Annotated in this window: 40 protein-coding genes, 2 tRNA genes and 7 pseudogenes (1 of these 49 running past the window's edge); 37 read left to right on the forward strand and 12 right to left on the reverse strand. The window is 46.5% G+C overall.

The window, feature by feature from the left end; genetic code table 11:
• Window positions 1–994 carry the 3' portion of an acyl-CoA dehydrogenase family protein gene (locus tag E7747_RS13640; protein ID WP_123614420.1) on the forward strand. It extends 710 nt beyond the left edge of the window, so only the last 994 of its 1,704 coding nucleotides appear in the window; its start codon lies off the left edge, out of view; its stop codon occupies window positions 992–994.
• Window positions 995–1,079: 85 nt separating this feature from the next.
• On the opposite strand, the pseudogene galE reads toward E7747_RS13640, so the two are convergent.
• From galE to E7747_RS13660, 4 genes and pseudogenes are all read right to left on the reverse strand, one after another.
• Window positions 1,080–2,110, reverse strand: a pseudogene (gene galE / locus E7747_RS13645) (UDP-glucose 4-epimerase GalE).
• A 17-nt stretch (window positions 2,111–2,127) separates the two neighbouring features.
• A complete protein-coding gene (locus E7747_RS13650) occupies window positions 2,128–3,087 on the reverse strand; it encodes a GNAT family N-acetyltransferase (protein WP_136416559.1) in 960 nt (319 codons plus the stop codon).
• Between the two features lie 60 nt (window positions 3,088–3,147).
• Window positions 3,148–3,984, reverse strand: coding sequence for a 1-acyl-sn-glycerol-3-phosphate acyltransferase (locus E7747_RS13655; RefSeq protein WP_136416561.1), 837 nt, complete (start codon window positions 3,982–3,984; stop codon window positions 3,148–3,150).
• Complete coding sequence (locus E7747_RS13660; RefSeq protein ID WP_136416563.1) at window positions 3,974–4,663, reverse strand: RluA family pseudouridine synthase; 690 nt, start codon at window positions 4,661–4,663, stop codon at window positions 3,974–3,976. The genes E7747_RS13655 and E7747_RS13660 overlap by 11 nt, the downstream gene beginning before the upstream one ends.
• 119 nt (window positions 4,664–4,782) lie before the next feature.
• Between E7747_RS13660 and ruvA the strand changes: the two genes are divergently transcribed.
• The 5 genes from ruvA to E7747_RS13685 all read left to right on the forward strand — a co-directional run bounded on the left by ruvA (window position 4,783) and on the right by E7747_RS13685 (window position 18,156).
• Complete coding sequence (gene ruvA, locus E7747_RS13665; RefSeq protein WP_123614425.1) at window positions 4,783–5,376, forward strand: Holliday junction branch migration protein RuvA; 594 nt, start codon at window positions 4,783–4,785, stop codon at window positions 5,374–5,376.
• A gap of 198 nt (window positions 5,377–5,574) precedes the next feature.
• Window positions 5,575–12,960: a T9SS outer membrane translocon Sov/SprA gene (gene sov / locus E7747_RS13670; RefSeq protein WP_228449175.1), complete on the forward strand. Its 7,386-nt coding sequence runs from the start codon at window positions 5,575–5,577 to the stop codon at window positions 12,958–12,960.
• A 374-nt stretch (window positions 12,961–13,334) separates the two neighbouring features.
• Window positions 13,335–14,537 carry a nicotinate phosphoribosyltransferase gene (pncB, locus tag E7747_RS13675; RefSeq protein ID WP_136416564.1) on the forward strand — a complete coding sequence of 401 codons (1,203 nt, stop codon included), beginning with the start codon at window positions 13,335–13,337 and terminating at the stop codon, window positions 14,535–14,537.
• An 885-nt stretch (window positions 14,538–15,422) separates the two neighbouring features.
• Window positions 15,423–16,013, forward strand: coding sequence for a helix-turn-helix domain-containing protein (locus E7747_RS13680; protein WP_123614429.1), 591 nt, complete (start codon window positions 15,423–15,425; stop codon window positions 16,011–16,013).
• A gap of 160 nt (window positions 16,014–16,173) precedes the next feature.
• On the forward strand, window positions 16,174–18,156 hold the full coding sequence (locus tag E7747_RS13685; protein WP_136416566.1) for an ABC-F family ATP-binding cassette domain-containing protein: 1,983 nt from the start codon (window positions 16,174–16,176) through the stop codon (window positions 18,154–18,156).
• A 93-nt stretch (window positions 18,157–18,249) separates the two neighbouring features.
• Here E7747_RS13685 and E7747_RS17065 read toward each other — a convergent pair whose 3' ends face one another.
• Entirely contained in the window at window positions 18,250–18,774 is a 525-nt protein-coding gene (locus E7747_RS17065) for a S1 RNA-binding domain-containing protein (protein ID WP_228449176.1), read from the reverse strand.
• Window positions 18,775–18,812: 38 nt separating this feature from the next.
• Window positions 18,813–19,088 carry a S1-like domain-containing RNA-binding protein gene (locus tag E7747_RS17070; RefSeq protein ID WP_228449177.1) on the reverse strand — a complete coding sequence of 92 codons (276 nt, stop codon included), beginning with the start codon at window positions 19,086–19,088 and terminating at the stop codon, window positions 18,813–18,815.
• A 208-nt stretch (window positions 19,089–19,296) separates the two neighbouring features.
• On the opposite strand from E7747_RS17070, the gene rsmG reads away from it, so the two are divergent.
• From rsmG to E7747_RS13710, 4 genes are all read left to right on the forward strand, one after another.
• Complete coding sequence (rsmG, locus tag E7747_RS13695; protein ID WP_136416568.1) at window positions 19,297–19,917, forward strand: 16S rRNA (guanine(527)-N(7))-methyltransferase RsmG; 621 nt, start codon at window positions 19,297–19,299, stop codon at window positions 19,915–19,917.
• On the forward strand, window positions 19,914–20,555 hold the full coding sequence (locus tag E7747_RS13700; protein WP_123614433.1) for an MBL fold metallo-hydrolase: 642 nt from the start codon (window positions 19,914–19,916) through the stop codon (window positions 20,553–20,555). Before rsmG ends, E7747_RS13700 begins: the two co-directional genes overlap by 4 nt.
• Window positions 20,556–20,681: 126 nt before the next feature.
• A complete protein-coding gene (locus E7747_RS13705; RefSeq protein ID WP_136416570.1) occupies window positions 20,682–22,577 on the forward strand; it encodes a biotin/lipoyl-containing protein in 1,896 nt (631 codons plus the stop codon).
• Between the two features lie 120 nt (window positions 22,578–22,697).
• Entirely contained in the window at window positions 22,698–23,306 is a 609-nt protein-coding gene (locus tag E7747_RS13710; RefSeq protein WP_168185353.1) for a porin family protein, read from the forward strand.
• A gap of 226 nt (window positions 23,307–23,532) precedes the next feature.
• On the opposite strand, the gene rpmH is transcribed toward E7747_RS13710, so the two are convergent.
• The gene (gene rpmH, locus E7747_RS13715) at window positions 23,533–23,688 is read right to left on the reverse strand and encodes a 50S ribosomal protein L34 (protein ID WP_107031019.1); all 156 of its coding nucleotides are present in this window, start codon (window positions 23,686–23,688) and stop codon (window positions 23,533–23,535) included.
• 103 nt (window positions 23,689–23,791) lie between these two features.
• Complete coding sequence (locus tag E7747_RS13720) at window positions 23,792–24,295, reverse strand: flavodoxin (protein ID WP_123614436.1); 504 nt, start codon at window positions 24,293–24,295, stop codon at window positions 23,792–23,794.
• Between the two features lie 321 nt (window positions 24,296–24,616).
• Here E7747_RS13720 and E7747_RS13725 point away from each other — a divergent pair, with 321 nt between their 5' ends.
• From E7747_RS13725 to E7747_RS13745, 6 genes and pseudogenes are all read left to right on the forward strand, one after another.
• Window positions 24,617–28,216, forward strand: coding sequence for a rhamnogalacturonan lyase family protein (locus E7747_RS13725; RefSeq protein WP_136416572.1), 3,600 nt, complete (start codon window positions 24,617–24,619; stop codon window positions 28,214–28,216).
• 483 nt (window positions 28,217–28,699) lie between these two features.
• Window positions 28,700–29,152: pseudogene (locus tag E7747_RS17075) on the forward strand (DNA translocase FtsK 4TM domain-containing protein); the annotation flags it as partial.
• 669 nt (window positions 29,153–29,821) lie between these two features.
• Window positions 29,822–31,329, forward strand: a pseudogene (locus E7747_RS16800) (DNA translocase FtsK); the annotation flags it as partial.
• A gap of 29 nt (window positions 31,330–31,358) precedes the next feature.
• Window positions 31,359–31,985: a LolA-like putative outer membrane lipoprotein chaperone gene (locus E7747_RS13735; RefSeq protein WP_136416573.1), complete on the forward strand. Its 627-nt coding sequence runs from the start codon at window positions 31,359–31,361 to the stop codon at window positions 31,983–31,985.
• A gap of 148 nt (window positions 31,986–32,133) precedes the next feature.
• Entirely contained in the window at window positions 32,134–33,078 is a 945-nt protein-coding gene (trxB, locus tag E7747_RS13740; RefSeq protein WP_123614440.1) for a thioredoxin-disulfide reductase, read from the forward strand.
• An 83-nt stretch (window positions 33,079–33,161) separates the two neighbouring features.
• Window positions 33,162–33,698 (forward strand): GNAT family N-acetyltransferase, encoded by a 537-nt coding sequence (locus E7747_RS13745; RefSeq protein WP_136416575.1) that lies wholly within the window; start codon window positions 33,162–33,164, stop codon window positions 33,696–33,698.
• Window positions 33,699–33,790: 92 nt separating this feature from the next.
• Here the strand turns inward: E7747_RS13745 and recR are convergent, their stop codons facing one another.
• Entirely contained in the window at window positions 33,791–34,417 is a 627-nt protein-coding gene (gene recR, locus E7747_RS13750; RefSeq protein WP_123614442.1) for a recombination mediator RecR, read from the reverse strand.
• Window positions 34,418–34,683: 266 nt separating this feature from the next.
• Between recR and panC the strand changes: the two genes are divergently transcribed.
• The 7 genes and pseudogenes from panC (at window position 34,684) to E7747_RS13785 (ending at window position 41,991) form a co-directional block, all read left to right on the forward strand.
• Entirely contained in the window at window positions 34,684–35,532 is an 849-nt protein-coding gene (gene panC / locus E7747_RS13755) for a pantoate--beta-alanine ligase (protein WP_123614443.1), read from the forward strand.
• Window positions 35,529–35,885, forward strand: coding sequence for an aspartate 1-decarboxylase (panD, locus tag E7747_RS13760; RefSeq protein WP_123614444.1), 357 nt, complete (start codon window positions 35,529–35,531; stop codon window positions 35,883–35,885). The genes panC and panD overlap by 4 nt, the downstream gene beginning before the upstream one ends.
• Window positions 35,886–35,988: 103 nt before the next feature.
• A pseudogene (gene ffh / locus E7747_RS13765) lies at window positions 35,989–37,322 on the forward strand (signal recognition particle protein).
• On the forward strand, window positions 37,319–38,200 hold the full coding sequence (gene folD / locus E7747_RS13770) for a bifunctional methylenetetrahydrofolate dehydrogenase/methenyltetrahydrofolate cyclohydrolase FolD (RefSeq protein WP_136416577.1): 882 nt from the start codon (window positions 37,319–37,321) through the stop codon (window positions 38,198–38,200). Before ffh ends, folD begins: the two are co-directional and overlap by 4 nt.
• A 71-nt stretch (window positions 38,201–38,271) precedes the next feature.
• Window positions 38,272–39,360: a CapA family protein gene (locus E7747_RS13775; RefSeq protein ID WP_136416579.1), complete on the forward strand. Its 1,089-nt coding sequence runs from the start codon at window positions 38,272–38,274 to the stop codon at window positions 39,358–39,360.
• 155 nt (window positions 39,361–39,515) lie between these two features.
• A pseudogene (htpG, locus tag E7747_RS13780) lies at window positions 39,516–41,557 on the forward strand (molecular chaperone HtpG).
• Between the two features lie 212 nt (window positions 41,558–41,769).
• Complete coding sequence (locus tag E7747_RS13785; protein ID WP_123614450.1) at window positions 41,770–41,991, forward strand: hypothetical protein; 222 nt, start codon at window positions 41,770–41,772, stop codon at window positions 41,989–41,991.
• A gap of 157 nt (window positions 41,992–42,148) precedes the next feature.
• On the opposite strand, the gene E7747_RS17300 is transcribed toward E7747_RS13785, so the two are convergent.
• Window positions 42,149–42,931 carry a family 10 glycosylhydrolase gene (locus tag E7747_RS17300; protein WP_262710050.1) on the reverse strand — a complete coding sequence of 261 codons (783 nt, stop codon included), beginning with the start codon at window positions 42,929–42,931 and terminating at the stop codon, window positions 42,149–42,151.
• An 80-nt stretch (window positions 42,932–43,011) separates the two neighbouring features.
• A pseudogene (locus tag E7747_RS17305) lies at window positions 43,012–43,665 on the reverse strand (glycoside hydrolase family 10 protein); the annotation flags it as partial.
• A gap of 196 nt (window positions 43,666–43,861) precedes the next feature.
• On the opposite strand from E7747_RS17305, the gene E7747_RS17085 reads away from it, so the two are divergent.
• From E7747_RS17085 to rodA, 9 genes and pseudogenes are all read left to right on the forward strand, one after another.
• A complete protein-coding gene (locus E7747_RS17085) occupies window positions 43,862–44,245 on the forward strand; it encodes an outer membrane protein assembly factor BamD (protein WP_228449178.1) in 384 nt (127 codons plus the stop codon).
• A 467-nt stretch (window positions 44,246–44,712) separates the two neighbouring features.
• Window positions 44,713–45,048 (forward strand): DNA-directed RNA polymerase subunit omega, encoded by a 336-nt coding sequence (locus tag E7747_RS13805; protein WP_123614453.1) that lies wholly within the window; start codon window positions 44,713–44,715, stop codon window positions 45,046–45,048.
• Between the two features lie 161 nt (window positions 45,049–45,209).
• Entirely contained in the window at window positions 45,210–45,485 is a 276-nt protein-coding gene (rpsO, locus tag E7747_RS13810) for a 30S ribosomal protein S15 (RefSeq protein WP_123614454.1), read from the forward strand.
• Window positions 45,486–45,756: 271 nt separating this feature from the next.
• On the forward strand, window positions 45,757–47,301 hold the full coding sequence (gene purH / locus E7747_RS13815) for a bifunctional phosphoribosylaminoimidazolecarboxamide formyltransferase/IMP cyclohydrolase (RefSeq protein WP_123614455.1): 1,545 nt from the start codon (window positions 45,757–45,759) through the stop codon (window positions 47,299–47,301).
• 92 nt (window positions 47,302–47,393) lie between these two features.
• Window positions 47,394–48,412 (forward strand): annotated as a pseudogene (locus E7747_RS13820) (rod shape-determining protein).
• A gap of 146 nt (window positions 48,413–48,558) precedes the next feature.
• The gene (gene mreC / locus E7747_RS13825; protein WP_123614457.1) at window positions 48,559–49,413 is read left to right on the forward strand and encodes a rod shape-determining protein MreC; all 855 of its coding nucleotides are present in this window, start codon (window positions 48,559–48,561) and stop codon (window positions 49,411–49,413) included.
• Window positions 49,414–49,419: 6 nt separating this feature from the next.
• Complete coding sequence (locus E7747_RS13830; protein ID WP_136416584.1) at window positions 49,420–49,938, forward strand: rod shape-determining protein MreD; 519 nt, start codon at window positions 49,420–49,422, stop codon at window positions 49,936–49,938.
• Window positions 49,935–51,797: a penicillin-binding protein 2 gene (gene mrdA, locus E7747_RS13835; protein WP_123614459.1), complete on the forward strand. Its 1,863-nt coding sequence runs from the start codon at window positions 49,935–49,937 to the stop codon at window positions 51,795–51,797. The genes E7747_RS13830 and mrdA overlap by 4 nt, the downstream gene beginning before the upstream one ends.
• A 50-nt stretch (window positions 51,798–51,847) precedes the next feature.
• Entirely contained in the window at window positions 51,848–53,308 is a 1,461-nt protein-coding gene (rodA, locus tag E7747_RS13840; protein WP_136416586.1) for a rod shape-determining protein RodA, read from the forward strand.
• A gap of 81 nt (window positions 53,309–53,389) precedes the next feature.
• Here rodA and E7747_RS13845 read toward each other — a convergent pair whose 3' ends face one another.
• Window positions 53,390–54,835, reverse strand: coding sequence for an MFS transporter (locus tag E7747_RS13845; RefSeq protein ID WP_370275808.1), 1,446 nt, complete (start codon window positions 54,833–54,835; stop codon window positions 53,390–53,392).
• A 129-nt stretch (window positions 54,836–54,964) separates the two neighbouring features.
• Here E7747_RS13845 and E7747_RS13850 point away from each other — a divergent pair, with 129 nt between their 5' ends.
• The 5 genes from E7747_RS13850 to rpmA all read left to right on the forward strand — a co-directional run bounded on the left by E7747_RS13850 (window position 54,965) and on the right by rpmA (window position 57,556).
• Window positions 54,965–56,083 carry an AI-2E family transporter gene (locus tag E7747_RS13850; RefSeq protein WP_136416588.1) on the forward strand — a complete coding sequence of 373 codons (1,119 nt, stop codon included), beginning with the start codon at window positions 54,965–54,967 and terminating at the stop codon, window positions 56,081–56,083.
• Window positions 56,084–56,260: 177 nt separating this feature from the next.
• Window positions 56,261–56,334, forward strand: a tRNA-Pro gene (locus E7747_RS13855).
• Between the two features lie 226 nt (window positions 56,335–56,560).
• A tRNA-Pro gene (locus tag E7747_RS13860) sits at window positions 56,561–56,634 on the forward strand.
• A gap of 317 nt (window positions 56,635–56,951) precedes the next feature.
• Window positions 56,952–57,272 (forward strand): 50S ribosomal protein L21, encoded by a 321-nt coding sequence (gene rplU, locus E7747_RS13865; RefSeq protein WP_123614462.1) that lies wholly within the window; start codon window positions 56,952–56,954, stop codon window positions 57,270–57,272.
• Between the two features lie 23 nt (window positions 57,273–57,295).
• Window positions 57,296–57,556, forward strand: coding sequence for a 50S ribosomal protein L27 (rpmA, locus tag E7747_RS13870; protein WP_123614463.1), 261 nt, complete (start codon window positions 57,296–57,298; stop codon window positions 57,554–57,556).
• Window positions 57,557–57,671: the final 115 nt, after the last annotated feature.

Raw genomic sequence — 57,671 nt, forward strand, 5'->3', positions numbered from 1 at the left:
TGACAAACGTGACGGAGGCGTGAACGTCCGCCGTATTGAAAACAAGATGGGTATCAAGGGATCGCCCACCTGTGAACTTACATATAAGAATGCAAAGGCTGTACTTTGTGGCTCGCGCCGTCTCGGTCTCATCAAATATGTGATGGCTCTTATGAACGGAGCGCGTCTCGGTATCGCCGCACAGAGCGTCGGTGTCAGCGAACTCGCATACCGCGAAGCCCTCGCCTATGCCAAGGATCGCAAGCAGTTCGGTAAGGCCATCATTGAGTTCCCGGCTGTCTACGAAATGCTCTCCGTGATGAAAGCAAAGCTTGATGCCTCTCGTTCGCTTCTCTACGCATGCGCACGCTATGTGGACATCTATAAAATATATGATGATATTGCAAAAGAACGCACTCTCACGCCTGAGGAGCGCAAAGAGTCGAAACACTACAGCCGTCTGGCCGATGCGCTGACTCCGCTTGCAAAAGGTATGGGCAGTGAATATTGCAATCAGAATGCCTATGACTGCATCCAGATTCACGGAGGTTCAGGCTTCATGAAGGATTATGCCTGCGAACGCATATATCGCGACGCGCGCATCACCTCAATCTACGAGGGAACTACCCAGCTTCAAGTTGTTGCCGCTATTCGCCACGTCACCACCGGCACTTATCTCAATCTCATCAACGAGTATAATGCAGAAGAGGTGAAACCGGAACTGCAGGGACTCAAGGACCGTCTTGTAGCCATGACCCAGCGTTATGCAAAGGCAGTGGAAACAGTGACTGCTGTCGATGATTCCGCATACGGTGATTTCATGGCACGTCGTCTTGTTGAAATGGCAGGTGTCATCGTCATGGGTTATCTCCTTCTTCTCGATGCAAACCGCAATGACAGTTTCAAGCGTTCTGCCGAGGTCTACACCAACCTTGCACAGGCCGAAGTCACAAAGCATTCAGATTTCATTGCAAACTTCAATCCCGCTGAAGTAGCAATCTATAAGGTGGATTAATCCAACATCAAATCAACAAAACAGCGACACCCGTCGGTCAATCCGGCGGGTGTCACTTAATATAATGTAACGGGAGTTTACAAGATCACATCACCCCTCTTTCACGGAGTTTAAGCTGCCATGCCCATGCTGAACGCATTGTATCGGCGAGAGTAGAAGTAGCCTTCCATCCAAGAACCTCATTGGCGTATGTCGGATCTGCCCATACTTTTTCGATATCACCTGCGCGACGTCCTACAATCTTGTAAGGAACTTTGACACCGGTAGATTCTTCGAAGGTGTTGATAAGTTCAAGTACAGAAACACCGTTGCCGGTACCGAGATTGAAAATTTCAATCTTATCTTCACTTTTGTCCTCAAGCATACGCTTAACAGCAATCACATGAGCCTGCGCAAGATCGACAACATTGATATAGTCACGGATACATGAACCATCTGGTGTGTTATAGTCATCGCCAAACACGCTCAGTTCCTTACGGATTCCGATTGCCGTCTGAGTCAGATATGGAATCAGGTTCTGAGGAACACCATTGGGGAGTTCACCGATTTCTGCCGAAGGATGCGCCCCGACCGGGTTGAAATAACGCAGGATAACGCTCTTGAAAGGAGCACCGGCGTTGATGACATCGGTAATTATTTCTTCTGATATCTGCTTTGTATTGCCGTAGGGAGAAGTCGCTTTTTTATCGGAGACTGTTCTGTGACAGGATTTACATCCGGCTCTCCATAAACAGTGCACGATGACGAGAACACTATTCCCTTGACACCGTTGGATGCCATAAGATCAAGAAGATTGAGAAGTGTGTTCAGATTGTTACGATAATAAAGAATAGGTTTCTGCATGCTTTCGCCGACAGCCTTGGATGCGGCAAAATTAATGATGCCTTTTATGTCGGGATATTCGGCAAAAAGTTTTTTAAGCACTTCTATGTCGGTGCAGTCACCTTCCACAAAGTCAGGACGTGTCCCCGTGATACGTTCTATACCGTCGAGAACTTCACGATTGGAATTGGAGAGGTCATCTATGATTACCACAGAGTAACCTGCTTTCTGGAGCTCTACCACAGTGTGCGAGCCGATGTAACCGGTTCCGCCAGTAACTAAAATTCTGTCCATTTTATAAAGATGTTAGTTTAAAACTGTTCAGTCTGGATACCTTCGGATGAAGGATGATACGATCCGATATGACGCTGTTTCTTTTCCTCGAAGATGTCGGATATGGCGAAAAATATACCGCTTTCCTCAACATCGCCAAACTCATCATTGATGGCTGTCCCAAACATTTTCATTGTCGGCGACAGACTCATGTAGGAGTTGACCAACGGAGGAATGTTGAATCCGAACTCACGGATAGCATGATTGAGAATCTTATAATCTTCCTTGAAGCAAGATCCGACGAAAAGGCGTTCCATCGATTTGCGGTCAATCGTGATTGTACACGGGCTTATCGGCCTGACCAGATTCTCAGTATCAGGGAAGTGCTTATGCAGGAAGTAAAGGATCATATCACGACACTCACGATCATAGTTGGGATACATAGTCATCTTTCCGAAAAGATATTTTATCTCAGGATAGACCACAGTCAGAGCGCCAAGGCCATCCCAAAGATTATCAAGCGCAAAAATTGCTTTCGCACCGGCACGTGAAGACTGGTATTCAAGTCTCACAAACGAACGCCCAAGCTCGATGGTGCTCGGAAGATACTCGTTGATGAACCTGTCGGAAAATTGGAACATGTGACTGGTGGCGATACGAGGCGCTCCATTTTCGTCAAAACGTATATCCTCTCCTATGATAAAACGATAGCCACCAAGAATGAGTTTCGATTCTGGATCCCATACAATCAGCTGACGGCACGGCGGATCCATAAGATCGAATTCGTCAATGTCGCAACTCTTTCCTGTGCCACCACCTGCGGCACGGAACGCGAGTTCCCGGAGACGTCCGATTTCGTTCATTGTCGCTTCACACTCATGTCCGTCAACTATGTATATTTCATTGTGTCCCTTGTTAGTGGGACGCAGAAATCTGTCACGTGTCAGCTCTGCTTCAATCAGAGCACTGTCAATTGGATCTATTATTTTTTCGGTCATGAATCTTGATTCCGTTTTTCGTGTATAAAAACAGCCAAAGCCTGCATTGGAATGGCGTGATTAACGCGGTGCAAGGCTATAGACAGCTTCCCGTAGACAATCAGCCTCGGATTGTGCATATTTTCCACCTCTAAGTGTTTCCCATCGAATAGGATCGCCGATATTGATATCAAATGTTTTACCGGCACTTTTGAACACTTCAGCCGGAAGGCGTACCATCTCGATGTTAAATTTGAGGCCAAGCAGAGTCCTTAGACGTGCAAATTTATAAAAAAAACGGGAATTCTCACCTCCAAAGTGCAAAGGAATTATATCGCGGTGCGATGATATGGCCTTGTTGACAACCATCTTGTTCCATTTCAGGTCGGCAATCACCCCCTCGCCACTCTGTCTCGATACAAGTCCGGCAGGAAACATTAGCATGGGGACATCACTCTCAAAAGCCTCTTCAAGCGAAATTGCCGCCTCACGCGATTGCTTCCCATGCTTATTGACACCAAGAAATATCGGACGCAAAGGTTCAACAAATGTCAGCAAATCGTTTACGACAAATTTCACATCTTTCCGGCCACCATACTGTTCCGAAACCATCGCGGCCAATATCATCCCGTCAAGACCACCAAGAGGATGGTTAGATACGATTATAACCCGTGAATCATTTTCAGGCAACGAACCGTTGACCCTGTATGAGACACCGAGATCATCAATCACGCCACGACAGAAATCGACGCCCGATTTATCAGCATTATGTAAAAGAAGCCTGTTAAGACCGTCCTGACAAATGGCACGCTCAAGCATCTTTATCGCGAATCCCGGGATAAATTTATAGTAACCGGGCATACGCAGACGCAACACTTCGTCAACATCAATCCTCATCGGCGCTTTATCATTTCTCATCCTCGAATTCAATTTTATCAAATGCCTGCCAAAGCGGATCGGAAGGAAGAGGAGCGGTCACATCTATTTCTTTTCCTGAAACCGGATGCGTAAAGCGAATCCGACGTGCCATGAGTGAGATTGACCCGTCAGGATTACTGCGTTTATCGCCATATTTCAAATCTCCTTTTATCGGACAACCTATAGACGAAAGCTGTACCCTGATCTGATGCTTGCGTCCGGTTTCAAGCTTCACTTCTATCAGGTTGTAACGGTCAGAGCATCCCAGCAACCGATAAGTCAGAACCGCCCGCTTTGAGCCGGACCGCTCGGTGAGCGAAGCATAGCTTTTATTATTGCGTTCTGTGGTGGTGATAAAATGAACGAGACGTCCCTCAGCCGGTTCTGGTTTGTTGCGGCTCAAAGCCCAGTAGGTCTTTTCAACCTCACCGTTACGAAACATATCGTTAAGACGAGTCAGTGCTTTCGATGTCTTTGCAAAGACAACCAATCCTCCGACCGGGCGGTCAAGGCGATGAACAACGCCACAAAAAACGTTGCCGGGTTTCCCGTATTTCTCTTTAAACCAATGTTTGAGAGTCTCGACCAACGGTTCGTCACCAGTTTTGTCGCCTTGGACAATCTCTCCCGGAGATTTATTTATTATAATAAGGTGGTTATCCTCGTAGATTACTTCCATGATTTATATTAGTGTCCGATTGCATCGCAAAGTTAGCCGATTTTGGTCTAAAATGGAAATAAAAGAGTAATTTTGTAGACCGAAAGCCGTGAAACCTCACAAAAATAAAAGAATCCATCATGATTGAATATATAAAAGGTGTGGCTACTGAGCTCACGCCGACTTATGCAGTAATCGAAGCCGGACAGATTGGTTATCTGATGAATATATCTCTGCCGACATTCGAAGAAATCCAACGGACAAGCGGAGAGTTGAAAATGCTTGTCCATGAAGTCATCCGCGAGGATGCACACGTCTTATATGGCTTTGTAACTACCGAGGAACGAGATATGTTCCGACTGCTCATCGGGGTTTCAGGTGTCGGACCGGGCACCGCGATTCTCATATTGTCCTCCATACCCGTCAGAGACCTTCAGACAGTCATCTCATCAGGCGATCATTCAATGCTGAAAAACGTAAAAGGGATAGGAGTCAAAACAGCCCAGAGAATAATAGTTGACCTGAAGGATAAAATAAAACCCACAGATGGTACGTTATCATTACAGTCCGACGCATTCAATTCCTATAGCGATGTCTACGACGAAGCGCTTGCAGCGCTCACAGCTCTTGGATTTGTCCGACAGCAATCACAGAAGGTCCTTAAACGGATTTTCGATGCCGATCCTGCTATAAAAGTTGAGACAGCCATAAAGAAGGCCCTGAGCATGATGTAGGCTTCACGACCTATACGGAACTGAAAAAATGCCGAGGACAGCAGATTAACGACATCGTTTGGGAATAAATGTGTGGTTGGCATTTATTTTCAGGCATGTTTTTGAAAATAAATCTTTAACCAGCTTCTAAAAGTCCTGAAAAGACGGCGCTACATATTCATCATTTCATCATTTTTCACCGGCATTGCCACATTGACGGTGACAGGAACTTTTATTGCCTTTCCGCAAGTAATAACGCCTGTGTTCAATCCTCCCGCACCTGTCATTCCGGCCAAAGCACCTGACTCACAAACTGACTCCATCCAGATTCCGTTTCCTGTAAGCCAGCCCATACCTCAAAGCTACGAAGATCTGATGAAGCAGGAACTTGCAGCAGATCTTTCAACCCCGTCAAATATCTCGACGGTAGCCGAATATGACCCGCAGCTTGGCTGCTATGTCATACGCACACGACTTGGTGAATACGACATTACAACGCCGTTTTACCTGACACCAGAGCAATACAATAACTGGCAGACGCGCAGACAGATGCAACAATATTTCAATCTGCGCAATTCCGAAGCTCTGACAAAGCCAGACAAAGAGCCTTTCAACATTCTTGATATGAATTTCTCTCTCGGTCCACTTGAAAAGATCTTCGGACCGGGGGGCGTGCAGCTCAAGACCCAAGGATCTGTCAACATAGCAATGGGTGTCAAAACCAACAAGACTGACAACCCGGCTTTATCGCTCGACGCAAGAAGAAAGACTTATTTCGATTTCGATCAGAAAATACAGGCGACGGTAGCGGCCACAGTAGGTGACCGCATGAAGTTCAACATGACCTATAATACCGATGCGACTTTTGATTTCGACTCAAAAAACCTCAAACTTGCCTATGAAGGCAAAGAGGATGATATTGTCAAATCAATTGAAGCCGGCAATGTATCAATGACAACGGGCTCCTCGCTGATACGAGGAAGCACAGCGCTGTTCGGCATAAAAACCAAACTTCAATTCGGCAAGCTCACGGCCACCGCTCTTGTTTCTCAACAGAATTCGCAGTCGACGTCCGTAAGTTCGAAAGGCGGATCACAGACCACCGATTTTTCAATCAAGGCCGATAATTATGATGCCAACAGGCACTTTTTTCTGGGACATTATTTTCGTGACAACTACGATAATTTTGCCTCCCGTCTGCCTTTTGTCTCATCCGGAATTCAGATCACACGTATCGAGGTCTGGATCACAAACCGCAATGGCCGTTTTGACCAGAGCCGAAATTTTGTCGCCTTCATGGACCTTGGAGAAAGCGATCATCTTGCGAGCGACTACTGGCAGGGCAATCAGGCATATCTGCAACCATCGAACCTCTCCAACAATCTTCTTTCAGTAATTAAACAGGATTATCCCGGTGCACGCAACATCAATACGGTCACGCAGGCTCTCTCTCCGCTTAACGCCTATGGCATAAGCGGTGGTATAGATTATGAAAAAGTCGAATCCGCTCGTCTGCTGTCATCTTCGGAGTACACGCTAAATTCAACCCTCGGCTACATTTCGCTAAAGAGTGCCCTTGCAGCCGATGAGGTGCTTGGAGTCGCATACGAATATACCTATAACGGCAAAGTGTACCAAGTCGGCGAATTCTCGGCCGACATAACATCGACCGACCAGTCGCTCTATCTGAAAATGCTCAAGTCGACAACCGTCGCGCCCAAACTGCCGATGTGGGACCTCATGATGAAAAATGTCTATTCGCTTGGCACTACGATGGTCCAGAAGCAGAACTTCAGGCTCAATATAAAGTATCTGAGCGACACGACAGGGACAGAGATAAACTATCTGCCTGTACCGTCGATTTCAAACGTTCCGCTGCTTCAGGTCATGAATCTTGACCGTATAGACTCCAACGAGGCCTCGAACCCCGACGGTTTCTTCGACTACATTGAAGGTTATACCGTTCTCTCCAATCAAGGAAAAATCATATTCCCGGTTGTTGAGCCGTTCGGTACTAACCTTGAAAAGAAAATCGGGAATCCTGCACTCGCCGAACCATATCTCTATCAGCAACTCTATGATTCGACTCAAGTAGTGGCCCGACAGTTTGCGGACAGAAATAAATTCATCATTTCAGGTCGCTACCAGTCATCGGGGGGAGGTTCTCAGATCCGTCTTAACGCATTCAATGTTCCCCGAGGATCTGTGGTCGTGACTGCCGGTGGCGTCGTGCTTATTGAAAACAGCGATTATACGGTCGATTATGCAATGGGTGTCGTGACTATTACCAATCAGAGCATAATCGATTCCGGCCAGAATATCAGCGTATCGCTCGAAGACCAGTCTCAATTCTCAATGCAGCGCAAAACGCTCCTCGGTCTTGACCTCAACTATCAGTTCAACAAGGACTTCAATGTAGGCGCAACGCTCATGCACTTTTCTGAGAAGGCTCTGACCGAGAAGGTAAACATAGGCGATGAAATTGTCAACAACACCATATGGGGGCTTAACATGCAATACAACACCCGTTTCATGTGGCTGACAAATCTGCTTAACAAAATTCCGACTGTAAACGCCGTGCAGCCTTCGACTTTGAGTGTTCAGGCAGAATTCGCCAACCTTATCCCACATAAACAGAAAAGCGGCAGCAATAAGGGTTCGTCATACATTGACGATTTTGAATCCGCCCAATATGGCATAGACCTGCGCTCGCCCTATTCATGGTTCCTTGCATCAACTCCCTATGACCCCTCAGGAGATGCTTTATTCCCGGAAGCCGCGCTTTCAAACGACGTAACTTACGGCAAAAACCGCGCTTTGATCAACTGGTATTTCATCGACCGGATGTTTACCGCACGAAACTCCTCATTATGTCCGGGTTATATAAAGAGCGATACGAAGCAGCTCAACAATCCATACGTCCGTGAAATAAAAGTAACTGAAGTTTTTCCGGGTCGCGAACAGACGTATGGAGAAGCAAATACCATCCAGACGCTCAACCTTTCATTCTATCCGTCAGAACGAGGCCCTTACAATCTGGACGCGACTGACATCGACGATGAAGGCAACCTTCTGTTCCCTGAACGCAGGTGGGGCGGTATCATGCGCAAAATGGACAATACCAACTTCGAATCGTCAAACATCGAATATGTCCAGTTCTGGATGCTCTCGCCATTTCTTGATCCTGACAACGACAACCTGTCAGGCGGTGATTTATATCTGAATTTTGGTGAAATTTCAGAAGACATACTCAAAGACGGACTAAAAAGTTACGAAAACGGAATTCCTGTCGATGGCAACGACCAGTTCCTGCAAACAACAGCGTGGGGACGCGTATCATCACAGAATTCCCTGACATACGCGTTTGACAACAACACCAATTCGCGACTTCCTCAGGATGTCGGTCTTGACGGTCTCATCAACGATGATGAATTCGGATTTTCATCATATTCAAATTATCTCGACCAGCTACGCACGAAGCTTCCCGCATCGACTATCGAACGCATGCAGGCCGACGCATCTTCGCCATTCAATGATCCGGCCGGTGACAACTATCACTTCTTCCGCGGATTTGACTATGACGAACAGCGTCTCGGAGTGCTTGAACGCTATAAACGCTACAACGGAGTAGAAGGCAACTCTCTCTCTCCACAGGATGCGCCTGATCCTCTCTATCAGTCATCGCGTGCGCTTCCCGATGTCGAAGACATCAATCAGGACAATACACTCAATGAATATGAACGCTATTTCCAATATAAAATCTCTATCCGCCCGGAAGATCTGGTCGTAGGCAAGAACTATATCACTGACAAACGTACCGCGATAGTTACAAACACCGACGGCACAACACAGGAAATGGTATGGTATCAGTTTAAAGTGCCCTTGAGCGATTATCAGAAAGTGGTCGGCAATATTTCGGATTTTTCAACCATCCGTTTTGCACGAATGTTCATGACAGGCTTCAAGGCCGTCACCCATCTTCGATTTGCCACGCTTGAACTTGTCCGTGGCGAATGGCGTCCGTATCTGTTCAACCTCAACACACGCGGTGACGCTCCGGCCGAAGGAGAGCTTGATGTCTCAGTGGTGAACATTGAGGAAAACATGCAGCGCGAGCCTGTGAACTATGTTCTTCCTCCGGGTGTGACTCGAATTTCCGATCCGGGCCAGCAGCAGATAGTGCAGCTCAACGAACAATCAATGTCTCTGAAAGTCATCGGTCTCCAGCCCGGTGATGCACGCGGCGTATACCGTAACACTCAGCATGACCTGCGCAACTACAAGCACATGCAAATGTGGATTCATGCTGAAAAACTGCTTGATGACCATACGAATCTCCGTTCGGGAGAGATTTCAGTATTTGTGCGTCTCGGCTCTGATGTCAAGAACAATTTCTATGAGTATGAAGTTCCTCTTGAACTTACTCCGTTCGGCAAATATGCTCAAGACGGAGCTGACCGCTATATCGTCTGGCCACGGAGCAACTACATGGATTTCGAGCTACAGAGTCTCGTCGACTTGAAAAAGGCTCGTAACCGCGCTAAAAACGAGCAGCAGCCCGGAGTTGGTTTCGGAACGCTTTTTACAGGACGAGACCCATCCAATGAACGTAACCGCATGGCTGTGATGGGAAATCCGTCACTCAGTGACATCCGCGTGATGATGGTCGGCGTACGCAACAATGCCTCATCGACAAAAGATGCAATCGTATGGCTCAACGAACTAAAAGTGACTGATTTCGAGAATTCCGGAGGATGGGCGGCCAAAGGTAATGTTAATCTTGGAGTCTCGGACATAGCCACACTCAATCTTGGCGCTCACATGGAAACGGCCGGATTTGGTTCGGTCGACCAGTCGCTTAATGCCCGCCGCATAGACGACTATTCGCAATACAACTTTGCGATGCAGGTTGACGCTGGACGCTTTCTGCCAGAAAAAGTCAAACTACGTGCGCCTGTATATTACTCAGTTTCAAAAGAAAAAATCACGCCGAAATATAATCCGCTTGATCAGGACGTAAGGTTAAAAGACGCTCTTGACGCATGCACTACCGAGGCTCAAAAAGACTCAATCAGGGCTTTCGCAATCGAGAACAACACAGTAAAAAGTTTCTCAATCTCCGGGCTTAAATTCGATGTGAAATCCAAGAATCCCATGCCTTGGGATCCTGCCAATTTTACGTTCAATTTCTCATTTAACAAACAGTCTAAAACCGATCCTACAACCGAATACGAGAACACCAACGATTATCGCGGCTCGTTCCAGTATAGCTACACGCCATATGTCAAAGGGCTCCGACCTTTCAACTTTATAAAGAGTAAATCAAAACATCTGAAATTTTTCAAGGAATGGGAACTGAACTATGTTCCCACTAACATTTCATTCCTCACCACCATGTCACGTTACTATTATGAGCTGCAGACACGCTCGGAAAGCGACGTTGACTTTCAGTTGCCAGTCTCCGTCAGCAAAAATTTCATATGGGACCGTCAGCTTGCCCTTACATGGAATCTCACCAAATCACTTTCGGTCAATTTCAACAGCAACACTTCTGCCCGCATAGAAGAGACCATGGGAGCTGTGAACCGAAAGCTGTTCCCCGATAAATACAAGGAGTGGAAAGACACCGTAATTCAAAGTCTTCTCCATCTTGGCACACCGTGGAGCTATAACCAAAGCTTCGTGGTCAACTACCGCGCACCATTCAACCGCATACCGGTCCTCGACTGGCTCACAGGCAACGCATCATACAACGCAACTTACCGCTGGGACCGAGGAGCTGAGATCGACGGTGTCGCGATGGGTAATTCCATAGCCAATCAGGCGGCATGGAACATCGACGGACGTGTAAATCTCGAAACGCTTTACAACAAATGGAACTATGCAAAAAAAGTGAACCAGCGTTTCCAAGCACGACGTTCACAGGCCAAACCAAAGAAAGCAAAGCGTTTTGAACGTACATATGCACTCCTGCCGGATACAACCCTCAATATCCGCCACAATCTGCGCAACGCAAAAGTAAAAGTAACTGCAACCACAGTTGACGGGAAACCGTTTCGCGTGACACATAAAGTCATTGATGCAAATAATGTAACAATACTCACTCGCGGCGATCAGAATCTTAAATTCACTATTGAAGAAATTCTTAAAGAAGAAAAATCCATCTGGACAGAAATCGGCGAATATGGCGCGAGACTGCTGATGTCGCCAAGGTCAGGAGCTGTACGGTTCCGCTCCACCCAGTCCCTCTCATTACCGCTTTTCCGTCCGGAAATCGGCAACATATTCGGACAGTCACGCCACTACGGGCCGATGTCTCCCGGACTTGATTTCGCATTCGGTTTTGCCGGAGAGAACTATATAGACAAAGCTCTGCGCCGGGGCTGGCTTATAACAGACGACGGCCAGACTTCTCCTGCGATCTTCTCCCGTACAAACGAATTGAACGTTGAGCTGACACTCGAACCGATTCGCGGGCTCAAAATACTTCTGACGACCAATCGTACCGACAACCGAACGAAGTCAACTCAGTTCATGTATGACAACATGCCGACTTCACTTGCAGGTTCGTATACCAAAACACATGTCGCAATGAAAACGGCATTGAAACATTTCAAAGCCGACAATGGCTATGAGTCTGAAGCATTCAACCAATTCCTTGCGAATATTCCAGTAATAGCCTCGCGCGTCAGAAACGAGTATGAAGGACTTCTATACCCTATGGGCGGGGCGATGGCAGGAAATGTCAATGCCGGTAATCCGTTTAACCCGGAAGTCGGCGACATAAGCCAGACAAGTTCAGACGTTCTTATTCCGGCATTTCTTGCAGCGTATACCGGGACGAATCCTGCCAAACAATACCTCACGCCATTCCCATCATTTGCAAATGCGCTTCCCAACTGGAGAGTGACCTACGACGGGCTGCTTTACATCGGCAATCTCCGCAACATCTTCAAGGCTTTTACATTAAGCCACGCATATCAGTGTACATATTCAGTAGGCTCTTATTCATCATACCTCAACTGGATGAGTGCCGGTGTTGCCGACAGTAATCTCGGATTCACGATTGACGAACTAACCGGCAATCCAATCCCGACATCGCCCTACAACATATCATCCGTCGCCATTACCGAAAAATTCGCACCGCTCATCGGAGCTGCAGTAACGCTCAAAAACGACCTCACACTTTCGGCCGAATACCGCGATGCTCGCACTCTTACGCTTAACACCTCGGCAGGACAAATTGTCGAGGCAAATCAGCGAGGCATGACATTCGGCCTCGGATATAAAATCATAGGATTCAACACAGTTTTGAAAATGAAGGGTTCAGGAAGAGGCATATCGAATGACCTCACACTTAACGCCGACTTCAATTTCTCAGAGACACAAGCACTCATACGAAGAATCGAGACTGCGTATACGCAGGCAACCTCCGGCACACGAACCCTGACGCTGAATTTCACAGCATCTTACATCATGTCGCGACGCCTTACACTTGGAGCATTCTTCGACCATCAGGTAAACACGCCTATCGTATCGTCGACTTCATATCCAACAACAAACAGCTCATTCGGATTCAATATCAACCTATCTTTAGCGAGATAACAGTCAAGGAAGGGTTATTTCGGCACTAATAAGTTAAAGAAGTCTTATAAGAATACAAAAGGGTTACTGCACACTGTGAAGGTCAACTCTCATTTTCATGTAAAAATTTGTGCTATTAAAGAACGAGAGGTTGTAAAAAGAATCTTCACTTGGCTCGAAAACTTTCGCAGGTTGTCCAGAATCTACGAGAAATTACCTCAATCTGCTCGGAATAAGCATATTCCTCATATTAATTGCTTTAATATTCTCATCTCTAACACATGCACCAGACCTGTATTTTATCAAATCTCGATCGCAGGGATAAACTCTTTCAACTCACTGAAAGTTTTTAATTAATATAACCACCCTCCAATGTTTATAACAAAATATACGATATGCGACAGATTATAACCCACTTTACAGACGATGATTTATATAAGTTCACGATGTGTTGTGCTGTCATCGACAATTATCCGCGCGCGCAAGTCAAATATAAATTCATTGACAGGGATTCCACAATCTATCCGACTGGATTTGCCAAAGAACTCCGTGAACAGATTTCCGCTCTTGACAATCTAAAAATAAGCGAAGAGGAAATCGCTTATATGAAGCTCCGTTGCCCGTACATACCGTTCTGGTTTTACACCTTCCTTAAAGGATATCGCTATAACCCGGAAAGAGTCACAGTGAATCAGGATTGCGACGGACACCTATCAGTAGAGATTGAAGGATGCTGGAGCGACACGATATTGTTTGAAGTAAAAATCCTTGCAATCGTTTCGGAACTTTACTACGAAATGACAGGTGAAGCGAAGAAATTTGACCTCGAGAAATATTATCATCTATCATTTGACAAAGCCTCCCGGCTGCTTGAAGCAGGCTGCAGGTTCAGCGATTTCGGCACCCGTCGCAGGGCTTCATTCGACACGCAGGACACAGTTGTAAAGGCCATGTCGGATTGTGCGTCCCAATACTCAGGCTCAGGTGGCTTCACGGGCACAAGCAATGTTTATTTCGCAATGAAATACGACCTCGTTCCAGTAGGGACAATGGCCCACGAACTGATATGTGCCATTGCCGGGATGTATGGACCACAGATGGCAAACCACCTGGCCATGAAAGCATGGTCCGAGACTTATAGAGGTGCTCTCGGCACATTTCTTTATGACACTTACGGATGGGACATTTTCAGCCTCAACTTCTCGGAGGACTTTGCAAATATGTTCAAAGGATTGCGCGTGGATAGCGGTGACAACCTTGAGGAATTACAGCGAATTGTCGATAAGTACCGCTCACTCGGTATTGACTCCAAGAGCAAACAGGTAGTATTCAGCAACGCTCTGAATGTCGACAAGGCAATTAAAATTCAGGAATGCGCCTCTGAAGTCTGCCAACCGTCGTTTGGAATAGGTACGCATTTCACAAACGATTTTGACGGAATAGAGCCTCGGAATATTGTCATCAAACTCATAGCTGTGAAAATAACCGAGGCATGGACTTTTTTCAATGACACATGTAAATTAAGCGAGGATAAAGGTAAATATTCCGGGAATCCGGATGTAGTCAGACGCTTTATGGAGATATTACATCTTAAATAGATTTGAATAGGGCAGCAAAAAAATAATAACAAGGCCACGGCAATAAAGCATATTTTGCCGTGGCCTCATATTTTATAGAATATTTTTAAGTTAATATTCAGTTAACCGGCCATTTATAAGTAAAACAAAATTTAAAAACCAAATATTTAAAGTGAATTTTTATTAACCAATAGAAATTTATTGCTACAATATTGTTATAACTATGAACATCAGTCAGATAATTGCCAGATTATGTGATTGTAAATATAATTTATATATATATTGTCTTAAACTGAATCCACATCTCGTTTGATATTTCAAATTCACACTTTACATTTACAATTCAGAATCTTTGAAATTCGAAAATTTAGTGCTGTTTTGAAATTTAAAAATGCAAATCCTCAACTTTGCAAATGAAAACTCGATAATGGATTCGGTTTCTTGTTTTCAAACATGCCGAAACAAGTAGTTATTTCATTTTGCAAATATACATAAAATTCGTTTTACATACGCAAATTAAACACCATTTTTAGCCATTAACATCCTTTAGATAAAAAATCACAACGCTAATTATCTGCTAATTATAAACCTAATCTAAATTAATACTTAAATTACAAATATGTCGTAAGACTACTTTTTCAGCTAAAACCACTCAAAAGGCTATACAACCACACAATAATCTAATATAAAACACAATACCTACTTTTATTTATAGCATAAGTTTAGATGCAGTAATTACGCTTAATCGTCGAGTGCCCCATCTATTTGCAAAACAGAATTTACACTTACATTCTTAATTTACATACACAATCGCATTGGTTTTGTTTTTGCAAATTTGGAGTTTACAAATTAATTAATTACATTTGCATCGAATTACAAAATCAAATTTCCGTAAAAGTTTGCATTATGGATCTTGTTTCAAGACTCAAACGCTATCTCGATTCCAAGCAAATCAGCGTCACGCAATTTGCCGACGAATGCGCTATTCCCCGCCCCACAGGCAGTCAGCTACTTGCAGGACGCAATAAAAAGGTCAGCGATGAAATAATAAGTAAAATCCACTTGGCATACCCCGACCTTAACATCGTATGGCTGATGTTTGGCGAGGGAAATATGGTGAACAATGCAAATATTGAAATCTCAGAGCCCCAAAACACGGCAAAAACCGAGTCTTACAGCAACGATTCGCCTGATACACAAACAATTGACTTCACCCTAGACTTTAATGAAAATTTGCAGGATGAAGTTTCAGAAAAAAAATCCGAGCCTACATCGACCAACACATTCACATTTGCAAGTCCGGCAGACAGCCCTGCCGAACCATTAGAGTTTACACAAGCTATCAGCGACGAGACAGAAGCCGCCAAACCAACACCACCCCTACCCAAGTCGTCAGGCAAAGGCAAAAGAGTCACAGGAATCGTTGTATATTATGATGATTGCACGTACGAGTCATTCATCCCCGATCCGAACCACGGCCATCCTTTCATGAGATAACATTCAAATCGCAGCCTACAGGAACACCAGTAGATTGTAATACCGTTCACAGCACTCATTTTGGCAATCTGCAATATTCTGAGTAATTTTGCAGACCCGTTTCATGTAACCATACCAATCCCGGGACAACAAAAAACAATTATTGAGACTATCATAAATAATGAGCATTTCAATCAACAGCCTAAAGGTAGAATTCAGCGCAAAATGTCTTTTTGACAACATATCTTATATCATCAATCCTAAAGACAAAATTGCCCTCGTAGGCAAAAATGGCGCCGGAAAATCGACCATGCTGAAAATAATAGCAGGATTACAAAAGCCGACTTCAGGCAACGTCGCGATGCCACGCGACACAACCGTCGGCTATCTGCCACAGCATATCACCGTCAGCGATACATCAACCGTTATCGATGAAGTGAGAAGTGCGTTCAGCCATGTCGATGACATGAAAGCACGTCTTGATGAAATAAACCATCAGCTCGCAACCCGCACCGATTATGAATCGGACGCATATCAGGAACTGATAGAAGCTATGACATATCTCAATGACCGGCTTGCAATGGAACAGAGCGAAAACTTCGAAGCCGAAATGGAAAAGACCCTTATCGGCCTTGGGTTCCTGCGTTCCGATTTCAACCGTCCCACATCGGAATTTTCCGGTGGCTGGCGCATGCGCATAGAGCTTGCCAAGATTCTGCTTCGGCGTCCGGATGTGTTGCTGCTCGATGAGCCAACCAACCATCTTGACATCGAATCAATCCAGTGGCTTGAAAACTTCTTAATCACGAAAGCCAATGCCGTTGTACTCGTCAGCCACGACCGCGCATTCATCGACAATGTCACAAACCGCACTATCGAAATCTCGCTCGGCAAAATCTATGATTACTCGGTCAACTATTCAAAATACCTCGTCCTGCGTCAAGAGCGACTTGAACAGCAGATGCGCGCCTATCAGAACCAGCAAAAAATGATTCAGGACACAGAGGATTTCATTGAACGTTTCCGCTACAAAGCTACTAAGAGCGTGCAAGTGCAAAGCCGAATCAAGCAGCTCGCAAAAATAGAACGCATCGAAGTCGACGAGGTAGACACTTCGCATCTCAATCTCAAGTTTCCTCCCGCCCCGCGTTCCGGCGACTATCCCGTGATAGCCGACAACGTGGGAAAAGCATACGGCGAACATCAGGTATTCGACCATGCAACCTTCACAATCAAGCGTGGCGAAAAAGTGGCGTTCGTTGGTAAAAACGGCGAAGGAAAATCAACGCTAATAAAATGTATCATGGGAGAAATCCCATTTACAGGCTCACTCAAAATCGGCCACAATGTCAAAATCGGCTACTTTGCACAAAATCAGGCCACGCTGCTTGACGGCGAACTGACTGTTTTTGACACCATCGACCGCGTAGCCATCGGCGACATACGGACAAAAATCCGCGATATACTCGGAGCATTCATGTTTGGCGGCGAAGCCTCCGATAAAAAAGTCAAAGTGCTTTCAGGCGGCGAGAAGACGCGACTGGCAATGATAAGACTCTTGCTTGAACCTGTCAACCTTCTCATTCTCGACGAGCCGACCAACCATCTTGACATGAAAACCAAAGACATCCTCAAGCAAGCCATCAAGGATTTCAACGGCACAGTCATCGTTGTCAGCCATGACCGAGAATTTCTTGACGGTCTCGTCGAGAAAGTCTATGAATTCGGAGGCGGTCAAGTGAAAGAATGCCTTGGCGGAATCTATGAATTCCTCGAAAAGAAAAAGCTGGCCTCACTCACTGAGCTTGAACGAAACACCATCCGACCCTTGACAGATTCAAATAACACAAAAGAGCCGCAGACCTCTGCAAAAGGCCAAACCGAATCGAATAAAACAGACACACCGGCTCCTGCAAAAAAACTTTCGTATGCGGAACAACGCGAACGCGAAAAGCGCGTCCGCAAAGCGCGTAAAAAAGTTGATGAGGCTGAAGCCGAGATAGGTCGCCTCGAGCAGGAAATCTCCGAAATCGAATCGATCATCGCAGAAGGCAATCCACCGGCCGATATCTATGACCGGCATGCCTCAACCACTAAGCAGCTCGAAAACGCCATGTCGCTTTGGGAACTTGCATCCATGGAATTTGATGAGATATCCAAATAAAAACTACGGTCATTATAAACAAAGGCGCGGATTCGATAACCGGATCCGCGCCTTTGTTTATAATGACCGCTCCTGATGCGATATAAAGTTCGCTTATACGACAAGACGGATTCCACCGTCTGTTATGAGAATTTTACGCTGACGGTAGAGATGACCGATGGCTTTCTTAAAATCTTTCTTCGAACACTGAAATGTGGCACGTATAGTTTCAGGTGATGCCGAATCTGAAATCGGCAAAAAACACTCCGGCTGATCTTCAAGACGCCTGACAATCTTATCCATAAGCGCATCGACCCGGCCGTCATCACCTCCACTAAGTACGAGATCTATCTTGCCATCGTCCCTGACCTGTTTGACATATGCCGGAATCACTTTCCCGATTTCAAGCGGAGCATAGAGTTCATTCTCATAGACCATTCCATGAAAAAGGTTATTGACTATAGCCTTATAGCCCAGCTCCGTACGCTTGTAAACGAGCGCCTCCACTTTTTCGCCAAGCCTATAGTGCGGGAAACGATTCCCAATAAACTTCTCTATTTTAGCAGATGCCACCACGCGCTGCGAAGCATTGTCGAGATAGACATAAACAAGCACCACCATGCCTCTGGTGAGTTTCATTTTCTGCTCACTATAAGGCACGAGCAGTTCTTTGCCAATCAATCCCAGTCGAGGAACGCCCCCGTATTGTTGACCTGCGTCACCTGAAGATAGGCGAACTCTCCGACTTCGGCAAAAGGACGTTCGGTTGTTGCAACAGGCCGATCCTCAGAATCCTTATAGACAAAGACCTCCATTTCATCCCCCGGCTGAAGGGGCATAGATATGTAACGAGCCGGCAGAAGGACTTCATTTCCGTCTCTGTCAGCCAGATATGCGCCGAAATCAACATTGCGCGCAACCTGAAGAGAATTGTATTTTCCGATTTTTAGCATCGTATCTTATATAAAAAGGGCGAATTTATATATTTTTTTTTGGCAAATTTAACAAATATCTCACAAATTACCTATAATTTTGCAGCTGCACAGCAACCGGAAGGATTATTCCCGGAGGCAATTGAGCAAAACATAGTCGTCATGTAATATCTAAACATCCGACCATGTATCTTTGTTAATTTTATCTATCCTAACGGCCAAATAATTCATGGACGAAATACTGAAATATTTTCCCGACCTCTCCTCCGAGCAGATTGAACGATTCAAAGCCCTCGGCCATCTATATCCCGAATGGAACGACAAAATCAATGTTATTTCACGAAAAGACATTGACAATCTCTACAGCCACCACATACTTCACTCGCTTGCGATAGCCAAATTCGTAACTCCTGTCGACGGGACACAGATGATTGACCTTGGTACAGGCGGAGGCTTTCCCGGCATTCCTCTTGCAATATTCTGGCCCGGGTGCAAATTTCATCTCATAGACCGCATAGGAAAGAAAATAAAAGTAGCGGCAGCAATAGCCGACGCGCTTGGGCTTGACAATGTGACTTTTCAGCACGGCGACATGGGCGAATGCAAACTGAAAGCCGACTATGTTATATCCCGCGCTGTAATGCAGCTCGACGAGCTCGTCAAAATCTCTGTCCGCAACATATCACAGCAAGGCCGCAACAAATTACCCAACGGCCTTATATGCCTAAAGGGCGGGGAACTGTCAAGCGAACTCGGGCGCGTAAAACGCCCGCTGATTGATGTACCCCTAAGTGATTATTTCACGGAAGAATATTTCAAAACCAAAGACTTAATTTATGTAAAGCTATGAAAGTAAGCAGATTTGTATTCAACATGTTCGGGGTAAATACCTATGTCGTATGGGATCCCGAATCCTTAGAGGCCGCCATCATTGATCCGGGAATGATTGATGAAAGAGAGCGCAATGCACTCGACGGATTCATCGAAAGCAGAGGGCTTAAAGCCACACAACTCATCAACACGCATTCTCATCTTGATCATATTTTCGGCAATACATATATAAAAGAGAAATACGGGCTTGAAATCAAGGCCCATCCGGCCGATGCCTTTCTGGCAAATACGCTGCCGGAACAATCAGCCCTTTTCGGACTCCGAATGTCACTTACGCCACAAGGCATCGATGTAGAGCTTCATGACGGCGATACCCTATTCCTCGGGAAAGAGCGTATGGAAGTGCTCGGTGTTCCGGGGCATTCTCCGGGTGGAATAGCCCTTTATTGCCCTGAGTCCAATTTCGTCATCACCGGCGACACTCTTTTCCCCGGATCTATGGGGCGGACAGATCTTCCAAAAGGAGATTATGCCACTCTTGCAGATGCAATCAGACGCAAATTGCTGACACTCCCGGACTCGACAGTAGTATTATCAGGCCACGGTGGAGAAACGACAATAGGCAACGAGAAAAAATCGAATCCATTCCTAAAATAATTAAGGAAATTTTTCTTTAATTAAACAAAATCATTTATATTTGCGAACGAAACGACAGCCTGAAGGCCAACCTGACCATCCCGTCTGCCGACAAAATTCCACAATAACGTAAATTGTCACATTGCTATGACACGACCAAAACTCAAAATCCGCGACCTTACGTTGCGCGACGGACAGCAGTCACTCTTTGCAACCAGAATGAATCAGGAGACTATCAACAAGCTTCTCCCCTTCTATGAAGATGCGAACTTCTACATCATGGAAGTCTGGGGCGGAGCTGTCCCCGACTCCGTGATGCGTTATCTTGACGAATCCCCGTGGAATCGCCTGCGCACCTTCTCAAAAGCAATGGATTCGAAGAGCGAGCATCCAAAGGCTCTTCTTTCAGCACTTTCGCGCGGCCGCAACCTGTTCGGCTACGTGCCTTATCCCGATTCGGTTCTCGAAGGATTTTACAAAGAGGCAATAGCCAACGGACTAAATGTGATGCGCATATTTGACGCACTAAACGACATAGACAATGTAAAGGAATCCATCAAGCTTATCAATCGCCTTGGAGGTATCGCAGATGGCGCAGTATGCTATACTGTCGATCCAAAACAGGAAGCACCGGCAGAAGAAGGCGGTTTCTTCGGCAAACTCAAATCGATGTTCTCAGGGAAACCAGCGCCTGAAAAGATTTTCACAGACGAATATTTCGTCGACAAGGCACGCCAGATGGAAGCCCTCGGCGCAAAGATAATAACCCTCAAAGACATGGCCGGTCTTGTCAACCCAAGCAGAGCCGCTTCAATCATATCGGCTCTCAAACGCGAAGTGAAAGTACCTGTGGACTTCCACACCCACTGCACCCCCGGCTATGGACTCGCATCCTCATTAATGGCCATTATCAACGGTGTCGACATTCTTGACACAAACATCTGGTGGTTCGGCGGAGGTTCTGCCGCACCAGCCATAGAGCTGATATGGATTTTCTGCCAACGCATGGGCGTAGAGGTTGAAGTCAATATGGAAGCCGTCGGACGCATACGCAATGAACTTCTTGACGCACGAAAGAACCTCGCACAATTCGATCTGCACAAAGACGACATGCAGCGTCCGTTCGATCCGCTCAAGGATCAGCTGCCGCCAGAAATACTTGCCCTTTTCGACAGCGCAATTGATTTTGCAAAAGCAGGCGACGAAATTGCCCTTCTGGACGCATGCCACAAAATTGAAGCCTATTTCGGATTCCCGAAGCCAAACGAGCTTGTCAAAACCGCAGAAGTCCCAGGTGGAATGTACTCCAACATGGTGGCACAGCTCCGCGAGCTTAAAAGTGAAGATCTCCTTGAGGATGCAATGCGGCTCATTCCGATGGTACGCCGCGACGCAGGCTTGATTCCTCTTGTAACACCGACAAGCCAGATTGTAGGAAATCAGGCTGTCCTTGTCGCACTTGACCGCAAAAACGGCAAGCCTGACTACACAAACAAGTCAAACCAGTTCATTTCTCTTGTCAAAGGAGAATACGGACATACACCTGTAGCAATCGATCCTGCTTTCCGTGAAAAAATAACCGGCAGCCCTGAAGAATGCCCTTATGATGTCAGCAAATACTCCAAGCCAGAAAATCCCACTCTTCCCGAGCTTGGCGGCAAACAACTTGCTTCAAACAAAGAAGAATATCTGTTGCTTGAACTTCTTCCTGCTGTAGCAAAGGGCTTCCTACGTCGTCGCCGCGAGGAGGAATTCAAGGCCGAAGAAGCGACAAAAGCTCCTGTAGAAATCAAAGAAGAGACTATCGTCGAGTCAGATCCAATCACAGGCCCTGTCATTTCCGCTCCGATGTGTGGACGCATAGTTGACATAAAGGTTAAACCGGGACAAAAGGTCAAAAAGGGCGACACGGTGCTTGTTTACGAAGCCATGAAAATGGAAAATGACATCGAATCAGATATTGAAGGCATCGTGAAACGTGTGCTTGTCAATCTTGACGAACAAGTCGGCAATGATGTTCCACTGATAGAATTTGAAGACTAACCGACCGTCAGTCAAACGACATATTGAACTAATCTCGCCCGTATGCGTGACATTTCCGCCACGCATACGGGTGAATGTTGTAATTATTTTTTAACTATCACTATTAATTATTTTTATTTTATGAAAACAATCAAAGCATTGATGCTTACACTCCTGATGATTGTCGGAGCGTCAACACTCCCCGCTCACGCTCAGTTTAAATTCGGACCGAAAGTCGGTCTTACAGTAAATGACATGCACTTTAACAAAAGCGTTGTTGACGCAGACAATCAAACAGGATGGACTGCAGGTGTCATGGGCGAATTCACAGTGCCTGTAGTCGGCATCGCAGCCGATATCTCGGCAATGTATGTCCGCCGCAACACAAAATTCCTCCGAGAAAACGAGCTTTCAAAAGACAACCGCGACTATATCGAGATTCCCTTGAATCTCAAATATAAATTTTCGCTTCCTATCGTGAGCAAGGTGCTAATACCCTATCTCGGTGTCGGTCCGAGCGTATCGTTCCTCACAAGCCGCCGCAACATTTCTGAAGCCTATAAGAATAAGTCTGTCGACTGGGCTCTGAACTTTGGCTTCGGTGTGCAGCTCTTAAGCCATATCGATCTTAATGCCCGCTATGGACTTGGCCTGACAAAAGCTGTGAAAACTTTTTCAGACTTAGAGAATAATGCCGGAATCGAGGGCAAGAACCGTTATTGGACCATCTCTCTCGCATATCTTTTCTGATAACCCGAACATATCAATAAAAAATATCGGAGTCAGCCGATTGAATCGGCTGACTCCGATATTTTTTATACTAAAGACAGACATCAATCAGCAAATAATAAAATCATATAAACGAGACTATTCGCCGCGTCATCAATCTATCGGCATAATATGAATAACTATTAACCAATCAAGCCCGACAGAAATTCTGCCGGGCTAAAAATCTTTCGATTTAAGAAAGAGATAATTACTTACCTGCGATTGAATCTGAAACGGTCAGACGAGCGCGGCCTTTAGCGCGACGACGAGCGAGGACCTTACGACCATCGGGGGTAGACATACGTGCACGGAATCCGTGCTTGTTAACTCTCTTTCTGTTAGAAGGTTGAAATGTTCTTTTCATTGCCGTATATGTTTATTTTTTCGTTATTCCACATTTTGAGGTGCAAATTTATGAATTAATTTTTATACGGTCAAATATTTTTCACATTTTATAACACAATTCTTTAAACAATTTCCTCTTTTATGACATCGCACCATTTTTTTACACGGTCGGACGTCATTTCCGGATGATTCACATTATCTATGCAAAGTCCGACTATCAGACCATGCACATTACTGTCAGAATGCTGATAATTATAACCATCATTGTTAAATGGAGCGATAAACATAGCATGCGTGTCATGCAGCCGATGATAAATCTCCCCTACCGAATTACAGAACGTGTCTGACATCGACTCGTCACCGCAACCGAATATTGCGACTTCTTTGTTTTCGAGATCCAACGCCTGCAACCCGTCAATAAATGTAGCCATGTCTTCCTGAAGGTCACCGGCTCCCCATGTGCTCGCACCAAGAATCACCATGTCATAGCCAGCGACAGACGATGGAGAGACCGATGCAACGTCATGGACATCCTCTGGCTTTACATCCAGACACTTCGCTATTTCCTGAGCGACTTCAAGAGTTGTTCCGGTGGTGGAACCATAGAATATGCCTATTTTTTTCATACAGATATCAAGTAGATTTAATTAAGTTGTTATTTCAATGAATATGAATTGGATTGTCTATGATTTCTCATATGTTTGTATAAGATTAACATTTGTCATCAATTTAGGTTCGTTCATATAAACTGATTTGTATTTTTGCTCAAAATTCATTACTTTTGTAACATAATACCATCACGTTTTATGCATAAAATACCGCATGAAATACAACAAGTCAGTCACTACCAGTCGTGATTGGACACGAAGATTCCGATACAAACAGTTCAACTATAAATCAACCAATTCCACTTTAAATTTAGCATGAAAAAAACTTTTATTTCTTGCATGGCCTTACTGGGATCGCTGACATTATCAGCCCAGTACTCCCATCAGATTCAAGCTGAGAAACTTGACAGAGGAGTAGTAGCCGTCAAGACTGATGGAGGTGTTTTCGTTTCATGGCGTTCCCTCGTTAGCGACGACAAAGACATGACATTCGATGTTTATCGCGACGGAGTGAAGATCAACGATGCCCCAATAAAGAACAAAACCAACATCACCGATGCAGAAGGGACAGCGGCATCAAAATATACAATAAAGTCGCTGCTCAACGATCAGATTTCGGAAACTTCATCGGAAATTACCGTATGGGAAACCCCATATCGCAAAGTGCATCTAAACCGGCCGGAAGGTGGGAAATCGCCTGCTGGCGGAACTCACGAACAACGCGATTACACATACACACCAGACGACGTATCGGTCGGTGATGTGGATGGCGATGGCGAATGGGAACTTATTGTCAAATGGCATCCGACAAATGCAGCAGACAATTCCTTCTACCGTTATACAGGCAATACCATAATCGATTGCTACAAACTTGACGGCACGCAATTATGGCGAATTGACCTTGGTCAGAACATCCGTTCAGGCAACCATTATACCCAATTCATGGTCTATGACTTCGACGGAGACGGATGCGCGGAAATGATTTGCAAAACCGCTCCCGGCACAATCGACGGCAAAGGCACAGCCGTGCTTATGGGAGAAGACAAGGCCGATGCAGATTATCGAAATTCGACAGGCCACATTCTCACAGGCCCTGAATACCTGACTGTATTTTCCGGAAAGACGGGCGAAGCAATACACACCATCGCATACAACCCGCCTCGTAATATACATCCATTTGACAAAACGACAAACGGCTGGGGCGATTCATACGGCGGCCGTTCAGAGCGCTATCTTGCAGGTGTAGCCTATCTTGACGGGAAGAAACCAAGCGCGGTTTTCTGTCGTGGATACTACACTCATGCATATCTGTGGGCTGTCGATTTCGATGGCAAGGAACTCAAGGAACGATGGCTCCATGCGTCAACCGAGAAAGGCAAAGGCGCATACGGTGAAGGCGCTCACTCTCTGACAATCGGCGACGTTGACGGCGACGGCTTTGATGAAATAGTCTACGGAGCTGCATGTGTCGATCATGACGGATCGCTCCTCTATCGGACTGGAGCCGGTCACGGCGATGCGCTTCATCTCACCCACATGCTTCCTGACCGTGAAGGACTGCAAGTATTCATGCCGCACGAAGAGACCTCAAGCAGCTATAAATATGATACGGAGCTACGCGATGCGAAGACTGGTGAGATATTGTTCTTCGAGCCACAGTCAGGCAAAGATATCGGACGTGGGCTTGCGGCAAACATTTCGTCAAAATATCGCGGCTACGAGTACTGGTCTTCTACAAACAAGGTGTTCAGCAACGGACAAGAACTTTCGGCAAAACGTCCGTCGGTAAACTTCCGCGTTTATTGGGACGGAGATCTTCTCGATGAGCTTCTCGACGGAACAACAGTCAGCAAGCCGAACGATGCAATCACAAAAATAAACACCCTTGTCAACTTCAGCCAGTATTCCAACGCTGCATCATGCAACTCGACCAAGGCGACTCCTAACCTTCAGGCAGACCTTTTCGGTGACTGGCGCGAGGAAATAATACTCCACGACAGCTCTACCGAGTCCGACCTGCTGATATTCACCACTACTATTCCGACAGACTACAAAGTCCCGACTCTTATGCAGGACCGCCAATATAGAGTGGCAGTAGCATGGCAAAACGTGGCATACAACCAGCCTCCCCACCTCAGCTACAACCTTGAAGAAGCATTCAACACTCATGGAGCTCTTTCAATCATATCAGGCTCGCTAAGTCAGGTCATCTATGCCGGTGACCCTATCCAGCCTATCCAGTTCAAGGTTGTACGTGCAACAGGAGTGGAAATCAAGGGACTGCCCGAAGGTTTAGGCTACGACTTCGATCCGGCCACCTTAACCGGCACAATAAGCGGAACTCCTACGGCCGTGGGCGAGTATTCTTTCACCATCTCCACCACAGGTGCAGCAGAGGATACTAACGCAACTCTTGAAGGCTCAATCAATGTGCGCCAGAACACGTCGATTGAACTTGTCGCCTATTATCCTTTCGATAAAATCGGAGAAACAACACCTAACCTTATCGGAGGAGAAGCGATATTTAACGGCAAAACCGGCGAAGCTGCAGAAGGAAAGAAAGGAAGCGCACTCAGCCTGGATGGATCTAACAGATATGTACAAGATGATTACGAACTTATCGATTTCGGAGACAAGTCGTTCACCATTGAGCTTTGGATGAACTCTACGTCCGACAAGAACTGCTATCTCCTTAATAAAGGCGTAATCTCCCCGTCAAACGGTTCCGGCAACTGGTATGGCATTGAATACAAAGACAACAAAGGCACTAAGGAACTCCGTTTTGCCATTGACGACAATGTGACCAAGAAACAGATTGAAGTCACCGGAGCAGAGAAATATTTCGACGGACAGTGGCATCACATCGTCGTGTCGCGCGATGTTGTCGCAAAACACCTGTTCATGTATGTCGACGGTGAACTTGTTGCCGAAGGTGACGACCCGACCACAAGCATTTCCTCTCCCGGCGAACCTCTCGTCATCGGAGACGTGACTGCTTTCGACAATTCATACATCGGTCTTATTGACGAGCTCTCAATATACCGTGGAGTAATGAGCGCCAGCAAGGTCAAGGAACACAACGAAGCCACAGGCGAAGAATACATTGCATATTTCCCGATGGATGAAATCGGAGAGACGACTCCAAATCTTGCGTATGGCGAAGCAACCGTCAACAGCGGATCGGCTATTTCAGTCGATGGACTAAAAGCAGGCGCAATCCAGTTTGACAATAGCTATTACCTGACACAGCCGATATATGATGCAATAAATGTCGGTGAGAACGATTTCTCAATCGAAATGTGGGCTCGCTCTACAGATGAAGACGGCTATCTCCTCTGTATTGGCACACACAACACCACGAATGTTCCCGGAGGGACAGGTAACTGGATCGGGCTCGAACGCAAGAACGGATATCTTTGCTTCTCGATTGACGACAATAACAAAAAAACAGACTGCAAGCTTGAGGACGCATCGGAAATTTTCGATGGCAAATGGCATCATATCGCATGTGTGCGCAGTGTGGCCGACAAGACCATGAAGCTTTATGTTGACGGCAAGGAGATTGCAAGCGCCAACAGTGTGGCAACCGGCGCAATAAAATTCTCCGAGACAGAACTGTTGTTTATCGGAGGTGACGACGAATCAGGCAACCGTACATTTGCCGGAGACATTGATGAGCTCATCATCTATCCGAAGGCGCTTTCGGCAGCCGATGTAGAAGCACACTACATGCTCCTCCGCCTTTCTGAAATTGAAGATATAATCTCTGAATCGGCCAATGCCCGCTATACGGTCGTTGATGCGTTCAGCGGACGTATCATCCGTACAGCAGTAGGTGTCGACCGTGAAGATATTATCGATAACCTCCGGCAGGGAATCTATATCCTCGTTGTGGAAGACGGCACTACTGTGCGCAACTACAAGTTTATTAAACGTTAAATCACACACTGATTAATCCTAAAAAGCCCGCATCCTGTTTTTCAGGGTGCGGGCTTTTTTGAATGAAGAAAGTTTGTTCATTGAAATCACCGAAGTGTTATTTTTAAGTGACGATTTTTGCACTGAGATTTTTTTTCTGAAATAAAAATTGTAATTTTGTTTTCCATTTTTCATCTGAAAAGGCACACTTCATTTACAGCTATGCCATCACAATATTCCCCTATAGACGAATCATCGTATACCGATACCACATTTGACCCCGAAGCCATGCTTAACGGAGTCAGTTCACAATATGCGCCTGATTCCACAGCAAATCAAGGCAGATTGCCTGAAGAACCGGCAGCCGGGCCGGGCTACCAAAGAGCCACGGCTTCAGAAGCCGCGCCAAAAACTGCTTCGGTAAAGAGCTCTCACAGTAAAAGGAGGAAATCACCATCAGCTTTTGCAAGAACGCTACGGCTGATCGGTGACTCACGCACAGTGATGTTTCTCGGAATAGTATTCGTAATCGCGGCTGGCTATTCACTTATAGTAGCGCTGTCATATTTTTCACATATCGGCAACGATCAAAGCGCCTTGCTCAACGGAGACTTCGATCCTGACATGATAAAAAATGCAGGCGGACCGTTAGGCGCGTGGCTGGCACATACACTGATATACAAATGGCTCGGGATTGGCTCGTTCATTCTCATCTATTATATAGCAATGTGTGGCATATCAATGCTCAAAGTATACCGCCCCCCGTTCTGGTCTTTGACATTGCGATGCCTTCTGACAGCAGTCGCTTTATCCGTGATTTGCGGATTTGCCACATATAAATTGTCATCTCCTATCTATTGGGGAGGTCAACACGGGCATCTGCTTAACGAAAAGCTCATGATATTCACCGGTTTCTGGGGTGCACTCGGCCTAAGTCTGATAATGGGTGGCCTTGTTGTCATACTCTACCTGAAAGAGTTAAGACACATAACCGACTATATCTCTGAAGGAATCCGAACTTATCGTGCTCGACAGGCTGAAAGACGCGCAGAACGCGAGCGCATACGTGAAGCAGAAGAAGCAGAGCGTCGCGAACGTGAAGCTCAGGAAGAAGCTATAAGAGCTGCCGAAGCCGCCCGCATAGCAGAAGAAGAGCGGATAGAGGCCGAAAAAGCGGAGATGCAACGCCTACAAGACCTCAAAGACTCAGCAGCCCCATTGTATCCACAAGCGCCCCAGCAACCACTTTATGGCGTGGCAACGCCTGTCCCCAAACAGGCCGTGGCAAAGGCTGTCGCAAAGCCTACGGAAACAGAAAGCCTTTTCTCTAAGCCGGATGATGAAACAAAAGAAACATCCGCATCCACCCCCGCCCCATCGCAAAGCGACTCTGCTCCGGAAGTTCCGACAGTAGTTGGAGAATTTAACGAGACTGTAGTAATGGACGATGACAACACTGTTGACGAAGCCGGACAATCCGACACTGAGAACACAGTGAAAACTGAATCCAGCACTCTTTCACCACTCTTTGTCAATAAGAACGAAGATGAGGAGGAGGACAAGGAAGAATATGCCGATATGCCTCTTTTTGCAACAGACAAAACGGTCAAAGCCCAACGGGAAGTCGCCGATATGGCTCCTTTTGATCCCCGTGCCGATCTTTCACACTATAAATTCCCATCTATTGAATTCCTGCGCCCGTCCAGCAATTCAGGCGTGAGTGTTGACGCGCAGGAGATGGAAGAGAATAAAATCCGCATCACCGACACACTCAACCACTACGGTATCCCGATTTCAAAAATTGAAGCTACAGTCGGCCCGACTGTCACGCTTTATGAAATCATACCGGCCGAGGGTGTGCGCATCGCTAAAATCAAGCGCCTTGAAGACGATATCGCTCTCAGTCTTGCAGCGCTGGGAATCCGAATTATCGCGCCTATTCCGGGAAAGGCACTATAGGCATCGAAGTTCCTAACAAAGACCCACAGATCGTGTCAATGCGTTCGATAATTGAATCGCCGACATTTGCCAACAGCCACATGGATCTTCCGATGGCAATGGGCCGCACTATCAGCAATGAGGTTTTCATGGCCGATCTCTGTAAGATGCCACACCTGCTTGTCGCTGGTGCGACAGGTATGGGTAAATCCGTAGGACTTAATGCAATAATCGCCTCATTGCTCTACAAGAAGCACCCTGCGGAATTAAAATTCGTGCTCATTGACCCGAAAATGGTAGAATTCAGCCTCTATGCACGTCTTGAGCGCCACTATCTTGCCAAACTTCCGGAAGAAGAGGAAGCAATCATCACTGATCCGATGAAAGTGGTTGCAACCCTCAACTCTCTTTGTGTCGAGATGGACAACCGCTATGCGTTGCTCAAAGAAGCCTCTATGCGCAACATCAAGGAGTATAACGACAAGTTCATCCATCGCCATCTCAACCCGGAGAAAGGCCATCGTTTTCTCCCCTACATCGTGGTGATAGTCGATGAGTTTGCCGACCTCATAATGACCGCAGGCAAAGAAGTCGAAACTCCTATCGCCCGTATAGCACAAAAGGCTCGTGCTGTTGGCATACACATGATTCTTGCCACCCAGCGCCCCTCGACAAATGTCATCACCGGTGTCATCAAAGCTAACTTTCCCGGACGTATAGCATTCCGCGTTTTCCAGATGGTTGACTCACGTACAATCATCGACCGTCCCGGAGCAAATCAGCTGATAGGCCGCGGCGACATGCTTTTCAGTAACAACGGAAAACTTGACCGTGTACAGTGTGCATTCATCGATACGCCTGAAGTAAGCGCCATTTGCGACAGCATCAATGAACAGGTCGGTTATCCCTCGGCCTACGAGCTGCCTGAATATGTCGCTGAGGCAGGAGATGCGGGCAAACTCGCTTCCGTCGGTGACCGTGACCCGCTCTTTGACGAATGCGCGCGCCTTGTCGTCACAACCGACACGGCATCGACATCATCGTTACAGCGCCGTTACTCAATCGGTTATAACCGTGCTGGCAAAATAATGGACCAGATGGAAGCCGCCGGTATCGTAGGCCCCTCTCAGGGTGGTAAACCGCGTCAGGTTCTTGTCGACCCGATGACACTTGAACGGATTCTTGAAAACAACTGATAACCAGACAAAAATCCAATCAACCACAAATGAACATGATAATCCGCAAACGTCTATTTTCTTTGCTGGCAATGCTTGTCGTAATGATTCTGACATGCAATGCGGCTGAAACCGCGACCTCTATACTCGACAAGGCCGCCGAGAAAGTAAAGATGTCGAAATCTCTTAACGCCTCATATACCATCACGGCTGACGGACATAAGCAAAACGGCACTCTCACAATATCCGGCGACCGCTTCACGATATCTTCGCCACAAATTTCATCTTGGTATGACGGGAAGACACAGTGGACATATTCCACGCAGACAGGAGAGGTGAACATCACAGAGCCTACTCCTGAAGAACTTCAGCAAGTCAATCCGTTTGCCATCATCAATTCTTTCCGTAAGCTTTATAAGGCTACTTTACTTAAATCTCCATCGACGGAGAAAAGAATAAAGCTTACAGCATTGAAACAGAAAAACGACATAAAGAATGTGGTTCTTACTCTGTCGGCTTCGACACTCTACCCTACTTCAATAGAACTGACACTGAGCAACCGCCGCGTCGTGACAATCAACATCAAGTCTGTTTCTACCGGCAATGCGCTTCCTGTCTCCGATTTCCGATTCGATTCAAAGAAATATCAGGGGATTCCTGTTGTCGATCTCCGATGATATCCACTAAAAACGGAACTGAAATGTTAACTTTTCGAAAATAGAAAGACAAGCCGATGTTCCGAAGCGTTATATGAACGTGTTTTATGTCAAAACCTCTAAATCATATTTTAATATAACAATACCTAAGCAAAAGCATTAAAGAATTATGGCTGAAATCAAAACCCGCTGCCTAATTATCGGCTCAGGCCCTGCAGGCTATACAGCAGCTATCTACGCATCGCGTGCAAACATATCACCGCTCGTCATCGAAGGCATGCAGCCCGGCGGACAACTCACTATCACCACTGAAGTAGAAAATTTCCCCGGACAGCCTAACGGCATCACCGGACCTCAACTGATGGAAGACATCAGGACTCAGGCGTTGAAATTCGGAGCAGACATACGCACCGGCCTCGTGACCGAAGTAGACTTCTCGACCCGTCCGTTCAAGGCAAAGACAAACAACGGACTTGAGATTGAAGCAAACACTGTCATTATATCTACTGGAGCGTCGGCACGTTATCTCGGACTTCCTGACGAACAGAAGTACTCAGGTCTCGGAGTATCGGCCTGTGCGACATGTGACGGATTTTTCTACCGCAAAAAGCGCGTGGCTGTGGTCGGAGGAGGTGACACAGCATGCGAGGAAGCGCTCTATCTCAGCAACCTTGCATCGGATGTGTTCCTCATCGTGCGCAAGCCTCATCTGCGCGCGTCAAAAGTGATGCAGGAAAGAGTGTTGAACAAGAGCAACATAAAGGTTCTTTTTAACACGAACACCACAGGACTTTATGGCGAAGAGTATCTTGAAGGCGCACATCTCGTGGAGAACGTGGGCACAAGCAACGAGCAGCACTACGACCTCGCTCTTGACGGCTTCTTCCTTGCCATAGGACACAATCCGAACACCGAAGTGTTCCGCCAATACATTGACTGCGATGCGGCTGGTTACATAAAAGTCAAAGGCTCAGGCACGCAGACTAACGTTCCCGGAGTATTCGCTGCCGGCGATGTCGCCGATCCGACCTACCGTCAAGCAATCTGCGCTGCAGGAATGGGGTGCAAAGCTGCCCTTGATGCCGAACGCTTCCTTAACGAAGAAGGTCTATAACCAAGATTTCATATAAATGTCCCGTAAGCGCGCATTTTTGATACGCTTGCGGGACAATTTTATTAACCAGACATAAGCACTGTATGCTAAGCGACGGAATAATTTCTTTACGGGCATTAGAGCCTATCGATGTCGATACACTCTATCACTGGGAGAACGATCCCGGTCTATGGAGCGCCGGAGTGACACTTGCACCCTACTCCCAGAAACAATTATGGGACTATGTCAACAACTACGATGGAGACATTTTTAGCGCCAAGCAGCTCCGGCTTATGATTGACCTTCACCCTGATTGTGACAATCCTGACAGCCGGGTGACAATCGGGACGCTCGATCTGTTTGATTTCGACGCTGCTAATTCGCGCTGCGGGGTTGGAATACTGATTGCCGCGCCCTATCAGCGACAGGGCTACGGCCTGCGGGCACTTGAACTCACGTCGCGTTACTGTCGTGAAGTCTATTCGCTTCACCAGCTTCATTCTATCGTCAGTGCCGATAATACAGCCTCACGCGGATTATTCGAAAAGGCCGGATACAGTATAAGTGGCCGCCTACGCTCATGGCTCCGCCTCGCCAACAGATACACCGATGCCTACTTTTATCAGAAATTTTTACAATAGCCCAATGGCTAATTTTTTGAAAGCCAAAGAGCTTGTTTCTAATGGTCTATTGTAGCACATTTCATCCTGTCATTACGGCAGGATGAAAATGTTTAACGGCGGATGGAATCGGAAAATAGAGTGCGGTTCAAGAGCGAACGCCCGAGGGTTATCTCATCTGTATACTCAATTTCATTTCCGACTGAAACACCACGCGCAAGCTGTGTGATCCTGACATCACTAAACTCGGCAAGACGACGGAACAGATAGAAGTTAGTGGTTTCCCCCTCCATTGTGGCACTCAAAGCGAGAATTACTTCACGGATATCACCGGCAGCGACACGCTCGACAAGAGAATCGATTTCAAGCCTGTCAGGCCCAACTCCATCCATCGGTGAAATCACCCCACCGAGCACATGGTAAAGCCCCGCATATTGGCCGGTGTTCTCAAAGCTCATGACATCCTTGACACTCTCCACAACGCAGACCGTAGCGCGGTCTCGTCTGCCGTCGCCACAGATAGGACATACTTCTGTCTCGGATATATTGTGACAGACGGAGCAGTAACGTATGCCACGCCGCATGTTGATAATCGATTCCCCAAGCGCCACCCCCATTCCTTCATCCATGCGAAGTATGTGGAGTGCGAGCCTCAATGCTGTCTTCCGCCCTATGCCGGGCAACCGCGACAATTCAGTCACAGCGCCTTCAAGCAGTTTTGATGCAAATTCCTGTTGCATTTTTCTTTCACAAAAATTAAATCCAACATCAAAGTTACGCAAAATCCGGGACTTTTACGAGCTTTTTTAGTCTAACGGCCTATTTTTGTCAAAACCGGCGTCAATTGACCGCCCTATCGCTTCAATGGAGACCTGCAGTAATACTGCCTCTCGCATACATATTATATAATAAGCCTTACAGTGAAATCAATGGACTTTTTTATTTGTTTGTTGCGCAAATAATGTTTAATTTTGCACTCTGAAATTTCAGACATACCAGTAAAGAAATGGAAATAATTCGCACTGTAGCAGAATTAAAAGCCAAGCTCAACGCAGCCCGTGAAAACGGGAGTATCGGTCTCGTCCCTACAATGGGAGCGCTCCACGCAGGACACCTGTCGCTAATTGAACGCGCCCGTCGTGAGAACGACACCGTAGTGGTAAGCGTATTCGTCAACCCGACGCAGTTCAACAACCCAAACGACCTCGCAACCTACCCGCGCACAGAAGAAGCCGACACGGCAATGCTGTGCGAAGCTGGCGTTGACTATGCTTTCATACCCTCGGTTGAAGAAATCTATCCAGAACCCGACACGCGTCAATTCGCTCTCGGGTCTGTGGCAGAAGTGATGGAAGGCGCAATGCGTCCCGGACACTTCAACGGCGTAGCCCAGATTGTCAGCAAACTTTTTGACTTTACGCGCCCGACTCGCGCATATTTCGGAGAGAAAGACTTCCAGCAGATTGCCGTGATACGCAAAATGGTCGAACTTGAAGGATTTGACCTTGAAATTGTCGACTGTCCCATCAAACGTGAAGCCGACGGTCTTGCCATGAGCTCACGCAACGTACGTCTCACTCCCGAACAGCGCGCAATCGCCCCTGCTATCCACAAGGCACTCGAAGGCAGCCTCTCGTGGGCAGCCGATCATAGCGTAGAAGAGACAAAACGCTATGTCATTGATGAAATCAACTCTTTCCCACAGATGGAAGTCGAGTACTACGAAATCGTCGACGCACTGACCATGCAACCTGTCAGCGACTGGGCCGAAACCGACAGTGCCGTAGGGTGTGTAACAGTATTCTGCGGAGATGTCCGCCTGATTGACAACATAAAATATCCCAAAAGGAAATGACACTCGAACTACTCAAGTGCAAAATCCACCGAGTGACTGTCACTGAAGCCCGTCTGGACTATATCGGCAGCATCACCATTGACCAAGATCTCCTTGACGCAGCCGGAATCTTTCCCGGAGAACGCATCTATATAGTAGACAACAATAACGGCGAACGTTTTGACACCTATGTCATCCCCGGTGAAAGAGGCTCTGGCGTAATATGTCTCAACGGTGCTGCTGCCCGCAAAGTACAGGTGGGTGACGTGGTGATTCTGATGTGCTACGCACAGATGACACCCGAAGAAGCCAAGAACCACAAGCCCGTGGTGCTCTTCCCCGACACCCGCACCAACCGTCTTCTGCCGGAATAAACCCGGCACGACGGCCGAAGACTTGACGGCAGCCGGCATCCACGCCGACTACAAAATGTTATAAGCAAAAGTTTTTCTAACCCCTATCCCCCCGCAATTCCAAGTGTTTGAGAATCTAAGCGAGAGACTTGAAAGAAGTTTCAAGATACTGAAAGGTGAAGGCAAAATCACCGAAATCAACGTAGCCGAGACCCTCAAGGATGTGCGTCGTGCACTTCTTGAAGCCGACGTGAACTTCAAGGTGGCAAAACAGTTTACCGACGAGGTTAAAGCCAAGGCTCTGGGTATGAACGTAATCAACGCCATCAAACCCGGCGAGCTCATGGTCAAGATTGTCCATGACGAACTTGCCCGCCTCATGGGTGGCGAAACAGCTCAGGTCAATTTGTCAGGCAACCCGACCGTCATACTCATGTCAGGTCTGCAAGGTTCCGGTAAGACCACCTTTTCAGGCAAACTCGCTCGTAAGCTCAAATCGGAACAGGGCAAACGCCCCCTACTCGTAGCTTGCGACGTATATCGTCCGGCTGCTATCGACCAGCTGAAAGTTCTTGCCGAACAGATCAATGTCCCTGTTTATACCGAAGACGGCAACAAGAACCCTGTCGAGATTGCAGAAAATGCAATCCGCTATGCCAAGGCCAACCATAACGACCTTGTAATCATCGATACCGCCGGCCGTCTTGCTGTCGACGAGCAGATGATGCAGGAAATCGCGGCCATCAAGAAAGCTGTCAAACCGCAGGAGACTCTTTTCGTGGTGGACTCCATGACAGGTCAGGACGCAGTCAATACGGCAAAGGAATTCAATGACCGTCTCGATTTTGACGGCGTTGTGCTCACCAAACTCGACGGTGATACCAGAGGTGGTGCTGCGCTTTCGATCCGGACTGTGGTCACAAAGCCAATCAAATTTGTCGGTACAGGCGAAAAGCTCGACGCACTCGATCTTTTCCACCCCTCGCGTATGGCAGACCGCATCCTCGGCATGGGCGACATCGTATCGCTCGTCGAAAAAGCCCAGAATGCCTATGACGAGAAACAGGCCGCGAACTCCAGCGCAAAATAGCCAAAAACCAGTTCAATTTCAACGACTTCCTCCAGCAGATACAGCAAATCCAGAAGATGGGCAATCTGAAGGAACTCGCTTCAATGATTCCCGGTGTCGGCAAGGCGATAAAGGATATTGACATTGACGACAACGCATTCAAAGGCATCGAGGCCATCATCCGTTCGATGACTGCGGAAGAGCGCGAGCGTCCCGAAATTCTCAACGGCAGCCGCCGCAAGCGCATTGCCAAGGGGTCGGGCACAGATATTCAGGAAGTCAACAGACTCATCAAGCAGTTTGACGACGCCCGCAAGATGATGAAAGCCGTATCGGGCATCAAGAACCCGATGGCAATGATGCGTAACATGAAAGGAATGAGAAGATGACACTTATCGACGGAAAAAAGACAGCAGACGACATCAAGCGCGAAATCGCAGCTGAAGTCGAAGAAATGGTAGCACAAGGCAAGCGCCGTCCCCACCTCGTAGCCATCCTCGTCGGACATGACGGTGGCAGCGAGACCTACGTAGCCAATAAAGTGAAGGCATGCGAGGCATGTGGCTTCCGCTCGACACTTATCCGCTATGAGGATGATGTCACCGAGGCCAAGCTCCTTGAAACCATCGCTAAGCTCAACAATGACCCCGAGGTTGACGGTTTCATCGTGCAGCTTCCGTTGCCAAAACATATTTCCGAACAAAAAATCATCGAGGCGATAGACTACCGCAAGGACGTAGACGGATTCCATCCTGTAAACGTCGGCCGTATGTCAATCGGTCTGCCATGCTTTGTGTCTGCTACACCTTCAGGCATCATGGAACTACTGAAACGCTACGGAATCAACACAAAGGGCGCTAAATGCGTGGTGCTCGGACGAAGCAACATTGTCGGCAAGCCGGTGGCCTCACTCATGATGCATAAAGCCAACCCCGGCAACGCGACTGTGACGGTATTACACAGTTCGTCAAACAACATCAATGAGGCATGCGCAGAAGCTGATATCATTATCGCTGCGCTCGGAAGTCCGGGATTTGTCACAGCCGATATGGTGAAGCCGGGAGCGACCGTAATCGATGTAGGAACGACCCGTGTCCCCGACGCGACCCGCAAGAGCGGATTCAGACTGCGTGGAGATGTCGATTTTGAAAACGTAGCTGAAAAGTGTGCGTTTATAACCCCGGTGCCCGGAGGTGTAGGCCCGATGACAATATGTTCGCTTATGCGCAACACCCTCCTTGCCGCTAAAAAAGAGATTTACAATTAATCGATATCAGTTCAGGGATGCCAACAACGGCATCCCTGAAATTCATATAACACTATCAAAAAGACGTGAGCATGATTGCAGTTTTCCTGTCGCTTCTCTCATTGCTGATTCCTCAGGACAGCGCGGAGATTGTGTTTGCCGGTGATGCGATGCAGCATCAGCGACAGATTAACGCGGCCATGCAGCAGGACGGCTCTCTCGACTACTCCCCCTATTTCACATCGCTCTCTCCCTATATTTCCTCGGCCGATTTCGCCGTAGTGAATCTTGAAACTCCACTTGGCGGCGCACCCTATTCAGGTTACCCTATGTTTTGTGCGCATGACAACTATGTCGACGCGCTCAGAGATGCCGGCTTCAATCTTATCCTGACCGCCAACAACCACATTCTTGACAGACGCGACAAAGGCGTGATAAGAACTATAAACACATTGGAAAGAAAAGGAGCCCCGTATATCGGCGTATATCGCAACCTCGCTCATCGCGATTCCATACTGCCGATGATTCATGACATCAATGGGTTTAAAGTCGCGTTTCTCAACTACACTTACGGCACGAACGGCATTACTAAAAGAAGCGACATTGAGATCGACTATATTGACCGTGCGCGTATAGTATCCGACATAAGCAATGCACGAAAGAAAGGCGCTGAGATCATAGCAGTGTGCATTCACTGGGGAGAGGAATATAAACTCCTGCCCAACGCATCTCAAAAAAGTCTGGCAAAATTTCTGGCTGATTCGGGAGTCGAACTTATAATCGGAGGACATCCGCATGTGATCCAGCCGATGGAGCTGAAAATCCACCGACCGACAGGCCGTCCATGCTTCACAGTATACTCGTTAGGCAACTTCATCTCATCAATGCGCACCACCGACACACGTGGAGGTGCTATGGCCCGTGTGAAACTCGCACGCGACGTGTTCGGCCGTGCGTACGTATGCAAAGCAAGCTACCGGCTTGTATTCACACAACCGGCATTAGGTAACAGCGACAATTTCATGCTTCTCCCTGCGGAAAGTCAGAAGCTGCACAAATCGATGGATCATTTCCGCAGAGGTTTCATCCGCAATGCTGTCAACATTTTTGACCGTCACAATATCAACGTTCCACGCGACACAACAGTAATATTGCCGAAAACAGTTTCCCTCATCGATTAATGACGCATCGACAATTTCGTCACACATATTACTAAAAAGTGGACTGTCTGTCATTTTTGCAGTATTTTTAACAGAATTTGTCAGTTTTCCATTCTGGCATTTTGTTTGCTATATTGTTCTAAGTAATAAATATAAAAAACTTAAACCGATATATTATGCAAAAAGGACAGATTGGAGTAACAACCGAAAACATATTTCCGGTCATAAAAAAATTCCTCTACTCCGACCACGAAATTTTTCTTCGCGAACTCGTATCCAATGCCATTGATGCGACCCAGAAGCTGAAAACACTTGCCTCATTCGGAGATTTCAAAGGTGAGCTCGGCGAAATGAAAGTCCGCGTAACCGTCGATAAGGAAGCGGGCACTCTCACTGTAAGCGACCACGGTATCGGAATGACATCTGAAGACATTGATAAATATATAAATCAGATTGCCTTCTCAGGCGCGGAAGAGTTCCTTAATAAATACAAAGATACCGCCAACGCCATCATAGGTCATTTCGGACTCGGCTTCTACTCTGCATTTATGGTAGCAAAGAAAGTCGAAATTCGTTCGCTAAGCTACAAGGAAGGTGCTGAAGCAGTGAAATGGACATGTGACGGAAGCCCTGAATACGCTATGGAGCCCACCGACAAAGCCGAACACGGTACGGACATCGTGCTCTACATAGACGATGACAACAAGGAATTTCTCGAACAGGCACGCATTGACACCCTGTTGAAGAAATATTGCCGCTTCCTTCCTGTCCCTGTAATTTCCGGCAAAGAGCAAGAATGGAAAGACGGTAAATATGTCGACACCGACAAGGACAAAATTGTCAACGATACCGAACCGGCATGGACCAAGAAACCGTCTGAACTGACTGACGAGGATTACCGCAAATTCTACCATGAGCTTTATCCCGGACAGGAAGATCCATTGTTCTGGATTCATCTTAACGTTGACTATCCTTTCACTCTTACAGGCATCCTGTTCTTCCCAAAAATTAAAAGCAACCTTGACATCCGCAAGAACCGCATCCAGCTCTATTGCAATCAGGTCTATGTGACAGATTCAGTCGAAGGTGTCGTGCCTGAGTTCATGATGCTTCTTCAAGGTGTCATCGACTCGCCAGACATCCCCTGAACGTGTCACGTTCATATCTCCAGAGTGATACAGCCGTAAAAAAAATCTCTGGCTACATCACCAAGAAAGTGGCATCACGACTTGACGAACTTTTCAAGGAAAACAGAGCCGATTTCGAGGCAAAATGGGATGACATCAAGATTTTTATCGAGTATGGCATGCTGACAGACGAGAAATTCTGCGACTCAGCCATGAAGTTCGCCCTTCTCCGCGACACAGAGGGAAAATATTTCACTCTTGACGAATACCGCACCCTCGTTGAAGCGTCCCAGACCGACAAGGACGGCAACGTAGTCTATATTTATGCGACCGATGTAACCGCCCAATACAATTATATCCATTCTGCAAACGAGAAAGGCTACAATGTGCTGCTCATGGACGGACAGCTTGACGGCCATTTCATTTCTATGCTTGAAAGCAAGCTTGAAAAGACCCATTTCGTGCGCGTAGACAGCGATGTCGCCGAGAAACTCATCCCGAAAGAGGAGGCCAAGGACAGTGGTCTTACATCGGAACAGATTTCACTCCTTACCCCACTATTCCGCAGCCAGATTCCTGCCGTAGAAAAAGCAGATTTCCTCGTGTCGTTCGAATCGCTCGATCCTGCAGCCAACCCGATTCTCATCACTCAGAACGAATATATGCGACGCATGAAAGACATGGCGGCCACTCAGCCCGGCATGAGTTTCTATGCAGAACTTCCAGACAGTTATAACCTTATCGTCAACACTTCGCAGCCTGTCGTTGCGAAAATTCTTGACGAAGCCGAGAAGGCTCTTTCCGAAAAGCTTGCTCCCATCAACGGCACTATTGACGCAGACAACGAAAAGATTACCGTTCTCCGCTCTGAAATCAAGGACAATAAACCTACCGACGAGCAAAAGGCCGAAGAAAAGCAACTTTCCGACAATGTCGAGAAGAACCGTATGGAAAAGGAAGAGATCATAGCCCGCTATGCTTCCGAGAAGCCGGTTGTGAAACAGGCCATAGACCTCGCTCTTCTTGCAAACGGACTTCTCCGTGGACGCGACCTCAATGAATTTATCAACCGTTCAGTGAAAATGCTCTAACGCAAATCAACTGTTATAATTAAACCCGATTAAGCGCATCTTGTCATATCTACGTGTGGCAAGATGCGCTTTTCAGTATCATTAACATACATTAATCTACATGGGCAATATTTTAGCTCACATCATTCACTATCTTTGCAAAGTCAACCACTCATTCTCCATTACCACCCCGTAATACTCCTCACTTTTCTCACTTCTCAAAACCAGCTATCATGAAAACTTCATTTGTCATCAGTCCGCGTGTCATCAATACAATCAACTCACTCCAACCGGCCGATCGCACACCTATCAGCAATGCCCTGAGCATGGAATTCATTCTCGGGCAAAACCCGGAGGACACGTTGACGCCGATGCAGAACATTATTTACGCAATCATCCGATTCTACGTGACACAGGATTCAAAACGCTTTTCCCATCCGAAAACTGCAAGCTAAGACTATGCAGGCACACATCATTGTCAACAGATTTCAACTTCAATAAGCTGATTAGCAAAAATCTTGATTCGTTAAAACTACGATGTGGGCACTCTGAGACAGAGCGCCCACATCAAATTCAATATATCTCCACAAGAAAGATTATCCGATATGCCGGTTAAAGGAAAACAGGGTCGGATTCAACCGAATCCCCGTCAATTGCAGTCACAGCATAACCCATCCCCATAGGGACAGCGACAGAGCAACCATAACTGATCCTGACAAGATACCTGCTGTCTATGCCGTCACCTCCGGTATCCATAATTTCCTCCCTCGACAGATGAGCCGGGAAAGCGTAGACAGCATAACGCCGCAACTTCCCGGAATCACATTTTTGCTCCCTCCATGACAATACTCCTCCTTTTGATGACAGCCCGCTCGGCGACAATGGTTTCTCGCCACCTTTTCGACATATCCTCGGAGATAGCGCTTTGCTCGAATAATGCTCGCGCGCTATGTCCTGCGATAGCTTACCAAGAAACTTGGCGCTATAAAACACAGACCCGAACTCGCCTGTCATACTAAGAGCCCTGTTAGCTTCTACTTGACGCAAAATCTCACTACGCTGCGATGGCGTATTATTCTTTTCAAGAGGAGCAAGCGTCATGCTCGAATAGAAATGACATCCATATAGCCCCGCCGCGTTGCTCCACCAACGCACCAATGGTTCATAAGGCGCTGTCGAGTGAGTCGTCGGCCAATAGATTTGCGGAGAAATAAAGTCTACAGTCTGCTGGTAAAGCCAGCCGAGAGGGTCTGAATAGATTTCTTTATATTGCCAATCGTCAGCCTTAACCCCACACGGCAGCATTCCCCATTTATCGGAAGATGTATGCGACTTTCCGGCAACACCGGCCGGCGAGATTCCGAATCTAACATCAGGACGCGTATCAAGAAGCATGCAATGTATATCGGCCACCGTTTTATGCACGTTAGCCCTTCGCCAGTCCCAAAACTCATCCACGGAGACTGCTCCTGCCAAAGAGCATAATCAGGAGCATCTGATGTTTCCGGGATACGGTTTGGGTAAAAATAGTCGTCAAACACAAGTCCGTCGACAGCATAGCCGGTAACTATCTCACGGCATATATTGACGATATGCTCACGCACCTCTTCAATCCCCGGGTTAAACACGGTGTATTTCCCATACGACAGCAACCAGCCTTGATCTTTCCATTTTCTGTCAATATCGCTGTCGTAGTTAGTTCCAGCGCTCCATCTGAACGGGTTTACCCACGCATAGCACTCCAGACCGCGCTTGTGGCATTCATTGACCACAAATTCCAAAGGATCCCATCCGGGAGATATACCTCTTTTGCCTGATATAAACGAAGACCACGGCTCAAGTTTTGAATCGTACATCACATCCGCCATGCCACGCACTTGAAAAAAGACCGATGTCAGATTCATTTTTTCGCAACGGTCAAGCAACTCCATCATCTCGGCCTTCTGTTTCCTCTGTATCGCAGGTGTCGTTCCCGTCACAGATGGCCAGTCAATCCCCCATACGGTTGCAAGCCACACACCGCGCATTTCACGTTTGGGAGAACCGCCCCATACCGGAAGCGCACATACTCCCGCCGAAACCATCAGAGAGAAAATGAAAAAGAGCCTTATGCTAATATTCTTGACCATGTATTTAATGTTTTTATTGACAAATTTAGCTGAATTTATCGAATTTTAGCCTCATCCTGATATAATAATACGGAATAATGTTATTTTTACTAAAAATATCGGTCGTCAATTGCTCAAAATTGCCAAAAATGCGTTAAATTTGCAAGTTGAAAAATCAATTCTCACGAAGACCACCAAATAATCAGTGATCACAAAAATGCGAAAGTACTTAGTCTTGCTTGCAACCGCCATGATCTTCACATCGTGTGGAGAGTATCAGCGCGTGCTCAAAAGCAATGACGCAAACTATCGTCTCGATTATGCCAAGCGAGCTTTCGAAGCGAAAAAATACACTCAGGCATCAACTGCGCTTGAAGACATCGTCACTCAGTTCAAAGGTTCTGAAAAGGCTGAAGACGCTCTCTACCTTCTTGCCCTCTCAAACTATGAGAACAAAGACTACCAGACTTCAGGGGAATACTTCAAGACATATTACAGCCGTTTCCCGAAAGGTAAATATACAGAATTAGCCCGTTTCTATACAGGCTACGGATATTACCTCGACTCCCCGAGCCTCAGCTCGACCAGTCAGGGACAATAAAGGCCATTGAAGAACTCCAGTCATTCCTTGACTATTTTCCTAAAAGCGACAAAGTATCAATCGCCCAGAATGCCATCTTTGAACTTCAGGACAAACTGACCCTGAAACAGCTTGAAAACGCCCAGCTATATTACAACCTTGGCAGCTATCAGGGTAACAACTACGAAAGCGCTGTAATAGTCGCCAAGAATGCCATCAAGGACTATCCCTATTCAAAATACAAAGAAGACCTTGAACTGCTCGTCCTGAAAGCCAGATATCAGGAAGCACGCGAAAGTATCGACGAAAAGAAAGCAGACCGCTTCCGCGAAGTCATCGACGAATATTACTCCTATATAAATAACTACCCCGACACTCCCAACCGCGAAGAGGCCGACAATATTTTCAAAATCGCCCAGCGCTATGTCAAGGACTAACCACAAGGAGTAACAAGCACAAGCAACAACTACATAAACCTCAGAGATATAATGGACTACAAGAAGACCAACGCACCTCTCAACACTCAGACCCGCGACCTCATCAAAATGAGCGAGGACACCGGCAACGTTTATGAAACCGTATGTATCATCGCCAAACGCTCAAATCAGATCGCCGGCGAGATGAAACACGACCTCGAAAAGAAACTTCAGGAATTCGCATCGCTAAGCGACAACCTTGAGGAAATCTCGGAAAACCGCGAACAGATTGAAATCTCACGCTTCTACGAGCGCCTCCCCAAGCCCACTCTGATTGCTACTCAGGAATATCTTGAACACAAGATCCATTTCCGTAATCCCGCAAAAGACCATCTAAACATGGACTAAACCATATCGGCTCCTGACAAAAGGGTATACATGCCAAGTTTTGCCATCGTTTTTCCCGCAAAGGTTTGGATTTATCAAAGTTAATGCTTACCTTTGTACGCTCTTTTAGAGCAAATATCTATTTATCATATATCATTAACCACTTTTAAACATCTGTATCAATGCACTTGAACTCTGATGAAAAAGTAGAAATCTTTGAGAAGTACGGTAAGGGCAAGACTGACACTGGCTCACCTGAAGCACAGATTGCATTATTCTCAGTCCGTATCGCTCATTTGACTGAACACCTCAAGTCAAATCACAAAGATTATACGACAGCACGAGCTCTTAAGGCTTTGGTAGGTAAGCGTCGTCGACTTCTCGACTATCTCATCCGCAAGGATATCAACCGCTACCGCGCCATCATCGCCCAGAAAGAGCTCGGTATCAGAAAGTAATTTTTCCAGCTTGTGGACAAATTCACTTGAAGATTACAAAAGAGTCCTGATTTTTTAATCAGGACTCTTTCTTTTATTCTAAAAGTACCGTACCCGGAACGATATAGAGAAAACAATATGCACCAAACATCAATCCTTCGATAAAAGTTATTAATTTTTTAATTTAAACCGCCAACAATTGAGCTTAAATTCCTTCAAATAGTGAGTATTTTTCATTAACTTTGCACTTTCAAAATCATAGTTTCCAAAATAAGTTCAGAAATTACTACCGATGTCTGACAACAAACGAATCAAGACCGCGCTTATTTCAGTCTTTTACAAAGACGGACTGGATGAAATTTTGTCGTTGCTCCATGCCGACGGTGTTAAATTCCTTTCGACAGGGGGCACTCGTTCTTTTATTGAAAGTTTAGGTTATGAATGTGATGCCGTAGAGGATCTTACCGGCTACCCTTCCATACTTGGCGGCCGCGTCAAAACCCTACACCCCAAAGTTTTCGGAGGCATCCTTAACCGTCGTGATAACGAGGGCGACCGGGGACAGATAGCACAATACGAAATCCCTGAAATCGACCTTGTAATCGTAGACCTCTATCCGTTCCGTGCGACTGTGGCATCAGGAGCACCAGAAGCTGACATTATTGAGAAAATTGACATAGGCGGCATATCGCTTATCCGCGCAGCAGCCAAGAACTACAAAGATGTAGTGATCGTCGCGTCCAAAGCACAATACAAACCTCTTGCCGAAACGCTCAAACGCAACGGCGCCGAAACTTCTCTTGAAGAACGTCGCTGGTTCGCCGGTCAGGCTTTCGCCGTATCATCTGGCTACGACACCGACATCTACAATTATTTCGCATCGACAACAGTTCAATGTCCCATTGACGAATGCGACGCGCTACGCATTGCATTCGATGATGCAAAAGCAATGCGCTACGGTGAAAACCCACATCAGAAAGGCACATTCTTCGGTGATTTCGAAGCAATGTTCACCCAGCTTCACGGCAAAGAGATTTCCTATAACAATCTCCTTGACATTGACGCGGCAGTATCTCTGATTTCAGAATTTACCGATCCTACATTTGCAGTTCTCAAACACAACAACGCATGTGGCCTTGCGACTCGTCCTACCATCGCGGAAGCATGGAAAGACGCACTTGCAGGAGACCCGGTAAGTGCGTTTGGCGGTGTGCTCATCACCAACGGAACTGTAGACGAAGCCGCAGCTGAGGAAATCAACAAAATATTCTTTGAGGTCATCATAGCACCAGCATATACCGACGGTGCTCTTGAAATACTCAAACAAAAAAAGAACCGCATAATCCTCGTAATCAAGAAAGAGCTTGACACCAAAATGCAGTTCCGATCAATCCTAAATGGTGCGCTCGTTCAGGAACGCGACCTTAAGATTGAAACCGTCGATGACCTCAAACAGGTAAGCGAAAAAGCAGTCTCACCTCAGCAGGCTGCCGATCTTCTGTTTGCCAACAAGATTGTGAAGAATTCAAAGAGTAATGCAATAGTCCTTGCAAAAGACGGCATGCTTCTTGCAAGCGGTGTCGGCCAGACTTCACGCGTAGACGCGCTCAAGCAAGCTATCGAAAAGGCACATTCATTCGGTTTTGACCTTCACGGCGCAGTTATGGCATCTGACGCATTCTTCCCCTTCCCCGACTGCGTAGAAATCGCACATGAGGCAGGTGTTACAGCTGTAATACATCCCGGAGGCTCAATCCGAGATCAGGAAAGCGTTGATTATTGCAACGCCAATGACATGGCTATGGTCATCACCGGTTTCCGCCATTTCAAGCATTAATCCTTACATCTAATCTTTGACAAGTCCCTGAGCAAATTTATTGCTCTCCGGGACTTGTCAAAGATAACAAACTTCGAACCTCAATACAACCAATGGGATTACTTTCATTCACTAAAGAAATCGCAATTGACCTCGGTACGGCCAATACGATTATAATACACAATGACAAGATTGTCATCGACGAGCCTTCGATCGTGGCAATCGAAAAACGCACCGGCAAACTCATTGCTGTCGGCCGCGAAGCCAAACTAATGCAGGGCAAAGAAAACGACGGCATCGAGACTATACGTCCGCTCCGTAAGGGTGTAATCGCCAACTTCAATGCCGCAGAGATGATGATCCGTGGTCTCATCAAAAAAGCAAGTTCCAAAAGCAATTGGTTCTCACCTTCAATGAAGATGGTGGTCGGCATACCTTCGGATCGACAGAGGTCGAAATCCGTGCGGTCCGTGACTCATCGGAACATGCCGGTGGCCGTGACGTATACATGATTTACGAACCTATGGCCGCAGCGCTCGGTATCGGCATTGACGTACTCGCCCCCCAAGGAAACATGATTGTGGACATAGGCGGTGGCACGACTGAAATTGCCGTCATCTCTTTGGGTGGCATTGTCTCCAATAAGAGCATTCAGGTAGCAGGCGACGACCTGACAGATGACATTATGGAGCATATGAGCCGCGTACACAATGTCAAGGTCGGCGAGCGCACAGCCGAACAAATCAAAATCCACGTCGGTTCTGCTCTCACTGAACTTGAAAATCCGCCGGAAGACTTCATTGTACATGGCCCGAACAAAATGACAGCACTTCCGATGGAAGTCCCCGTCAGCTATCAGGAAATCTCACATTGCATCGAAAAGTCAATTTCCCGTATTGAAGCCGCCGTGCTTCAGGCCCTTGACGAGACCCCACCGGAACTCTATTCCGACATCGTCATGAACGGCATCTTCCTCGCAGGCGGTGGCGCTATGCTGCGCGGTCTTGACAAACGTCTGACCGACAAAATCGGCATCCAGTTCCACATAGCGGAAGATCCGTTGCTCGCAGTAGCAAAGGGAACAGGTGTCGCGTTGAAAAACATCGACACATTCTCGTTCCTCATACGATAAGACCGGCGAAATCCATACGCCATCTTTCTTCACATTGACTTTTTACAGACAACCATGAATTAGCATTGCGTAAGTAGCTTAGGCATCAAGCCTTTTTATGCCAAGCTCTTATGCACTGCTGTTCGTATAGCTTATATCCATTTACATTGAGCGAGCTTCTAAAGTTTTTCGTAAAATACAGTTCGTGGTTCCTATTCGCGCTCTATCTTGTGGCGGGATTTGCATTGCTGTTTTCACGCAATCCATTTCAGCATCATGTCTTTCTATCATCTGCAAATATTATCGCATCAGGAGTCTACAACACCACACACAATGTTACATCTTACTTCTCGTTGCGCGACATCAATGAGGATTTACAGGCACGCATCTCGGAACTCGAACTTGAAAACTACATGTTGAAAAACCATCTGCGTGCTGAGCGGGAAAAAATTTACGCCGACACGATGACAGTAGATTCAGCACTCACACGCTATCATTTTCTGATTGCCCATGTAATCAACAATTCAATCAACCACTCCCACAATTATATAACCATAGAGAAAGGGCGTCTTGACGGAATTGAGCCTGAGATGGGCGTAATAGACCAGAATGGAATTGTCGGAATAGTAAATGTCGTAGGCGACCATACTGCAAGACTTATTTCCGTTCTAAACCCATATCTCAGACTGTCATGCAAGGTAAAAGGGGAAGACCAAGTCGGCTCACTCGTATGGGACGGACGTGATCCCGGTGAGGCGATACTCGAAGAGCTTCCAAAGCATGCCAAGTTTGTAAAAGGCGATACGGTTGTGACAAGTGGCTATTCATCCGTTTTCCCTGAAGGAGTTCCTGTCGGAACAATCCTTTCAGGCTCACGGGATCGCGAGGACAACTTTTACACGCTACGCATAAAATTATTCACCGATTTCTCAACCCTTTCGACCGTACGAGTCATACGCGACAACATGAAAGAGGAACTCGCTGAAGTTGAAAAGGATATCGAAATCAAAAACATCAATTGATTCCAAATGAGCAAAACGGTGCTTAAATTCATTCTTCTCGGTATAATTCTGGTGCTTGCACAGGTAATTGTGTTCAACCACATATGCCTGTTCAATGTCGCTGTGCCACTGGTGTTTATTTACCTGATTTTGCGACTGCCGATCACGCTTTCGCTCAACTGGCTTCTCACCATCAGTTTTTTTCTCGGTCTGATAGTAGACATTTTTTCAGACACATACGGAATGAACACTGTGTCGTGCACGATACTTGCCATGTGTCGCAGACCGATACTCAGACTTTACGTACCGCGCGAGGAGGATCTGACACGTCCGGAACCATCAATGCACTCGCTCGGAACAGCAACGTATCTGAAATATCTTCTTACAATGACGTTGCTTTACTGTACAATCATATTTCTGATTGAAGCGTTCACATTCTTCAACCCCGTACGCCTACTGCTGCGGATTGTATTCAGCACAATCCTTTCGATGGCAATCATGGTCGGAATTGACAGCTTCATGACTCCACGAAGCGAAAAGAAGTGAGAAAAGATTATAATCTCGAAAAACGGCGCTACGTCATAGGCGGTTTCATCGTGATTATCGCCATGATATATATCTTCAGGCTTGTCAGCCTACAGGTATTTGATTCAAAATATAAAGAGTATGCCGACTCAAATGCGTTTCTGCGAAAAGCAGTCTATCCTTCCCGTGGCATAATTTATGACCGCGACGGGCGGCTTGTCGTATACAATCAGCCCGCCTACGATGTCATGATGATTCCGCGAGACGTGAAGGAGTTCGACACTCTCGATTTCTGCCGGGCACTCAATATCACACCTGAAGACCTGCGCAAACGCTTTGTAGACATGAAAGACAAGCGGCGCAATCCGGGCTATTCGTCATATTCCCCACAGAAACTCCTTACACATCTTACAGCTGAAGAGTACGGTCGTCTGCAGGAAAAACTGTATCGTTTCCCCGGTTTCTACATCCAGAAACGAATCCTGCGCGAGTACAAATACAAAACAGCTGCGAATGTACTTGGAAATATCCGTGAAGTATCACAGAAAGACATTGACAAAGACCCGTACTATATGCCCGGCGACTATATCGGCGATATTGGCATCGAACACACATACGAGGAGCATCTTCGCGGGACAAAGGGCGCAGAAGTGCTGATGCGCGACGCTCTCGGACGCATACAGGGCCGCTATGAAGAAGGCGCACTTGACCGTGACGCAGTGGCGGGAAAAAACATCAAGCTATCGCTCAACATCGAGCTACAGCAATATGCCGAGTCTCTGATGATGAATAAGAAAGGGGCGGTAGTAGCCATCGAACCGTCAACCGGCGAAATACTCTGCCTCGTCTCCGCTCCATCCTACGATCCAAGTCTGCTCATCGGCCGTGAACGCGGTGTAAATTACAATAAAATGATGGCCGACCCTGACAAGCCGCTCTTCAACCGTGCGATTCAGGCGACATATCCTCCCGGCTCGACATTCAAGCCAACACAAGGTCTCATTCTTCTTGAAGAGGGAATCATCACGACCGGAACCATGTTTCCCTGCCATCACGGATTTATCTCGGGCGGTCTGCGAGTCGGCTGCCACGGACATGGATCTCCCCTCCCTCTGAAACCTGCACTCCAGACATCATGCAACGCATATTTCTGTTGGGGCTTCAAGGCCATGATTGACAAACGAGGGAAATATGGCAGTTCGGCAAATGCCTTTGATATATGGAAAAAGCACATGGTCTCTATGGGCTATGGCTACAAACTCGGGGTGGATCTTCCAGGTGAATACCGAGGATTTATTCCCAACGTCGATTTCTATAACAAATGGTATGGAGCAGGCCATTGGAGCGCAAACACTATAATCTCAATCTCAATCGGACAAGGCGAAATACTTGCTACCCCTCTCCAAATCGCAAACTTATGCGCTACAATTGCCAACAGAGGCCATTATATCACTCCGCATGTGGTCAAAGAAATACAGGACACTATTGTTCCGGCCGAGTATCTTGAGAAGCACATCCCAACTATTGCCTCTCACTGGTATAACGACATTGCAGAGGGTATGCGCATGGCGGTCACAGGAGGAACATGCCGCCTCGCCAACCTGACAGACATTGAAGTCTGCGGCAAAACCGGCACAGCCCAGAATCCACACGGCAAGGACCATTCGGCGTTTATGGGATTTGCGCCTTACCATGACCCGAAAATAGCAATTGCGGTCTATGTCGAAAATGCAGGCTTCGGAGCGACATTCGGTGTCCCGATCGGTTCGCTCGTCATGGAACGCTATCTTCGAGGTTACATACCTCCAGAGCGGAAATATCTTGAGGAACGTATGCTGCAATCAAACACAATACAATTCGCCGGTACGAAGAAACATTAGAAAGTTCTTTTTGCGGAATCGGAATCTACTCAATTTTTAAAGGATAAAAAATGCAACAAGAAAACAGCGGTTCTGTATTCAGATATGTCGATTGGTTTACAGTCGTTCTATATATCATACTCGTCATGGCCGGAATGGTAAGCATTTATGCTGCAAGCTATGACTTTGACCATGCCAACATGCTAAGTTTCACTGAGTTTTCAGGCAAACAGTTCCGTTGGATAGGGCTGTCTCTTGTCCTTGGTCTTGTCTTGCTCCTTATAGACGCCAGGGTATATGAAAATTATGCCTACGTAATCTATGGTGGATTACTTTTGCTATTACTTGTCACTATATTTATCGCCCCCGACATCAAAGGCTCACGCTCTTGGCTTGTAATCGGGCCGATGAGCCTTCAGCCGGCCGAATTCGGCAAATTTGCGACCGCCCTGTGCCTTGCAAAACTGTTTTCAAGCTATAATTTCGTGCTCAACGCATCGCGTAAGAACTACATGCTCGCACTTCTGATAATCTTCCTGCCCGTAGTTCTGATTCTCGGTCAGAAAGAAACCGGTTCAGCGCTCGTTTATTTGTCGCTCTTTTTTGTGCTGTACCGCGAGGGCATGAGCGGATTGATTCTGCTTGCTGCAGTCTGCGCAGTGACATTTTTTGTAGTAGCCGTCAAATTCACAGGAACCCTTATTTTAGGAATACCCTCAGGGCAGGCTGCTGTGTTCATAATGATAATGTTGCTTATCGTGGCTATGCTTGCGATATACTGCAAGGAATTTGAAGCAGCCCGAAACGTATTACTGTGGTTTCTCGGTACAAGCGCGATTGTAACAGTCCTTGAAATCGCCGGAGTGCCTGTTCCCGGCATGATATTCTTTATAACTGTCATTATGTGGGCTCTTGCATATTGCGTCCTGCTGATGTTCAAGACGAAAGCGCGGAAACTAATAATAACAGTGAGCGCGGCATTAACCTCAATCGTATTCCTGTTTTCAGTCAATTATGCGTTTACATCCATACTCCAACCACACCAGCAGATGCGCATAAAAGTGGCCCTTGGCATGGAGGAAGATCTCAGAGGAGCAGGATACAACGTCAATCAGTCTAAAATAGCTATCGGCTCAGGAGGTTTATTTGGCAAAGGATTCCTTAACGGTACTCAGACAAAGCTTAAATATGTCCCCGAACAGCATACCGACTTTATATTCTGCACAGTCGGAGAAGAGGAAGGATTCATCGGCTCAGCCGGGGTTTTGTTATTGTTCCTGATACTTATATTACGAATCATACATATTGCCGAACGCCAGCCAAACGTATTTGGACGTGTCTATGCTTATTGTGTGGCAAGTTATCTCATATTCCATATTGCAATCAATATCGGCATGGTAATCGGTCTATGTCCCGTAATCGGTATTCCTCTCCCCTTCTTCAGCTACGGAGGTTCTTCTCTATGGGGATTCACATTCCTTCTTTTCATTCTGCTGCGAATAGACGCGTCACGCCGCGAACGGTCTTTCTGACAAAATCTATAACCACATAAAACAATCCGGCCAGAAAATCATTTCAGAATTTTCCGGCCGGATTGTTTTATGTGGTGAATTTTAAGCTTCGCCGTCAATACGTACGTCTTCAAAATCCTCTTTTATATTGGGGTCTTCAAGTCCATAGTGATGAACCGTATTCATAGCCTTGAGTATAATACCGAAGATTAGAGCAAGCACTCCAAGGGACGCAAAACAACACATTGGAAGAGTGTAGTCATATTGCATCGGGTCTGTAACTCCGGGATTAGACCAAGTGATCACCTTACCGATAAGAATGGGAACGAACGCGAGACCTATATTCTGCACCCAGAATATCAATGAATAAGCACTGCCAAGGAAGCGTTTGTCCATAATTTTGGGGACTGACGGCCAAAGAGCCGCCGGCACGAGAGAAAACGAGATACCCAACACGACGATGGCCGAATAAGTAATCAGTTCACTCTTAGTTGCGGGAACTACAAATGCGAATGTCAGGTGACATACGATCATCAGGATCGCACCAAGAATCAGCATGCTTGCCCCTTTGCCTTTACGGTCAAGATAATAACCGAGCAGAGGCGTGAGAGCCGCCGCTCCAACCGGGAACCAACGGAAAATATCAGATGCCTGAGTCTCGGAAATGCCAAGGTTACACTGAAGCATATTGGCTGCGTAACGCTGGAATGGGAAAATTGCCGAATAGTAAAGTACACATAGCATTGCTATAATCCAGAAAAGCTTGCTTTTGAAAATCGAACCGACATCCGAAAGCTTGAACTCTTCGTCAGACTCAGCTTCAGCAACCTTATTGGCACCCATCTCGCGGTCAAGCTTGGCATCCATGAAAGTAAACACAATATAGGCAAGGAGGCCGATACAAAGCAGCGCCGAGCAGAAAGCCACAGGAACTACGACCGAAGCCGGAACTACGCTGTCGGCAAGACGGGGTGAGATTGTAAAGATGAAGAACACTCCGATTCTCGCTATGGCCATCTCAAGCCCCATTGCAAGCGCCATTTCCTTACCTTCAAACCACTTGGCAAGGGCTTTAGAGACAGTAATTCCGGCCATTTCACATCCGCAGCCAAAAATCATAAAGCCGAGAGCGGCAAGCTTTGCACTGCCCGGCATTTCAGTCCACCATGAATTAAGCCAGAGCTCAAGCGCAGTCCCTTGAAACAATTCACTGATGGCATAAAGTTTAATGAGAGCACCTGCCACCATAAGCGAAGCGGAAAGAGTCCCGGTGAAACGCACACCCATCTTGTCAAGTATGATACCGGCAAGGATGAGAAACCCGAACACATTTAATATGTACTCAGCACCGGCATAGTAGCCGAAAGCATCCGGCGACCAGCCGCGTTGTTTCTGAATCAAAGACTGCAACGGCGACATTACGTCGACAAACATGTAGGCAAACAGCATCATTGACGCAACCAGCGCCAACGCTGTCCATCGCGCCCAAGCCTTGTCGGAAAGCAGCCGACGGCCGGACTCAACGAATGATTGATTTACTTTTTCCATTTATATAGGGTTATTAAAATTGTTTGTTACGGCTCATAAACGGTTGACAAAATTAATACAAATAATGAAATTTTGGAATATATTGATTAATTTCGTGGCCAAATTATAAATATAATAAATATAAGTATCATGCTTGTCCGTCAACGTTACGACCTTGACCGAACCGTAAGGCTCGTCATAAACTGCGTGCTGTTCGTAGGCGCAATATGGCTCATCAGCATTCTCAAAGGAGTCCTGCTCCCATTCTGTGTAGGCTGTCTTATCGCCTATCTTTTCGAACCGTTTGTCCAATTCAACCGCCAGTTGCTAAATCTTAAAGGCCGCGTAATCGCATCGCTTGTGACACTGTTTGAAATGACGTTTTTCCTGCTCGTCATTCTCTATTTTATCGCCCCGATGATTATAAGCGAATCATCTCAGATGGCAGCTCTGCTGAAAAGCTATACGCAAAATGAAATCAAAATCCCATTCATCCCGGAAAGTCTCCACGAATTTCTACGAAACAACGTGGATTTCGAATTCATCGCGCGTAAGCTTTCTCATGAAGAATGGATGAAGATGTTCGAAGAAGGCCTCTCTGCGTCATGGCATGTTATCACAAGATCTATCTCTCTCGTGATGAGCATGTTCAGCTGGGTAATAGTGCTGCTTTATGCAGTATTCATTATGATTGACTATGACAAGATTTCAAGAGGCTTCCAACGCATGGTGATGCCCAAATACCGCAGAGTTGTCTTTAAAATCGGACGTGATGTCAAACATTCGATGAATCAATACTTCCGTGGGCAGGCTCTTGTGGCATTTTTCGTAGGAATCCTTTTCAGCATCGGCTTTCTGATTATCGGACTTCCTATGGCCATAATACTTGGAATGTTTATCGGTCTGCTCAACATGGTACCTTACCTGCAGCTCATATCCCTTATTCCGGCTACTATTATATGTATAGTAGTGTCTGTCGGAGGTGAAATGAGTTTCTGGACACTGTTCTGGAAAATGATAGCCGTATATTGTATTGTACAGGTGATACAGGACCTCGTGCTTACACCCAAAATAATCGGAAAGGCCATGAGCCTTAATCCCGCACTTATATTTCTGTCACTTTCTGTGTGGGGAACACTGCTCGGCATGATAGGACTCATAATCGCAATACCGCTCACCACCCTACTCCTCGCCTACTATGAAGAATATTTCATCAAACCTTATGAAAGGAAGGCACACCGTCATCTTATTGACAAGAAACAGGAGTAACAAAACTGCTATCGAGCTTTATTATGTTAAGAACTACAAACACAATAAAGCTTCAATCCATCTTTTACGCTATTTTAATTAAAATATATTAATTTTTACCGTTGATATTTGGAGATTCAATCAAAACTCTCTACCTTTGCATCGCTTTTGAAAAACAAAGCATATTTATTTCCTAATCGGGGTGTAGCTCAGTTGGTTAGAGTACGCGTCTGGGGGGCGTGAGGTCGCTAGTTCGAGTCTAGTCACCCCGACTTAAGAAATACCGAGATGAGATTCAGCAATGAATCTCATCTCTTTTTTATTTACGACACAACCGCAAACCTGCAGCATCCATCTTCAAGAGCGATAGGCAATTTTCAAAAAACAAAAAACATCTTCAAACTTTTTTTATTTTTTTCTTGATTTTATTTGGAGAATTCAAAAAAACTCTCTACCTTTGCATCGCTTTTGAAAAACAAAGCATATTTATTTCCTAATCGGGGTGTAGCTCAGTTGGTTAGAGTACGCGTCTGGGGGGCGTGAGGTCGCTAGTTCGAGTCTAGTCACCCCGACTTAAGAAATGCCGAGATGAGATTCAGCAATGAATCTCATCTCTTTTTAATTTACCACAACGAGCATGTCGCACTGGCAGAAAACATACAAGGCGATGCGCCTCCAAGCCCGCACATCACCCAAGCGCCCTCAAGATGTCTCCTGAAGATGTTCCCAAAAAAACTTCACACAAAATAAATTCATTTTCTTTGCATGGTTAGCAGATTTTTAGTAACTTTGCGACCGATTTAGCCGTACCGGGCCATCAAAAGAAGCCGCAAGCCAACAAAACAATGCGCTCGCCCGACGGGATAACCTGAAAACCAATTAATAACAAATGTACGCTATCGTAGAAATCCAGGGACAGCAGTTTAAGGCAGAGCCTGAAAAGTTCCTGTATGTTCACTATCTCGGCGAAGCTGTTAAAGAAGGAGACAAAATCGAATTTGACCGCGTGCTCCTCGCTCAGGCCGACGAAACAGTTAAAGTTGGCGCTCCCACAGTGGAAGGCGCAAAGGTTGTATGTGAAGTCCTCACTCCCCTTGTAAAAGGCGAGAAGGTTATCGTTTTCAAGAAGAAACGCCGCAAAGGCTATCGTCGCAAAAACGGACACCGCCAATACTTCACCAAAGTGTTAATTAAAGAAGTTGTAGCTTAACCCCACTAAAATCCTAAAAAGAAATGGCACATAAAAAAGGTGTTGGTAGTTCTAAGAACGGCCGTGAGTCAGAAAGCAAACGACTCGGTGTAAAGATTTTCGGTGGCCAGTACTGCAAGGCAGGTAACATCATCAAGCGCCAGCGTGGAACAGTGCATCACCCCGGTCTCAACGTAGGCATGGGCAAGGATCACACCCTCTTCGCACTCATCGATGGTGTGGTTGTCTTCACTGAAGGCAAGGAAGGCCGCAAGTTCATCAATGTCAAGCCGGCTGAAGCGTAAATAACGACTTCTACTTCAACCCGGAAACACTATCACTCTGCAGGGGAGCAAACTCGACAAAGTTTGCTCCCCTGCAAGCGTTTTTTTTCAAAAATAATTGTTAACTTTGTTCGCA

The organism is Duncaniella dubosii (assembly GCF_004803915.1).
GTDB classification, from domain to species: domain Bacteria; phylum Bacteroidota; class Bacteroidia; order Bacteroidales; family Muribaculaceae; genus Duncaniella; species Duncaniella dubosii.

Bases quoted from the DNA above. Each gene is read 5' to 3' on its own strand.
- E7747_RS13650 (WP_136416559.1), bottom strand. From the start codon at position 3,087: ATGACCGAAAAAATAATAGATCCAATTGACAGTGCTCTGATTGAAGCA.
- E7747_RS13655 (WP_136416561.1), bottom strand. From the start codon at position 3,984: ATGAGAAATGATAAAGCGCCGATGAGGATTGATGTTGACGAAGTGTTG.
- E7747_RS13660 (WP_136416563.1), bottom strand. From the start codon at position 4,663: ATGGAAGTAATCTACGAGGATAACCACCTTATTATAATAAATAAATCT.
- ruvA (WP_123614425.1), top strand. From the start codon at position 4,783: ATGATTGAATATATAAAAGGTGTGGCTACTGAGCTCACGCCGACTTAT.
- pncB (WP_136416564.1), top strand. From the start codon at position 13,335: ATGCGACAGATTATAACCCACTTTACAGACGATGATTTATATAAGTTC.
- E7747_RS13680 (WP_123614429.1), top strand. From the start codon at position 15,423: ATGGATCTTGTTTCAAGACTCAAACGCTATCTCGATTCCAAGCAAATC.
- E7747_RS13685 (WP_136416566.1), top strand. From the start codon at position 16,174: ATGAGCATTTCAATCAACAGCCTAAAGGTAGAATTCAGCGCAAAATGT.
- E7747_RS17065 (WP_228449176.1), bottom strand. From the start codon at position 18,774: ATGAAACTCACCAGAGGCATGGTGGTGCTTGTTTATGTCTATCTCGAC.
- E7747_RS17070 (WP_228449177.1), bottom strand. From the start codon at position 19,088: ATGCTAAAAATCGGAAAATACAATTCTCTTCAGGTTGCGCGCAATGTT.
- rsmG (WP_136416568.1), top strand. From the start codon at position 19,297: ATGGACGAAATACTGAAATATTTTCCCGACCTCTCCTCCGAGCAGATT.
- E7747_RS13700 (WP_123614433.1), top strand. From the start codon at position 19,914: ATGAAAGTAAGCAGATTTGTATTCAACATGTTCGGGGTAAATACCTAT.
- E7747_RS13705 (WP_136416570.1), top strand. From the start codon at position 20,682: ATGACACGACCAAAACTCAAAATCCGCGACCTTACGTTGCGCGACGGA.
- E7747_RS13710 (WP_168185353.1), top strand. From the start codon at position 22,698: ATGAAAACAATCAAAGCATTGATGCTTACACTCCTGATGATTGTCGGA.
- rpmH (WP_107031019.1), bottom strand. From the start codon at position 23,688: ATGAAAAGAACATTTCAACCTTCTAACAGAAAGAGAGTTAACAAGCAC.
- E7747_RS13720 (WP_123614436.1), bottom strand. From the start codon at position 24,295: ATGAAAAAAATAGGCATATTCTATGGTTCCACCACCGGAACAACTCTT.
- E7747_RS13725 (WP_136416572.1), top strand. From the start codon at position 24,617: ATGGCCTTACTGGGATCGCTGACATTATCAGCCCAGTACTCCCATCAG.
- E7747_RS13735 (WP_136416573.1), top strand. From the start codon at position 31,359: ATGAACATGATAATCCGCAAACGTCTATTTTCTTTGCTGGCAATGCTT.
- trxB (WP_123614440.1), top strand. From the start codon at position 32,134: ATGGCTGAAATCAAAACCCGCTGCCTAATTATCGGCTCAGGCCCTGCA.
- E7747_RS13745 (WP_136416575.1), top strand. From the start codon at position 33,162: ATGCTAAGCGACGGAATAATTTCTTTACGGGCATTAGAGCCTATCGAT.
- recR (WP_123614442.1), bottom strand. From the start codon at position 34,417: ATGCAACAGGAATTTGCATCAAAACTGCTTGAAGGCGCTGTGACTGAA.
- panC (WP_123614443.1), top strand. From the start codon at position 34,684: ATGGAAATAATTCGCACTGTAGCAGAATTAAAAGCCAAGCTCAACGCA.
- panD (WP_123614444.1), top strand. From the start codon at position 35,529: ATGACACTCGAACTACTCAAGTGCAAAATCCACCGAGTGACTGTCACT.
- folD (WP_136416577.1), top strand. From the start codon at position 37,319: ATGACACTTATCGACGGAAAAAAGACAGCAGACGACATCAAGCGCGAA.
- E7747_RS13775 (WP_136416579.1), top strand. From the start codon at position 38,272: ATGATTGCAGTTTTCCTGTCGCTTCTCTCATTGCTGATTCCTCAGGAC.
- E7747_RS13785 (WP_123614450.1), top strand. From the start codon at position 41,770: ATGAAAACTTCATTTGTCATCAGTCCGCGTGTCATCAATACAATCAAC.
- E7747_RS17300 (WP_262710050.1), bottom strand. From the start codon at position 42,931: ATGCTTCTTGATACGCGTCCTGATGTTAGATTCGGAATCTCGCCGGCC.
- E7747_RS17085 (WP_228449178.1), top strand. From the start codon at position 43,862: ATGCGAAAGTACTTAGTCTTGCTTGCAACCGCCATGATCTTCACATCG.
- E7747_RS13805 (WP_123614453.1), top strand. From the start codon at position 44,713: ATGGACTACAAGAAGACCAACGCACCTCTCAACACTCAGACCCGCGAC.
- rpsO (WP_123614454.1), top strand. From the start codon at position 45,210: ATGCACTTGAACTCTGATGAAAAAGTAGAAATCTTTGAGAAGTACGGT.
- purH (WP_123614455.1), top strand. From the start codon at position 45,757: ATGTCTGACAACAAACGAATCAAGACCGCGCTTATTTCAGTCTTTTAC.
- E7747_RS13830 (WP_136416584.1), top strand. From the start codon at position 49,420: ATGAGCAAAACGGTGCTTAAATTCATTCTTCTCGGTATAATTCTGGTG.
- rodA (WP_136416586.1), top strand. From the start codon at position 51,848: ATGCAACAAGAAAACAGCGGTTCTGTATTCAGATATGTCGATTGGTTT.
- E7747_RS13845 (WP_370275808.1), bottom strand. From the start codon at position 54,835: ATGGAAAAAGTAAATCAATCATTCGTTGAGTCCGGCCGTCGGCTGCTT.
- E7747_RS13850 (WP_136416588.1), top strand. From the start codon at position 54,965: ATGCTTGTCCGTCAACGTTACGACCTTGACCGAACCGTAAGGCTCGTC.
- rplU (WP_123614462.1), top strand. From the start codon at position 56,952: ATGTACGCTATCGTAGAAATCCAGGGACAGCAGTTTAAGGCAGAGCCT.
- rpmA (WP_123614463.1), top strand. From the start codon at position 57,296: ATGGCACATAAAAAAGGTGTTGGTAGTTCTAAGAACGGCCGTGAGTCA.